31 protein-coding genes are annotated in these 47,936 nt (G+C 52.7%); 8 read left to right on the top strand and 23 right to left on the bottom strand.

The genetic code is table 11. The features are described 5' to 3' along the window. On the bottom strand, positions 1 to 1,652 hold a 1,652-nt coding region (metE, locus tag B4U49_RS13240), incomplete at its 3' end, for a 5-methyltetrahydropteroyltriglutamate--homocysteine S-methyltransferase (protein ID WP_078085082.1). Between the two features lie 210 nt (positions 1,653 to 1,862). Continuing rightward, entirely contained in the window at positions 1,863 to 4,028 is a 2,166-nt protein-coding gene (gene roxB / locus B4U49_RS13235) for a rubber dioxygenase RoxB (RefSeq protein ID WP_143735666.1), read from the bottom strand. Between the two features lie 340 nt (positions 4,029 to 4,368). Between roxB and B4U49_RS13230 the strand changes: the two genes are divergently transcribed. Together B4U49_RS13230 and B4U49_RS13225 are read left to right on the top strand one after the other, a co-directional pair. After that, positions 4,369 to 5,289 (top strand): LysR family transcriptional regulator, encoded by a 921-nt coding sequence (locus B4U49_RS13230; protein ID WP_078085078.1) that lies wholly within the window; start codon positions 4,369 to 4,371, stop codon positions 5,287 to 5,289. A gap of 56 nt (positions 5,290 to 5,345) precedes the next feature. Continuing rightward, positions 5,346 to 5,891, top strand: coding sequence for a cytochrome b (locus B4U49_RS13225; protein WP_078085077.1), 546 nt, complete (start codon positions 5,346 to 5,348; stop codon positions 5,889 to 5,891). Positions 5,892 to 5,976: 85 nt separating this feature from the next. On the opposite strand, the gene B4U49_RS13220 is transcribed toward B4U49_RS13225, so the two are convergent. From B4U49_RS13220 to B4U49_RS13135, 18 genes are all read right to left on the bottom strand, one after another. After that, positions 5,977 to 8,274 (bottom strand): PKD domain-containing protein, encoded by a 2,298-nt coding sequence (locus tag B4U49_RS13220; protein WP_078085076.1) that lies wholly within the window; start codon positions 8,272 to 8,274, stop codon positions 5,977 to 5,979. 202 nt (positions 8,275 to 8,476) lie between these two features. After that, positions 8,477 to 10,240 (bottom strand): DEAD/DEAH box helicase, encoded by a 1,764-nt coding sequence (locus tag B4U49_RS13215; protein WP_078085075.1) that lies wholly within the window; start codon positions 10,238 to 10,240, stop codon positions 8,477 to 8,479. Positions 10,241 to 10,559: 319 nt separating this feature from the next. Next, positions 10,560 to 11,357, bottom strand: a complete 798-nt coding sequence (locus B4U49_RS13210) for a VpsP family polysaccharide biosynthesis protein (RefSeq protein ID WP_143735665.1) — start codon at positions 11,355 to 11,357, stop codon at positions 10,560 to 10,562. Between the two features lie 39 nt (positions 11,358 to 11,396). Further along, positions 11,397 to 12,122: a tyrosine-protein phosphatase gene (locus B4U49_RS13205; protein WP_078085073.1), complete on the bottom strand. Its 726-nt coding sequence runs from the start codon at positions 12,120 to 12,122 to the stop codon at positions 11,397 to 11,399. Continuing rightward, positions 12,119 to 14,395 carry a GumC family protein gene (locus tag B4U49_RS13200; protein WP_078085072.1) on the bottom strand — a complete coding sequence of 759 codons (2,277 nt, stop codon included), beginning with the start codon at positions 14,393 to 14,395 and terminating at the stop codon, positions 12,119 to 12,121. Before B4U49_RS13200 ends, B4U49_RS13205 begins: the two co-directional genes overlap by 4 nt. A gap of 13 nt (positions 14,396 to 14,408) precedes the next feature. Next, the gene (locus B4U49_RS13195; RefSeq protein ID WP_078085081.1) at positions 14,409 to 14,966 is read right to left on the bottom strand and encodes a polysaccharide biosynthesis/export family protein; all 558 of its coding nucleotides are present in this window, start codon (positions 14,964 to 14,966) and stop codon (positions 14,409 to 14,411) included. Between the two features lie 36 nt (positions 14,967 to 15,002). Then, positions 15,003 to 16,202, bottom strand: a complete 1,200-nt coding sequence (locus B4U49_RS13190) for an outer membrane beta-barrel protein (RefSeq protein WP_078085071.1) — start codon at positions 16,200 to 16,202, stop codon at positions 15,003 to 15,005. Positions 16,203 to 16,406: 204 nt separating this feature from the next. Then, positions 16,407 to 17,831: an undecaprenyl-phosphate glucose phosphotransferase gene (locus B4U49_RS13185; RefSeq protein ID WP_078085070.1), complete on the bottom strand. Its 1,425-nt coding sequence runs from the start codon at positions 17,829 to 17,831 to the stop codon at positions 16,407 to 16,409. 236 nt (positions 17,832 to 18,067) lie between these two features. Then, a complete protein-coding gene (locus tag B4U49_RS13180) occupies positions 18,068 to 18,439 on the bottom strand; it encodes a VanZ family protein (RefSeq protein WP_078085069.1) in 372 nt (123 codons plus the stop codon). A gap of 144 nt (positions 18,440 to 18,583) precedes the next feature. Further along, positions 18,584 to 19,999 (bottom strand): mannose-1-phosphate guanylyltransferase/mannose-6-phosphate isomerase, encoded by a 1,416-nt coding sequence (locus B4U49_RS13175; protein WP_078085068.1) that lies wholly within the window; start codon positions 19,997 to 19,999, stop codon positions 18,584 to 18,586. Positions 20,000 to 20,141: 142 nt separating this feature from the next. Then, positions 20,142 to 21,476, bottom strand: coding sequence for an oligosaccharide flippase family protein (locus B4U49_RS13170; protein WP_078085067.1), 1,335 nt, complete (start codon positions 21,474 to 21,476; stop codon positions 20,142 to 20,144). Between the two features lie 67 nt (positions 21,477 to 21,543). Continuing rightward, positions 21,544 to 22,242 carry a WecB/TagA/CpsF family glycosyltransferase gene (locus tag B4U49_RS13165; protein ID WP_158078621.1) on the bottom strand — a complete coding sequence of 233 codons (699 nt, stop codon included), beginning with the start codon at positions 22,240 to 22,242 and terminating at the stop codon, positions 21,544 to 21,546. A 49-nt stretch (positions 22,243 to 22,291) separates the two neighbouring features. Continuing rightward, positions 22,292 to 23,392 carry a glycosyltransferase gene (locus B4U49_RS13160; RefSeq protein ID WP_078085065.1) on the bottom strand — a complete coding sequence of 367 codons (1,101 nt, stop codon included), beginning with the start codon at positions 23,390 to 23,392 and terminating at the stop codon, positions 22,292 to 22,294. Further along, on the bottom strand, positions 23,389 to 24,372 hold the full coding sequence (locus B4U49_RS13155) for a sulfotransferase family protein (protein WP_078085064.1): 984 nt from the start codon (positions 24,370 to 24,372) through the stop codon (positions 23,389 to 23,391). Before B4U49_RS13155 ends, B4U49_RS13160 begins: the two co-directional genes overlap by 4 nt. Before the next feature lie 11 nt (positions 24,373 to 24,383). Beyond that, the gene (locus B4U49_RS13150; RefSeq protein ID WP_078085063.1) at positions 24,384 to 25,682 is read right to left on the bottom strand and encodes an O-antigen ligase family protein; all 1,299 of its coding nucleotides are present in this window, start codon (positions 25,680 to 25,682) and stop codon (positions 24,384 to 24,386) included. After that, positions 25,669 to 26,562, bottom strand: coding sequence for a sulfotransferase family protein (locus B4U49_RS13145; protein WP_078085062.1), 894 nt, complete (start codon positions 26,560 to 26,562; stop codon positions 25,669 to 25,671). Before B4U49_RS13145 ends, B4U49_RS13150 begins: the two co-directional genes overlap by 14 nt. Then, positions 26,559 to 27,542, bottom strand: a complete 984-nt coding sequence (locus B4U49_RS13140; RefSeq protein ID WP_143735664.1) for an acyltransferase family protein — start codon at positions 27,540 to 27,542, stop codon at positions 26,559 to 26,561. The genes B4U49_RS13145 and B4U49_RS13140 overlap by 4 nt, the downstream gene beginning before the upstream one ends. Positions 27,543 to 27,841: 299 nt before the next feature. Further along, positions 27,842 to 36,697, bottom strand: a complete 8,856-nt coding sequence (locus tag B4U49_RS13135; RefSeq protein WP_143735663.1) for an FG-GAP repeat domain-containing protein — start codon at positions 36,695 to 36,697, stop codon at positions 27,842 to 27,844. 1,455 nt (positions 36,698 to 38,152) lie between these two features. Between B4U49_RS13135 and B4U49_RS18890 the strand changes: the two genes are divergently transcribed. Then, positions 38,153 to 38,359 carry a hypothetical protein gene (locus tag B4U49_RS18890; protein WP_143735662.1) on the top strand — a complete coding sequence of 69 codons (207 nt, stop codon included), beginning with the start codon at positions 38,153 to 38,155 and terminating at the stop codon, positions 38,357 to 38,359. 1,331 nt (positions 38,360 to 39,690) lie between these two features. Here B4U49_RS18890 and B4U49_RS13130 read toward each other — a convergent pair. From B4U49_RS13130 to galU, 3 genes are all read right to left on the bottom strand, one after another. Then, positions 39,691 to 40,053, bottom strand: a complete 363-nt coding sequence (locus tag B4U49_RS13130) for a MerC domain-containing protein (RefSeq protein WP_143735661.1) — start codon at positions 40,051 to 40,053, stop codon at positions 39,691 to 39,693. 393 nt (positions 40,054 to 40,446) lie between these two features. Further along, entirely contained in the window at positions 40,447 to 41,937 is a 1,491-nt protein-coding gene (locus B4U49_RS13125) for an MBL fold metallo-hydrolase RNA specificity domain-containing protein (protein WP_078085058.1), read from the bottom strand. 48 nt (positions 41,938 to 41,985) lie between these two features. Further along, positions 41,986 to 42,894, bottom strand: coding sequence for a UTP--glucose-1-phosphate uridylyltransferase GalU (galU, locus tag B4U49_RS13120; protein WP_078085057.1), 909 nt, complete (start codon positions 42,892 to 42,894; stop codon positions 41,986 to 41,988). 885 nt (positions 42,895 to 43,779) lie between these two features. Between galU and B4U49_RS13115 the strand changes: the two genes are divergently transcribed. The 5 genes from B4U49_RS13115 to B4U49_RS19270 form a co-directional block, all read left to right on the top strand. Continuing rightward, positions 43,780 to 44,505, top strand: coding sequence for a transglutaminase-like cysteine peptidase (locus tag B4U49_RS13115; RefSeq protein WP_143735660.1), 726 nt, complete (start codon positions 43,780 to 43,782; stop codon positions 44,503 to 44,505). Further along, a complete protein-coding gene (locus tag B4U49_RS13110) occupies positions 44,502 to 45,278 on the top strand; it encodes a LapD/MoxY N-terminal periplasmic domain-containing protein (RefSeq protein ID WP_078085056.1) in 777 nt (258 codons plus the stop codon). Before B4U49_RS13115 ends, B4U49_RS13110 begins: the two co-directional genes overlap by 4 nt. A gap of 223 nt (positions 45,279 to 45,501) precedes the next feature. Next, positions 45,502 to 46,116, top strand: coding sequence for a hypothetical protein (locus tag B4U49_RS13105; RefSeq protein WP_078085055.1), 615 nt, complete (start codon positions 45,502 to 45,504; stop codon positions 46,114 to 46,116). A gap of 103 nt (positions 46,117 to 46,219) precedes the next feature. Next, positions 46,220 to 47,689: an O-antigen ligase family protein gene (locus tag B4U49_RS13100; protein ID WP_078085054.1), complete on the top strand. Its 1,470-nt coding sequence runs from the start codon at positions 46,220 to 46,222 to the stop codon at positions 47,687 to 47,689. Positions 47,690 to 47,745: 56 nt separating this feature from the next. Beyond that, positions 47,746 to 47,936 (top strand): hypothetical protein (locus tag B4U49_RS19270; RefSeq protein WP_204903040.1); only part of this gene is annotated, 191 nt, incomplete at its 3' end.

Here is a 47,936-nt window from a genome sequence, read left to right as displayed (position 1 = left end):
GGGAAGGACCAGTTGAGGATGGTGACCGGGCCGGTGAGCATGCCTTTTACCGGCTTCTTGCTCAGGCTCTGGGCGTATTCACTCCACTGCACGGTCATCGGGTTTGGACGCGAGATATCCCCAGCGATGATCGGTGGTTTCACACAGCGGGAGCCGTAACTCTGTACCCAGCCGTTGCCGGTGTGGATAAATCCATCCAGCTGCTCGCCGAAGTACTCCACCATATCGTTGCGCTCGGCTTCGCCGTGTACCAGTACATCGAGGCCGAGTATTTCCTGGCGGCGGATCGCTTCGGCGATTTCTGCACGCAGGTGATCGTTGTAGTCCTGCGCACTGATTTCCTGATTGCGAAACTGTTTGCGCACCTGCCGCAGAACGTCGGTCTGCGGGAAAGAACCGATGGTCGTGGTGGGCAACAATGGCAGCTGCCAGCGCTCGCGCTGTACTTCTGCGCGCTGTGGATACTTTTGCGCACGCCAGGTGCTGTCGAGCTCCGCACGCACATCGGCCTCACTGGGGCTTTCGGTTTTGGCGATCGCGGGCAACGCGCTCGCGCCGGGCTTCAGGGCCTGCTGCAGGGTTTGCAGTTCATCCAGCTTCTGGCGGCTGTAGGCCAGTTTCTGCTTATCGGCATCGGCCAGATTGGTTTCGGTGTCCAGGTCGACCGGGCTGTGGAGAAGTGAGCAGCTGGCAGATATCCACAGGCGCTCGCCGAGCTTGTCCGTTAGCGGCGCAAGCTCCTGCTGCCAGCGGGCCAGGTCGGTACGCCAGACATTGCGACCATTGATTACCCCGACAGATAGCACTTGCCCGTCGCGCAGCGCATTTGCGGCATGAGCCACCTCCTCCGGTGCACGTACCGCGTCGATATGTACACCGTCCACCGGCAGGTCAAACGCCAGCTGGAGGTTTTCCTGCAGCGGAGAGAAGTAGCTGGCGAGCAGCAGCTTGCTGCCACTGGCTTTGGACAATGCCTGATAGGTCGGAGCGAAAGCATCGCGCCACTCGGCAGGCAGGTCCAGGCCGAGAATAGGCTCGTCAATCTGTACCCATTGAGCGGCAGCACTGGCCAGCTGCTCGAGCAACTCAATGTAGCAGGGCAACAGTTTTGGCAGCAGGTCCAGCGCATTATCCACACCGCGACCGAGCCAGAGGTATGTGAGCGGGCCAATCACCACCGGCTTTACGTTATGCCCCAGGCTCTGCGCCTCCTGCACTTCCGCCAACAGCCATTCGCTGTCCAGGGAGAACTTCTGGTCGGCGGTGAATTCCGGTACCAGATAGTGATAGTTGGTATCAAACCACTTGGTCATGGCGTTGGCCGCTACCGGCTCGCCGGAGGGCGCGCGGCCGCGGGCGAGACGGAAATACTGATCAAGCTTGTTATCCGCAGCCCCCTCGGTAAAGCGCTCGGGAATCACGCCAAACATCAGGGAGTGGTTCAGGACCTGATCGTACCAGGCAAAGTCGCCGACGGTGGTAAGTGCCAGGCCCGCTGCCTGTTGCGCCTGCCAGTTGTTGCTGCGTACCTGCGAGCCCGTAGCCAGCAGGGCTTTCTGATCGATATCACCCTTCCAGTAAGCTTCCTGTGCGCGCTTCAGCTCGCGATTCGCGCCGATGCGCGGGTATCCGAGAATATGTGTCTGTGCCATGTCCATTTCCCAATCAATGCCATCCCGGGCACTCAGGCGCCGGGGGTGTGAATTCAGGAAGGCATTCTGCGGCGGGCACCATGTTTAATCAATTTCATAGTTTTCAACTAGAACATGAGTAAAACTAAAGTTTAAATTTGAAACCTACAGAAATAAAAAAGCCGCACGGCTCCCCGTGCGGCGCAATTGAAGCGACAGGTTCTGTCAGGCTTACAAGGTCTTCATGTACTCGATGATGGCCATGCGTTCGTGATCCGTGAGAACGCTATTGAACTCGTGACCTTCATTACCGTGGCTGAACAACAGGGTGTTGTAGATCTTGCGATCCTCCATCTGCCGCATGGTCAGCGTCGGCGGGAAGAAGATGTTCCAGGTCAGGATCAGGTTACTGTACAGACCGTCGAGCACCTGTTGCGCCATCGGCGTCGCGTGCTTGTCATTCGGATCACAGGTGCGATACGGAGATACCGACGGGTTCAGGAAAGAGCGCCATTCACAGGCGATAGTGTCGTACTTCCAACCCATTTTTTCGGCGTCGTAGGCACTGTCGAGACTGGTGTCATAACCCATCAACACATTGCCGTTGTTGTACCAGGGGTTTTGCAGCTTGTCGTTGGATACCCGGCGCCACAGGGGCTCACGCTCAGACGGCTTGAGAATTTCCCATACGTTAGGAATGGAACCGTTGTGCATGTAAGGTGCAGTCGCCCACACGCCGTACAGCGGCGGCGCCAGATAACCGAGCTCGCGATCACCGCGCAGGCGCTCCTGGTTCTGCGGTCCACAATCCTGATCGGTGCCTTTGGTCGGCGGATAGCCGAAGAAGTTTACCGAGCCCGCACGCTGCATGCCCTCGTTGTTGGTTTCCCAACGTACCGGGTCAGTGCCGATGATTTCCTGGGGCACGATATACGCGGCAATACCCTCCAGGGACGGATCCGCAAGATAAGTCGGGTCATTTACGTAACGCGGTGCATAGGCGCCGTGACAGCCCGCACAACTACCATTGCCCTCGGGGCGACGCACCGGGTTATTGCGCTCGGCTGCCCACATATCCAACTCGTGGAACAGGACTGCGCCCTCTTCCGCCAGCGCGGTGTCGATATTACCCGGGTACTTCGGTGCTTTGAGAGTTTCAATCCACGCATTGATGGGCGGCCCATTGTCACGCATGTACTTCTGACCGGCGTCACTCAGCGGCCCGAGGATCTCACCGAACAGACCAAAGATCGGGGTATAGAACACCTGGTCGATACGCGGTGCATCCGCCGGGAACATACCGTCGACGAATTTCACCGGGCGGTGGCCCAGGTTCCACCACGCCGGGGTATCCATACTCGCGGTCGAACCGGAAGTAATCAGGTCGATCGCATCCCGAGCGGTGTAAAAGCCTTCGTTCGGGAAGATAAATGCGAGGTTCACGTCACTGGCATTGTTGGTACCACGGGTATGCGCCAGGTTCGCAAGCGTCGCGATAGAGGCAAGGTATCCCTGAGCCAAACCATCGCGCAGGAACAGGTCCAGATCCGCCAGCGGGCTACCACCACCCAGTGCCGGCTTGCCGTCAATCGCACCACTGTGACAAGCGTGACAAGTAACGCCGATGCGGCCGGTCCAGCTGCCGTCCGGGTTGCGCATCTGGGTCAACATCAATGGTAGCTGGCCGGATCCACCATTGGTCCAGTTGGGGTTTTCCCCTTTCAGCGGGTAGGGGTTCCGCTTTTCACCAATCACTGAACCGTAGCGTTCGGCTACCAGCTGGTCGTAATTGTCGGGCTTGGATACATAGCCGCCCCAGGACTTCCACAGATCGTTGTACTGCCCCGGCGTCATGGTGGAAATACCACCCGCCGCTTCGGCAGTGAACGGATCGGTACCCGCAAACAAGGCACCCACACCCGGCGAGCCGCCGGTCAGCAGGCGCTCACCCACATCAAACCGATCACGCAGTTCGCCACAAGTAGTAGCCGCTCCGACTTCCTGCACCGCTTCCGGATCGACGTGACAGTTTTTGTAGTACGCATTGAAGTGCACAGCGCGGCCATCACTGACGCCTTCCTGAATAGACGAACGTGGATCTGCCGGTAATTCGGCCTCGTCCGGTTTGCCGTAGCAGAAATCCCATACAGCCCAGCCGCCGTTACTACTGCCAAGCAACGCATTCGGGTCGTAGTCATCGGGGCGGTTATATACATTGTGCGGGGTGAAAGGTTGGTTGGGATCGTAGTACGGATCATCGTAGCCCGTATCCTCGCCGGTATAGGCGTACGACTCCATTGAAGAAATGGTAAAAACCGATGTAAACAAGACAGATGTCATCACCGCTTTACCGCCGAGGACGGCAAGTGCCCTCAGCCTGCGTGTTGGCTGCAACATTATTCTCAGCTCTCCCTGGTTATTTTTTTGTGTGCCCGGCCGCTTCAATATGTCGGGCACTCTCACTGACCAAAGACACTGCGCAGAGCACTGCGGTAAATCGCTTTGCAAGTTCATATATCTGGTCTCATCGCGAGGCTGAAGTTACCGATTTGCATCCCTGCCCGCTTCGTCGGTTCAGACGATTTCTCCACACCGCCCGACTTCAAGGGTCGATTAGCGCGACCAGGTTGCGGGCCGACATCACAAAAACTTGCTTCCCTCCCCCAAAATGAGATTCAATAATTTTCACGATCACCAAAGATAAGATGAATTTAATTAAAGGCCGTACTACACCCCGATGATAGAACTCCGCCACCTCAGGGCACTGACCATCCTGCGGGAAACCGGCAGCATGGTGCGCGCCGCCGAGCGCCTGCACCTCACCCAGTCCGCACTCTCCCACCTGTTCCGGGAGATGGAGGAGCGCCATGAACAGAGCCTGTTTGTGCGCAAATCCCGCCCGCTGCGCTTCACCACTGCCGGATTGCGCCTGCTGCAGCTGGCAGACGATGTACTGCCGCGGGTGGCAGTGGCACAGCGGGACCTCGCGCGGCTGGCCTCCGGTACTGCCGGACGGCTGAATATCGCCATCGAATGCCACAGCTGCTACCAGTGGCTGATGCCCACCCTCGACGCCTACCGCGACGATTGGCCAGAGGTGGAACTGGACCTGTCCAGCGGATTTAACTTTGCCCCGCTGCCGGCGCTGGTCAGGGGAGACCTCGACCTGGTGGTAACCAGCAACCCGGACGAATCCCTCAAAGGTATCCATTACGAGCCCCTGTTCAGTTTTGAAATGTGCCTGGCCATCAGCAGGAAACATCCCCTGGCGGACCGCAAATGGGTAGAGCCGGAGGACCTGGCAGGAGAAGTGCAGATTACCTATCCGGTAGAGCGGGAAAGGCTGGATATATTCCAGCACTTCCTCGATCCGGCAGATGTGGAACCCGCATCGGTACGTACCGCAGAACTGACGGTAATGATGGTTCAGCTGGTGGTCAGCGGACGCGGTGTGTGTGCGCTTCCTAACTGGGCGCTTTACGAATATTTACAGAAAGGTTTGGTCAACCAGCTTAGACTGGGCAAGAGTGGACTTTGGAGTACACTCTACGCCGCGGTGCGTGAAGAGATGTTGGAGCAAGCCTTTCTGCAGGACTTTTTCACCACCGCGCGAGATACTTGCTTCGCCAACCTGAAAGGTGTGCGCGCAGCCACCTAAGAATCAAAACTGAAGATGTAACGCTTAAGATCGACAACAATAGAAGGGGCCACTCGATGACATCCACACCGAATAGCTGGAGCAAGGCAATCAAATCCCTGCACTGGCTGATAGCATTTTTTATCCTGTTCGCCTGGGGCTCCGTAGAGCTGCACGAGTTTTACGAGCGCAGCGACCCCATGCGTGGCTGGTGGATGGTCCTACACTTCTCCCTCGGCTTCTCCGTATTGTTTCTCGGTCTTTTCCGTCTCTACTGGCGCGCCACCCACGGCCGCCCCACTCTGTATGGCAGCGGCTTCCAGAAACCTGTATCCCTGCTGGTACAGAGCCTGATGTATATCATCATGCTGGGTATGCCGATCACCGGCCTGCTGATGCGTCAGTTCGCCGGACGCGACACCACCCTGTTCTGGGTATTCGACCTGCCCAGCTTTGTCACCAAGAATACCGATCTGGCCAAGCAGTTTGCTTTCCTGCACAAGGAATTCCTGTGGAATGCACTGCTGGTACTGCTGGTGCTGCATATCGGTGGCGCGCTGTGGCATCACTTTGTTACCAAGGACAACACGCTGCGGCAGATGCTGCCGTTTGGGAAAAAATAACTATTCTGGCTACCCAAAGTAAGTATTTCCTTACCGGGTAGAGTTAATAAAAACCGCGCATTTGCGCGGTTTTTTATTACCTAACTTACATTCCCGATATCGGGACGGGCCTCTCCTCTACACGCTCGAAGTAGGCATTGAAGATACTCGCGCTACTAAGAATGTGCTCCTCAGGAATCGCCATGGATTCATCCAGGAAGGGATCCAGGAAAAAGCGATGGTAATTGCGTACAGCGATGCCCTCTCCTTCCTGATGCAACACCCACTCCCGTTCGTGATAGAGGGCACACTCGTCACCAGGCGCAGGATCCCAAATCGCAGACTCACAGAACCCTGACGTATATGCGAAATAACGACGGATAAGCAGGTTTCCTGCTTCATTAATTCGCCAGAGCCCCGGCATCAAAGAAGTTTCGTCCGCAGTAATCTCCCCATCCCCGTTTCGGTCCCAAGTCGAGGCGGTCAGAGCAGTTCCGTCCGCATTCACCTCAAACCAGAAAGGCTCCAGTGGGGCACTGAAGCTCATCGGATACTGGTACATACCCACTGCCCGATCTGGTGTCCACGCGGGGGCCTCTTTCAGATAGGCCTTTCCAGAGGTAGAAAGTGCTCTCGCTCCATTGTCCAGCTCTACAAACACTAACGGAGATTTCTGGTTGTCACCTTCTAACAATACCAACTCAGCTTTGTAGCCAAGAACATTGTCGATCAGTAAATGTCCGTTAATATCGATCTCCCATGGAGAGCTGACCTGGATCGAAGACGGCACACCAGAGCCGGAGATTGAATCCACATTTACCGACACGCTGCCACCGGTCACAAGATTACCAGCGAAGGTCAACTGCACGGATTCCGCAGACAAAGACTGCTCCTGATCCGGAGTGGGTTCAGTAACCTCACTCGCGACAGATGGCAAAGGGATGCTCAATGAAAGGCCCATTTGCAAAAAATCCGCAGCATCAACTTTGCCTGTATTACGGATCGCAATAGGTGTCACGATCTTTAACTCCGGCTCGGAGGGCGGGTATTCGCCATTGGGATACCGGGTAAACTCTTCCGCTTGGACAACCAACCAGTCAACTTCTGTTCCATGATCAAGCCAATTGACTAGTTTTGGTTGGAAGACGACCTCCTCCAGAACATTGCGTCCCAGATTCTCATCAAATTCATAGAGACTACTTAAAACTGTATCAGCGCCATAAAGTTCGAGACCTTCCGCTGTCGCCGTCCAGGTGATTTCGCTCTTGCCACTGAAACTTGAGCCACTCAGTGATCCCAGCCCCTCCGGAGCGAGTTCCAATCGGGCACCAAGGTCAATATTGCTCGTTGTAAAATAATAAGTATCTTGAATCTCGGAGTTACCCGCAGGTGCAGTCACTACCAGCTGCGAGTCGCCCAGTATCGCATCCATCGCGGCCTGGTAAGTGTCAGGATTATTACTACGAACCTCAGCAAGCAGTAAGGCGGCGATCTCACGGTTAGCAACCAATGCATAGGTATCGTCGATATCACTAGGAATTGTGACACCTGCAGATTCTGAGTAACTCTGTACGAGCTCGATTAATGTCGCGAGCTGAAAGGCCTCGTAGCCATCGACCAGTTTCTTTCGCCCTACAAATTGCTCCTGAGTCGAAACATTTCCGAGTTCGCCCTCCTCGATTACAGCCGCCATCGCGGTAGTCAGGCTCGAGACATTGACGGAAAGTAATTCATCGTGTGTTACCAGTTCATCAACACCGGCTGCAGCGATTACCGACTCGACGTTCCCCAGCAATGAAACGAGTTTTAGCTTGGTACCCGGGTTCGTCACTTCTGCTCGAACCAAATCGGCGACACGGCTGTCGTCGACATTGATTGAAACAAGGTACTGGCCAGTAGCGTCTACTTCAGAAGTAAAAATTTGCTCACCGACGCTGAACGAAATTTCAGCCTCAGCTGCCAGGCTCTCCGTTACCATTCCCTCAATGTCGAACCCGACCATACGGGCAACAATGGAAACAACCACTTCTTTCGAGGTCTTTGCGCCCTCAGCATCGGTGGCGGTAACCACCAGCGTTGTCTGAGAGTCCTCGGTTACAGCGGGTACCTGGATAGAAACCGTCGCGGTATCAACATCAGCGAGCTCCAGTGACACACCCGATTTCTGTTCCCATGCATAGGAGACCGCGGAGCCTTCAGGGTCCGTTGCGGAAGCGGTAATCGTTGCGGACTCCCCTTCCATCAGTGAAATGGATTCAACGGTAACCGAGGGCGCTTGGTTAGTGGGCTGCGCAGGCGTGCCCCCTTCATTCCCACCGCCACTACTGCCGCCACCGCAGGCAACCAGTACCAAACTGAGAGCTCCGATTACAGCCCCCGCAAAATGTTTATTTTTTATACTCATCAACTAATTCCCATGTATTTAGAGCAAGCGTCAGGGCAACCACTAAACTTGAGACACCCAAATCAATATGACGCCAAATGGGAACGAACGGTAGACCAAAATCCTCAAAATATTTACAGAAATAAAACAATCACCCAAAAAAAGGACACCCGAAGGTGCCCTTTTATTCGTCGCTGCGACTAGCTACTCAGTTATGCACTAATCAATCGCGCGGCTTCTTCGGCTTGCGCTTTTTGGCTGCGAATGATGGCTTGCCACCCTTGCGGCCTTCACCACTTCCACCCTCGTCGGTGTACTTGGCAATGTTCATCGGGCGGCCGTTGACACGTACTTTCTTCAAGTGGTTGAAGATTTCCTTGGGCATGCCTTCCGGCAGGTCCACGGTGGTGTAGTCCGGGTAGATTTCGATACGGCCGATGTAGGAGCTATCGAGATCCACTTCGTTGGCAATAGCACCCACTACGCTGCCCGGCCGTACGCCGTGGTCGCGCCCTACTTCGATGCGGAAACGCTCTTTGCCTTCATCGGGCGGGCCCACATGCTTCTGTTTGTCGAAGCCCTTCTTCTCGCGCTTGTTACGCTTGCGGTCGTCAAAGTCACGATCGTTCCGATCATTGAAGTCGCGCTGCTTCGGCTCGCGCTCGTCCAGCAACAGCGGCTGATCGCCCTGGGCCATGGAGGCCAGTGCGGCAGCGACGTTCAGCGGGTCGATTTCGTTTTCGGACAGGTACTGATCCACAAGGTCGCGGAACGGCGCCAGATCCATATCGCCTTCCAGGGTATCGGTAATACGCTGACGGAATTTCTCCATACGCGAGGCGTTTACCGCCTTGGCGGTCGGCAGCTCCAGGCGCTCGATCGGCTTTTTGGTCGCCTTCTCGATCACACGCAACATGCGACGTTCACGCGGCGCCACGAACAGGATCGCATCCCCTTCGCGACCGGCGCGGCCGGTACGGCCGATACGGTGGATATAGGCTTCGGTGTCGTAGGGAATGTCGTAGTTGATCACGTGGCTGATACGCTTCACGTCCAGGCCACGGGCCGCCACGTCGGTGGCGACTACGATATCCAGTTTGCCTTTCTTCAGCTTGTCGATCACCTGCTCGCGCAGGTTCTGCGCCATATCGCCGTTCAGGGCGGCGCTGGCAAAACCACGCGCGGCGAGCTTGTCGGCAATCTCAACAGTGGCGTTCTTGGTGCGCACAAAAATGATGGTGCCATCTACGGGCTCCGCTTCGAGGATACGGGTCAGCGCATCCATCTTGTGCAGGCCGCCCACCGGCCAGTAGCGCTGGCGGATGGTATCGGCAGTCTCGGTCTTGACCTTGATCTTCACGTCCACCGGATTGTCCAGGTGGTCGCGCGCAATCTTGGCGATCTCGCGCGGCATGGTGGCGGAGAACAGCGCGATCTGACGCTCATCAGGGATCTGCTCGAGAACCCACTCCACGTCGTCAATAAAGCCCATACGCAGCATTTCGTCGGCTTCGTCGAGCACCAGGGTTTTCAGGCCAGACACGTCCAGAGTGCCCTTGCGCATATGGTCCATGACACGGCCCGGGGTGCCCACAACCAGCTGCACACCGCGCTTCAGTTGCTGGATCTGGCCGCGGTAGTCTGCGCCGCCATAGATAGGTGCAACGTGGAAACCTTTCAGGTTGGCCGCGTAGGACTGGCACGCCTCGGCCACCTGGATGGCCAGCTCACGGGTAGGCGCCAGTACCAAGGCCTGGGGGCGTTTGCTCTTCAGGTCCAGGCTCGCCAGCATAGGCAGGGCAAAGGCGGCGGTTTTACCGGTACCGGTCTGGGCCTGGCCCAGTACGTCGCGGCCTTCCAACAGTGACGGAATAGTCTGCGCCTGAATAGGGGATGGGGTTTCGTAACCCAGTTTGGTAACAGCTTCGAGAATTTGTGTCGGCAGGCCCAGCTGGTCAAAACCAGCAGGTGCGGAATTGTCGGTCATATTGAGTTCACTTGAATGTACATAGGAGCCGAGTCGGCGCTTATCCCAATGGAATAACCATAGCGCACGACTGAAGATTGCTGGGCAAGGCGAAGAAGCCCATTAATAGCACCGGCTATTGCAAGCTCATTCAACTCAGAGACAGGGGCCTGTGGCGAGGAGGTCTGTTACCCATTTTGACAATTGTCCCGCTTGAAGCCTTACTCGGGCTCAAAGCCAGATTAGGGCCGGGACAAGAGGCTGCGCAGTCTACCAGTTTGGTGGAATACTGCCAGTATAATTTTTAACCAATTGCGATTGCGCGCTGGCATCTGGCGTTTCACCCGGCCTTGCAGATACCGGGGAGTCTCTCGAACAGCTGCGACTCGGTCAGCCAGTCACAGATTTCCCTTTCCTGCCGATACATGGATACCTGGGTCAACACGGTGTTGCGGCTGCGATGGTCCTTAATCCCACGAACCATATGGGTTTTCAGCATTTCCATACGCTCATCCTCGAGTGCCTTCAATACAGGCAAGCGCGGCAGCCCCGCCTGCACGATCGCGTTATGTACCGCTGGGGTATAGGGCCCCAGGGCGGCAGCGCGCGCCAGGTATCGATCCAGATCTTCATCAAATTCAAACAGCCGAAGCTTGAGCTGAGCCATCTCTGCCCAACTATCCGGCCAAAGGGGGCGCAGTGCCGCGGCCTGCTGATAAAGAGATAGGGCAGCGCGGTAATCCTCGGCAGCAGAGGTGCCCCCGGAAAAACCACGCCATTCCAGCAAGCGCGCATGCAGCGTCAGTTGGTAGGGATTATCAGGATGCAGCTCGCGGGCCCGCTCGATAGAAAAAAGCGCGGACTCCATCGAAGCAGGAGAAGCGACCTTGCCCAGCTTGTACCAGTACTTCAGCTGGTTCTCTACGTGGATTACCTGCAGGTTGGCCAGGCCCTGTTTGGTTCCGTGCACACCCAGAAACGCGAGCACAAATACCAACCCCCAAACACCCAACCGGGTGGCCAATGAGGCTTCCGCTGGCCACAGCAGGCGTTTCACATGTGCAAATGCCGATTGACGGCTGGAACGACGGCGGCGACGTCGCCCGGAAGAAGAATGCGTAATCGATGAGCTGTGCATAGGAGCTGGCTTGGGGCTATGTTCGGAGCTTTATTCAGGTCAGGAAAAATGACTGGCCGCTATTTTACCCGGATTCTCCAATACCAGTCGCCAAGCCTTGTCTTCACCGACAATTTCCGCAGCGGCCTCGCGCCCCATATTCAGAACGGGCGGACGGCGTACTTCATGGTGGGCATCGGTAGCGAGAATCGTCACCAGATCCTGCTCCAGCAACTGAATAGCACGCTCTTGGGCAGGCTCGCCAAAGTGCCCGGCCACCGCACCGGAAGTCACCTGCAGCAAGCACCCTTCCCGCACCAGCGGCATTACCTTGTTGAAATCGCGGATCACATCCTTGTTGCGCTCGGGATGCGCAATCATAGGTCGCACCCCCTGTTTGCGCAGCCAGCGGATCAGCTGTTCAGTACCCGGCGGAATATGGCTGTGGGGCAACTCCAGCAGCAGTACCCTCTCTCCTTCCCATTCGCCCAGATACGGCACCTGCTTGAGCAGCACCATATTGAGGATTTCCTCGGACAACCGGATCTCGGCAGCCATGCCAAGCTTCAACGGAATGGATTCTGCTTCGAGCGCCGCACACAGCTCGCGGTAAGCCCGGGTGATGGAACTCAAATTATTGGGAAAGCGACCGGTATGAATGTGTGGCGTAGCAACCGTGTGCGTGATGCCATCTGCAACCGCGGCCCGGGCGAGGACCAGAGCCTGATCGAGATCCCGGGCACCGTCATCGATGCCCGGCAAAATATGGCAGTGGAGATCAATCATGCCACTTCGAGGGATTTATCTTCACGCTTGGCCGTTTCGGCTTTGGCGTGTTCTGCGGCTGCAACCGCCGCATTTTCTGCACCGTAACCGTACTGGCCAGCGTAGTAGCCATAGTACTCACCGTAACCACTGGACTTGGAGGCAGTATCCACCTGGTTGAGTACCACACCATCCAGCTTGGCACCCACCTGCAGCAGGCGGCCAATACCATCGTTGATCACTTTCTGGCGGGTACTGTCAGACTTCACTACATACAGCATGGATTCCGCAACGCGGGACACAACCAACGCGTCACTCACTACCTGCGCAGGGGCAGTATCCAGAATGATGCGATCGTACTTATCAGCCAGTACCTGCAGTGCCTTTTCAAAACGCGGCGAGGCCAGTAGCTCTTGCGGGTTAGGCGGAACGGCACCGGCGGGAATCACATCCAGCCCGCTCTTTTCGTCGTGGTGAATGCATTCCGCCAGAGTCGCGCTACCCGAGATCAGGTTGGACAGACCCGGCTGGTATACCGGCAAACCAAAATCCTTGCCCACAGACGGGCGGCGCATGTCCGCATCAATCAGCAGAACCCGTTCCATCTGTACCAGTGAGAACGCCAGGTTTTCGGACACCGTGGTCTTACCCTCACCGGGAATAGAAGACGTTACCGAAATAATCTTGGCCGGCTTTTCCAGGTGCGACAGTACCAGGCTGGTACGCAGTGTGCGCACCGATTCTGCAAACTGATGTTGGTTCGCTTCAAAGAAAGTACGCAGGCCCAGACGCTGGCCTTTTGCGTGTTCCACCCAGGGCAGCAGACCGATCATACGTTGAGACAGCTTGTTCTCCACGTCGTCCGGATTGCGCACGCCATCGTTCAGGGCTTCAAACAGGAATGCCAGCATCACACCCAGCATGGCACTTACCACCATCGCCAGGGCAACAATCAGAGCCTTTTTCGGCTTGGCCGGCACACGCGGCGGCAGCGCCGGGTCGGTTACACGGGCATTGGCAGCCTCGAACGAAGAAGTTTCACTGGTTTCGTGGAACCGGGTCAGGAAGGCGCTGTACAGCTGACGGTTTACATCTGCCTCGCGCTTCAGCTCCGAGTAGCGGGTTTCCTTGCGGGAGATCACCTGATACTCGCCCTTGGCCTGCTCCAGTTCACGGCTCAGGGAGCGCTCGTTGGAAAGCGCGGCCTGGTATTCGCTCTCGATCCCCGCCACCAGCTGGCGTACCTCGTCGCGCAGTTTGGCTTCAACAGACGCCAGCTGATCCTGGGCTGCAATCATCTTCGGGTGCTTGGGCCCGTAACGACGGGACAGCTCGGATACCTTACGCGAGGCCTCAACTTCGGCCTGCTTAACGTTTTCGATTACTTTGTGGTTCAGCACTTCCGGCAGGCTGGCCAGTGCCGAGATATCTGCATCGCTTGCCGATACCAGCTCCCGAATACTTGCCGCTTGCTTGAGCTCTTTGCGTGCCGTCAGCAGTTGCTCGGTGATTTCATTGAGTTCCTGTGCAGCCAGGCCCCGTACACCTTCCACATCGACCAAACCTTCCTGCTCCTGGAATGCCTGGAGCTTGGACTCGGATGCCTCCAGCTTCACACGCAGATCGTCCAGACGGCTGTTCAACCAGGTGGTGGCCTGCTGGGTCATTTCCAGCTTGGCTTCCAGATGGCTACTGATGTAAACCTCAGCAACGGTATTCGCTACCTTGGCTGCCAGCTTGGGAGACTCGGACTCGAAAGTAATCTTCACCAGCTGGGTATTGCGCACCGGGGAAATGCTCAGGCGCTCGGTAAACGCTTCCGTGACCTTCTGTAATTTGAGGCTTGCAGCTTCCTCGTCCGACAGAGGCTCCTCTTGAGAGAGGAACGGCAGCATGCTGCGCAGGCTGAAGCCGCCTTCCTGCTGCTCCGGGTCAAACTCCGGGTGCGTGGTCAGGTTCAGCTTCTTTACCACGGCCTCGGCAATGCGCTTGGACTTGAGGATCTCAAACTGGGTGAGGAAATATTCCTTGCGGCTGGAGTCAAGACCGTAGACTTCTTCAATAGACAGCGCCTTGGCCTGTTCGGCCTCGATCATCAGGGTAGCGGTGGCCTGGTAACGCGGCGTCATGGAAAACACGACAATCGCCGTGAGCATGGTTACAGCAATAGACAGCGCCGCGATGCGCCACTTAAAACGGTCCACAATGCGCCAGTACTGGCGCAGGTCAATCACTTCTTCCTGAAGTAAACGGTCCTGATTATTCGGGGAATTCGCGTTCTGTTCCGCGTTCATGATGGTTACTACCTCAGAAGAAGCTCTGCTCTACAGTCACAATATCGCCGGGGCGCAGCAGGGTATTCAGCGCGGCCTTTTGCTTGGCCTGTGCGGGATCATCCCCGCGAATGATAAAAATCTTGTTTTCCGAGGCACGCTCGGTAAACCCCTCAGCCAACGCTGCCGCCTTGCCAATGGTCAGGCCCGGCTGGAAGGGATAACCACCGGGCTTTTCCACTTCGCCATTAATAAAGAAGGGGCGGTATTCCAGGATGGAGACGTGCACATTGGGATTGACAAGGTAATCCCCCTTGAGCCCCTTAACCACCATACGCTCCAGACCCGATACGGTCAGGCCGGAAACCTTGAGCTCACCGAGAAACGGGTAGTTGATCACACCGCTATCGCTGAGGATGGTTTCCATGGTGAGATCCGCTTCGTCATAGACGCTGATCAGGATCTTGTCGCCAGAGCCCAGCTGGTACTCCTGGGCACTGGTGCTCTCCTGGGCCAATGCGGTCACCGCAAACAGTGCAGCCAAAATGACAAAAGCAGCGCGGAAACCGCGCTGCTTCAAAGCGTTCAACATACCCATAAGTTGTCCGGTCTGAAGGTAAATCAGGAGTTACAGGGAGGCCTGCAGCCCCACAAAGGTCAGGTTTTTCTCGTAGGCAAAGCCAGCAGCGTTGGAATCCTTATCAGAAAGGTTTACGCCAGCCTTGAACGCCAACCAGCGGCGCATCTGGTAGTTCAGCTGCAGACCGAAGGTGCTTACGTCATCTTCGCGATCGACGCCTTCACCCTGGTAATCGTTGATGGAGTAATCGTAGGTCGCCTGGCTGGTCAGGCGGTCTGCCCACTCATGGCTCCAGCCCAGGGTGTAGCTGGTGGTATCGATAAAGTCACCAACGCCATCGGTTTCATTACTGCGGCGTGCAGTGTTCAGGTCAAACGCGCTGTATTCCTTCGGGGTCCAGCGTACGCCGACTTCCCAGCTCGGGCCGGTGTAGTCTTCACGCGCGCTGCTTTCAAATTCCTTGGTGCGCGCACCGACCTTCACGGTACCGGTGGTTTTGGCGGTACCTTCCCAGGTGACACCCACCTGATAACGCGTTTGCGCGCTGTCCAGGGTATCAACCCCATCGGCAACGTAGTCGTAACCGATAACGCGACGATCAATTTCCGCCAGCAGCTTGGTGCGGCTGCCAGAATTGTATTTGAAGGCTACGGTGCCGTAGTCGGTACCGCGGTCACGGCCAGCGGTGCGCAGGCCACCTTCGTAATCCTTGTCGTCGGTACCCAGCATCAAGGACAGCTGCCCCTTGGCACTTTCGGCACCAAAGGTGTATTTGCCGTTGATATCGCTCTGCTTGTACCGGTCCGGCTCAGACAAATTATCGCCGGAACCTTGGGAAAAACCGGTACCGCGCGGCTCGTGGCCATCGGTCAGGCTGGCTTTCAGTTCCAGTTTGTTGCGGTCATTCAGTTCCCAGCCGGCACCGCCGGAGAAGAAGTGATCGGTGTAGTTATCGTCTTCACTATCGAAGTACTCACCACGTATCAGGGAATAATTCAGGTTATAGGCAGAAACACCGTTATCTGCAGACAGCAGGAAATTCGGATTGATGACCGCAACCGGGCTGCTGATTTCATCGGTCTCCGACATGGTGACGTTGTCGTCGTGCTGGAAATCCATATTCAGTGAAGGCGTAAATTCAATACCACTACCCAGCTTTACACTGGCCGCCTCAACCTGCGCCTGCGCACTGGCAGCCCCCAAGGTGCTCACCAGGCAAATCACTGCAGACAATTGCTTTTTATTCATTGTTCCCTATCCAAATGGTCCTGAATTTGTTTTATCAGCGAAGGCCCGGATTCTTTCGCCAGGCCCGATTGCACCCTCGCCCTTATCTGTACTTTTTTCGTACAGCCCCCAAGGCGGAAGCGCAAAATGAGACGCGCGTCACAAGAAAGTGACGCACATTATCACAGCTAAGTACCAAGCTCCACTGCTTGTAACAGCTTGTTATCAGTAGGCATTACTACCCACAAATCCCTTGAACAGCGTCATCCATACAATGCGGATATCCAGCCAGATGGACCAGTTGCGGATGTACTGTAAATCGTGCTCCACGCGGCGGCTCATCTTCTCCAGGGTATCGGTCTCTCCGCGCCAGCCGTTGACCTGCGCCCAACCCGTAATGCCCGGCTTTACCTTGTGCCGAAGCATGTAACCGTTCACCAGCGCGCGGTACTGTTCGTTATGGGCCACCGCATGGGGACGGGGACCCACGATGCTCATGCGTCCCTGCAACACATTAATAAACTGAGGCAGCTCATCCAGAGAGGTGCGGCGCAGGAACGCGCCAACTGGCGTGATGCGGGCATCGTTCTTCTTGGCCTGCACGACTTTATCGCCGTTATCCTGGACGGTCATGGAGCGGAACTTCCACACTTTAATGGGGCGCCCATCCAGCCCATAGCGATGCTGCTTGAAAATCACCGGCCCCTTCGAAGTCAGCTTGACCGCGGCGGCAATTGCCAGCATCAACGGTGAAATCAATAGCAGGATCACGGAAGACAGCAACAGATCTTCCATCCGCTTGAGCCAGCTGTTGACACCCTCGATAGGGGTATCGTGCACACTCAGCAGGCTGCTGCTGCCCACCTGATAGAAGCGCGCATGCAGCAGATTGTTCACGAACAGATCGGTCGCCACGTGTACGGTCGCAGTGGTATCCGCAAAAGCGTGGAGAATTTCCGCAATACGCAGTTCTTCGCGCATGGGCAGCGCAATATAGACCAGGTCTAAATCACCGGCCTTTGCCGCTGCCACCGCCTGCTCCACATCCCCAAGAATGTGCTCGCGATCCACCTGAGACCAGGTTTGCTCATCACTCTCCGCCTCCGGCACACGGTAAAAACCACTCACCCGGATGCCCAGCTGGGGCTCGCCGTTCAAATCTGCAGCGAGGCGCTTGCCGGTATCGGTAGTACCAATTACCACTGCCACCCGGGAGTTGAACCCCTGTACACGCAGATAGAACAGCACAATGCGGAAGGCATAGCGCCAGGCGCCGAGCAATGCCAGGGTGCTGATAAACCAGGTACCCACAGCAAGGCGAGAAAAATAGCCACCGGACTTGCTGAAATAGGCAACCAGCACCAACAGTACACAAACCACAGCCCAGGAGAGCGCGGTGATGGTAAACATTTGCAGGTAGCTATCGCCTCGCCAGGAGCGATAAAGATTCAGCGATTCCGCAACAAACGCGAAGCTGACCGCGGCCACCAGGCCGGCAATCACCCAATCTTTGCTGACGGTAACCCCCAAGAAATGACAACTTACTATTAACGTACCCAGGATCAACAAGCCATCCAATAACCGGTACAAAGCAGCCAGACCAGATTGGTGGCTGCGGATCCATCCCTGTTCCACTTTTCCTTCCCCCATGAACCTTCTCCATGATCTCGCTTCCCGAGATCGATCCATAAACTTCCTGAAAGCCGATCAATCCTCGATCGACCAAGGCAGCACCTGCAATGCACCACCAACCCCAAACGGGCTCAATTTCGAGCCTCTAAATATGGGGCAAGATCATGCCACAACTGTGACACACATCAAATCTTTGGCGCGAAATAACGCAAGAAAACGCACTCAAAGATCAAAAAAAAACCAACACGAACAAATTAAGCTCGTAATTTCTGACGCAAGAAGCGGGCCAAAATAATCGCCAATACGCCCCCCAGAATTACTCCCGCGGTATTCGCTCCCATATCGACCAGGGATGCGGTGCGCGCAGGCATCAACCAGCCTTGCCAAAGCTCAAGGCCAGCGCCGAAAACCAGTAAACCAATCAGCCCCCAAAGCCACCAACGCGCAGATACCGCAAACACCCAAAGTCCCCCCAGTACCGCGAATACACCGCAGTGCAAGATCAAGTCGAAATGGGGTACCACTTGAGGTACGGGCTTTGACTTCATGCCCGCAAAAAGCGCGGTAAAAAAAACCAAAACGAATAGAAATCGCGCGACCAAATGCAAAGCGCGTATGTTACTCACAGGCCCTCACTTCACCCAATAGCCCCTAAGGGCCCAAATAATTAAACCCCGGCACTACCGCACCGAGGTTAGCGAATAAATATTGCAATATTCAGGCCCAGAAACGGGCGTTTATCAGGTCGGCATTAAATAACGGAGCAGCAATTATGCACGCGCGTACCGGTCTTCAAGACGAACAATATCGTCCTCCCCCAAATAAGAGCCGGACTGTACTTCAATCAGCTCCAGAGGGATAGCGCCCGGGTTCTCCAGACGGTGCACTTCACCCAGCGGAATATAGGTACTCTGGTTTTCGGTCACCAGAAATTCCTTTTCCCCACAGGTCACATTGGCCGTACCGGAAACCACGATCCAGTGTTCCGCACGGTGGTGATGCATTTGCAGGCTTAACTGCGCACCTGGGTTTACCACAATGCGTTTTACCTGGAAGCGCTCGCCGTAATCCACAGAGTCGTAATAGCCCCAAGGACGGTACACCTTACGATGTAACTGCGCTTCGGAACGGTTCTCCGCCTTCAGGCGTTCAACTACCTTTTTAATATCCTGCACGCGATCCTTTGCGGCGACCAGAATGGCATCATCGCTCTCGACCACCACCACATCATCCAGCCCAACGGTGGCAATCAGCTTGCTATCACTCTGCACAAAACAGTTGCGACTGTCTTGCAGGATCACATCGCCCTTGGTTGAGTTGCCATGTTCATCCTTCTCGGACACTTCCCACAGAGCAGACCAGGAACCCACGTCGCTCCAGCCACAATCCATAGGTACCACCACCGCATCGCGGGTGTGCTCCATTACGGCGTAGTCGATGGATTCATCCGCACAGGCCAGGAACGCCTCGCTGGCCGGCCGCACAAAGTCCACATCGAAGGAGGCTCCCTGCATGGCTTTTTCACACGCCGCCAGAATATCCGGGCGGAACTTGGCCAGCTCCTCCAAGTAGCGGCTGGCACGAAACAGGAACAGGCCGCTATTCCAGAAGAAATCCCCACTGCGCACATATTCCGCCGCGGTATCGAGATCCGGCTTTTCTACAAACTGCTCAACACCAAAAGCGCTCTCAGCTGCATCCACCGCTGCCGCTTTACGGATATACCCGTAACCGGTCTCCGGCGCCGTGGGCACAATGCCAAAGGTAACCAGCTTGCCGGCCTCGGCCTGCGGTACCGCAGCACTCACTGCAGCCTGGAAGGCCGCGACATTTTTAATGGCGTGGTCTGCTGCCAATACCAACAACAACGGATCTTCCTTGCCACCCGCCGTCGCGCGGAGCGCAGCCAGTGCGACCGCCGGTGCCGTATTGCGGCCCGCCGGTTCCAGCAGGATACCGCTGTGAGACGCGCTCACCTCACGCAACTGCTCGGCCACAATAAAGCGGTGATCATCTCCGCAAATGAGCAGGGGCGGCTGGGCCTCAATACCGACCAGACGCGCGCAGGTGTTCTGCAACATGCTGGCTTCATCTGTCAGCGGAAGAAACTGCTTGGGAAACAGTTTTCTTGAAAGAGGCCAAAGACGGGTCCCAGAACCACCGGCCATAATAACAGGTAAAATCATTTTTACATTCACTTCATATCTATTTAATTCCAATCTCTGATCTCCACCAAAATAACCTAATCGGACGACACTCTTACTTGGAATCACAGAGTAAAGGACCTTTGAAAGACCAAAGCTACACTAATAACAACTACATGCACGACTAGTTACGCCAAAATACAAGCGTGTTAAATCCAAGCCGTCGCTTTACTTGCCAGACAGCCAAAAGGTTTTGTGTACCAACTGCCACTGCAGTAGCCACCGCACTCCCTGTTGCCCCCCATACTGGCGTTAAAGCGAAAGCCAGCACTAACGCGATGGGACCAGAAACCAACACAGTATTACGCAAATCCGTCTCATGACCAGACATACTAAGAAGATATCCTACCGACCCAGTAGCCACGTTAATAAATTGCCCAATCACCAAGATTTGCAATAAATAAGCCCCCTCGCTGAAGCCCTCACCGAAAAGGCGCATGAATAATTCCGGAAATCCCAACATGACGACAACTAACGGGAACGAAAAAAATATCATTAACCTGACAGACATCATAGAGAGCTTCCGCAGCTCAACCATTTTCCGCTGCTTATAAAGGGCGGCGAACCTAGGAGCCAAAACCAAATTAACCGCCATGAGTATAAAACTAGTTAACATAGCTGTTCTCTGAGCCGCTGCTAATTGCGCTAGAGCTTCAGAGTCGACGTAAGCCCCCGCCACAAACTGACCAGACCATTGCACCAACTGTTGCATTATCACTACGACCCATAAAGGCATGCAACTTTGAAAGAGCGGTAACCAGTTTACAAAGCTCTGTACTTTTTCGGCACCATGCTCACTACATTTTTTTTGAAAACTGACACCACCAGCCATCATCCATAAGACAAAACCACCAAACAAAGCTGTCAATAGGGCAGCAATACTGAAAGCAAAAGCCATTTGAAATGCATTGCTAATATCCAATAATGCTATGCCTAACACCAAAAAAATATTTGTAGAGATATTCAGTATAAATACCGACAAGACTACTTTATGCAGCCCCTGAAAAACCATCGCTAGCAACGTAAATAGTGCAACGCCAATAACTCCAGGTGCCATACCGATCAATACGGAAGCCAGCTCAGGCTTACCAAATAGCTTAACCGACAAAAAATCAGCAAAAGCATACAAAAGCAACATGACTACTGATGATACTAATGCAGCAACTGCAAGTGATCTGGCTGCGACAGACTTCACCACAGACCACGACCGCTCAGAAAAAGCAGCGCCAACGTACCTCAGGACCGTATTATCAAGCCCAACGCGAGATATGGCAGCGAAGAAAGTAATTACGCTAAACGCGAGAAAATAGTAGCCTGACTCAATGGCTCCAAGCTGTCGACCTATAACGACGCTAACACCAAAAGCAGAAAATGCCGCAGCACCTCGTACAAATAAACTAACGCCCGAAGTAAGCAATAGTTCACATTGCCGAAGTTTTCGAAAGGCTAAAGCGATCATAATATCAACCAAACGCCAAATAATTGCCTACGGAAACATCACGAAAATTCTCCGCACCCACGAAAAATCAGGCGCCATTTTCGCTAGATATAAATTTTCTAAAAAGCAAAGCCTGAAATAAAAATATGGCAGAGCTCACGTACCGCTTCCATAGGCGCGTCGGGTTGGATAGCAATCTATGAAGCCACTCCAAATGTAGTTTTTGCATAAACTTGCTTGCCCGAACTTGCCTGCCTGTCAGGAAATCTAATGAGGCACCGATATTGAGTGCTACACCAGAAACCCCCGCCTCCCGAAGGTATGAACTTAGAGCCTCTTGCTTAGGGGACCCTACAGCCACAAAAATAAAATCAGGCTGAAACTTTAGCAGCTCAGAAGAGAGTTTAGATAGATAACCACTATCTTCCTCAAAACCAAAATCAGGACACTCCAAATAAAACTTTTTTATTTTGTAGAGACTAGCCAATCTTCGGGATTCGCTTTTTTTCGGACCTATAAAAGCGACTTTACGCTCACTAATTCGCGGATCCTGAAGCAAGGATTCGGTGAAATCACTGCCAGTAACAAGTGGAAGCTCAATTTTAAATAGCAACTTAGCAAGCGCCCTCAAAATACGACTGTCACAAACACAAAAGTCAGCACTCTCTATAAATTTATTAAAAACCACACTTTCGTTCGCATGAAATCTAGACAGGAAATCAACATTTGGAGTCACAACAGTGAGTAATCGGCCATAAGACTCGGAAGAAAAAAGAACATCTTTCAAAGACTGAGGACTTAAAGTAGAGAAATGCAAACCAAAGCACGAAATAGTGTTACACCTGCGGCTTGACATATATTTCCTCCATCCGTTTACACATTACCACTGACGAAAATCGACTATTGAAAAAATGTAAGCAATTTTCACTCAGACTCTCATATATTGACTCATCGGAATAAGCATGCTGCAACGATTGAAAAATAGAAGCTGAATTTTTAGGAGCACAGACAAACCCATTAAACCCATTCTTTATCGCTTCAACGTTACCTTCAACTTCAGTAGTTATGACCGGCAGCCCTGATGACAAAGCCTCCAAAATGACCATCGGCAAGCCCTCACCCTGCTTACTCGGGAGAACCAAATAATCAGCTTCTATCGCATACAACAAGGGATCATTTGAGAAGCCAACCTTGTTTACATAGTCGACTAGCCCAAGTCTTGAAATCAACTCATCAATAAAAATTTCATATTCCTTGCTTTCGAACCCGCCTATCAAATCTAGGGTTAACTTTTTGCCGAAACCTCGATCATTAAACAAAGAGATAGCATGCAATAAGTCATCCAACCCTTTGCGCGGTCTAAAAAGCGCGACCATAGCTACGCGAAAAGAAAACCCTGAAAACTGCTTAACTTTTGAATGTGGTAAAGCGGGGACACCATTGTAAACAGTAGAAGTGTTTGAAGTTAAGCCGAGGTACTTTTCTGCATGAGACCTGATCGCATCTGATACGCAAACTACGCGCTCCGCCCTTCTTGCAAAGAAAAATTCAACAAGAAAATTAATTCTATTTACGAGGTAAGAGTTACCACAATGCAAAGCAGGACTGTGCATATGGTAAACATAGCGAACGCCCGAAACAAAAGAAATAACTCCGCAAATCAAAAGTGTCCTAGGAGTATGACAGTGGATCAAATCAAATTTATTTTTCTTGAAAATTTTACGGAAAGATAATATCTGAGAGATCAACCCAGAACATGCCAAGTAGAAAACATTTACCCCTTCCAGATTCGCACGATCCTTGAACGCACCATTAAATACGCTAACATAGCTTACTGAAAAACGCTGATTTTCTCTAAGACTTTCGACAAGTATATCCTGAACCCTTTCAGCTCCAGCGTAGTGCTCACCATTAATGAACATTGCAATATGCATCATCCGCCTCCCACTTTTCCAGAATTCAGATAGTACGACACTCGGAATTTAACGCCAGACCAGAGCCCCATTTTTCTAACATCAAAGTAAAACATTCTGAAAATATCAAAGAAGGCTAAGGGGAAAGATAAAACACTATAGAAAAGCTTCGATATAATTCGCTGAGAAAAATTCGAATCAATATGATATCGCAACTGGCTAGCCACATCTGCTGTGAGCCCGTCAATTATATAGTTTTTGGGGTGGTGGAAATATTGTTCGGGCTTAAAAATTCCTCTTCGACCTTTTGCACCACCTAGGTTTTCCGTAATCCCCAACCGCTTGTGCCAGGCATCATCATAGGGAACGCCAAGGAACTGCACCACACTCTCAACTGTTTTATCTGGATTACTAATCAAATTCTCATATTTGACAAGATGGATGTTTGAATTACATTTCGATATTAAAGCTGGCAAACCTGCGTTAAGCGCGGCCCACTTTTTCGCCGTCCGAATTTTACTCTTACCCCAAGCTCTAGAACTAGACAAAACAACGTCTCTGGGGTCACGACATATAAATATAAACTTCGCATCTTCGAAATCCGAAAGCAGAACATCTACTACCTGCATATAGCTCGGAGATTTATCACCTAGCAATACCTTTTGAGACGGATCGAATTGTGACGCGTAAAGTAGAGCTTCGAAGTGCGCTTGAACATTGACATCACCGATCCAATCTTCAGTTAAATAGCGCACCCAAGAATCACGACAGACTCTATGATTGCTTTCTAATTTCAAGAAGGTTGCGTAAGGAGTTTGACAAACAAAGCGATATAAAAAATCAACCTGGTCTTTAAGGTTCCTCGTAGAGACTTTTGTAAAGTTTTTCTTAAAGGAAATATAAAACTCTGTCTCTGCGGGAGGAATAAAAATCCCGCCATTCGCATTCAAACATTCACGAAGCAGTTTTGTGCCGCTTCTAGGAGCGCCAATCAAAAAAAACATATGGGCACCTGCTATTTTCTCGAAAAAAGTAAATACATTGAAAAGTAGATCAAAAAGATATACGAAGAGTCTGCGGGCAACGTCATCGCCTGAAGAAACCACCCCAGAAACGAAAGAGAAATACCCAACTGAATTACAGGAAATATATTAGCTTGGTTCACACCTGTGAATGCAACACTCGTTACAGGGCCTTTCTGCCACCAAGAAAAAATCACTGCGAGAGATTTTTTTAGAGCCACACTAACTATAAGCCCGTAAGCCAGGAAAGGGACTACGCCCCCCACCAAGAGGACTCTGAGCAATGAATTATGTATGTCATAGCCCGTCCCTGTGATATACGGAACATATGACGCTCCGGCACCTAAAAAAAGTACATTAGGGTTATTCGCTAAATACGACAAGGCTCCAGTGTACTGTTCGAATCGCGAGCCTATTGATGCTTGATATATGTACTCATCAGACAAAAACGCTCGATAAAATAGCACTTCGAATATTTCTGACTCTACAGCATATAGTATTAACAAGAAAAATGACGGTATCATAACGGCTAAGAAAATCGACCTTTTCCGTGGTGAAGCCCACTTCAGATACAAGGCCGTCATGAAAAGTAAGCAAATGAGCATAGCTATAAGCGACCCGGTCGAAAAAGTTAAAAACCTCGCCGAAACGGACAATATAAACAATACAAAATATTCTACTCTAAACCTAAAATAAATTAGCAAAGAGGCAGCCAGAACAACAAACAAATTCAAGAGTGCTCCGAGAGCGTTCGAGTCCATAACATCTGATCCCGCGCGCAGTATGCCCGAAACATAACGTCCCTCGTTACCCGCAACACCGGTAAAAGCGTGATATATGGCCGCCAAAGAAAAGGCATACCCTAATAATACAAAGCCATATAGAAGGAGCGAAGCATTAAAATACTCCAATCTAAAGCTAGAAATCGAAAGCAATATCAATAGAAAAGAACTCAGCCTGAAAATCTCACCAATCACATTGCTCGACTTGTCGCCAAAAGCTCCAAACTCCTGAACCCCCCAAATTAACGCTGAGAACAAATAAAACAGATAATATACTGAAAACAATATCAACCAATAGAAATGAGCCTTCTTGATTGATAAAGAATCGATACGTAAAATTAAGAAAAGAATAGCCAACCCGATAAAAAAAAATTTCAGGAGGTTCTCAAAAACACTTGTCATAACGGTAACCCCAAACAACATCTGGGGAACAAAACCAATAACAAATGAGAAAGGCATAAGCAAGATAAGAGCTTGAAATATAGGAGATCTTAGGTTAAGAGAACGCATTTTTTATAGCTCGCCTCAGCCTAACATAACTGCTGGTTTCCAAAAATTTAGTAATAGCAAGAAGCTTGTAGACAGGTGAAGGCATATAAGTTTCATATCCATACGTTATTAGATATTTACTTAATATTGAGTTGACCACATCAGCCTGTAACGGAGAAAGCTTATTTCTCCACTTACCTACACTATCTGTAGAAACAGCCTTATTCACATTTCCCTTCCACTGGTCCTCCCACTCCCTGTGTGTACCGGAGCGAGCAGATGGGATGAATTGCTCTTTTTCAATCTCTACTCCGATGAAAGACATCACATCAGCAAGAACCTTCTGCTGATCAACAACCAAGTCTTCATACTTAATCAGCAAAATTCTCTCTGGCCATTTTTCTAATAAGTGCAAGACCGTTTTAAAACGGTATGACCATTCACGCGAGTGGCGCAAAATAGAATTGTGCGACCATGGAACCTCTAAAAGTGAAGCTATACTATCTCTGGGATCCCTTAATATATAAATAAATTTGCTTTCGGAATATTGTTCCAACAACAGAGAAATATAGTTGGCATGGACCGGACTTTTCTCGCAAACTAAGCTCTTCTCACATTTCCGTGCGTACATATTCATCAACAATTCGAATAGGGAAAAAACACATTGCTCGCCCCCTACACGCGAGAGAATCTGAAGCTGTGTTAGATCGAGTTCCAAATCACTTATTCGCTTATTTCGTGAAATCGCACTGTATAGATATTCAATGGATTCACTAGATTGCCCTCGATAAACCTCTTCAAAATATCTCGTTTCCGGTGGCACACAAACTTTTGAATGCCGGTCAACTAAGGTAGAAAGGAGTGAAGTTCCTGACCGCGGAAATCCAGTTATAAATATCATGATTTCGCAAACCTCATAAACGGTATTTCCACCTTTTTATACGTCACTTCTGAAACGGCTAGCACCACCAAGATAAAAACGATCAGGGAAAACCATCCCAGCTTCGCCTGCTTTACTGCATAAAGCACAAAGGGATGGAGAAGATAAAGGCTATAGCTGCGACTCCCGATGAAAACTAGAAGGTTGTTCTCAAGCATTACTTTCAGCCGCTTATCGCACCTAATCAACAAAATCAATAAAGCAGCAGCCACACCGAAGACAAATAAGTAATCATGAAGAAAATCAAATTTCACTGGGAAGAATAAAACTGAAAATACTGCCGGATTACTTACGAAAAATAGTAAAGTAACGATCAAATATATTTTCTTCTTATTGCTTGTCAAAACATCCATTACGCTTAGGTGGCCCGACAATGTATAGGCAATCATACCGGCCACAAACAAATTCAGATACTTCAGTAAGCTAACATTATCCCATATGCCGAAAAATGAAATTAAAAAGCTAGAAAGCCATAGCCAACCCAAGGCCTTAATTCTTCCTTTTTCGTCCATACCCCAGGCAATCATGAACAATAACGGAAAGACAAGATAAAATTTAAACTCGACAGGAATCGCCCATAGGTGTCTGTACCCATCTATGAGGAAGATATTTGAAAGGTAGTCGGCGACTCCAAATTCGAATAAGCCGGAAAAGTATCCGCCGACAAGAAAGAGTGAGCAAACAACAAAATACAACGGAAATATTCTAAAAAACCTGGACTTAAGGTAAGACAGCCAGTAATTACTCCTCTCGGGTAAAGCCTTATCCGCCATATAACACATTAAATATGCGCTAAGGACGAAAAATATGGCAACTCCATATTTACCGATACCTACGGCCCACCGCCCTATAATTTCCGCGTGCCCTACGTGGGAGATCATAACAATGATACACGCTATCCCACGGAAACCATCTAAAGATTTATCGCGGACTTTAATCACCAAATCACCACAACCACAAACTATCAACCAACCAAGTAACGGAAAATTTCACCTAAAGAATAGGGAATTAAGATAAAAAAATGAATCAAGAAAATAATTCGAAATGAAGTCTACTGTAATTAGCAGACGATAAGGATAAGCCCCCAAATGGAAAAACCAGCCAAAATTAAACACTTAAAAACTTACAAATCAAGCAAGCATTTATCATTTGAAACGCCACACAATTTATCAATTTCTCGAGCAACAAGCAGAAAACAAGAGCGCCCCGAAGGCGCTCCCTGAGAAACCATTTTATTTAATTAAAGGATTTCCCATCCAGCCCCAATTCTCTCAACCCAAGAAGAACGACTTACTGCGCCTAATTCAATCTCCCAAAGCATCGTCCATCGGGTCTCTGGATTTTGCCAAAGGATATCGGCACTACCGTTACCATTGAAGTCAGAAACCTTACCTACGTCCCAGCCAAGAGGGTATCGCATCAGCCAACGTGCGGAGGTGACAACAACACCATCCATTTGCCAAATAGCAGTTTCTCGAGTCTCCCTATTTATCCACAGGATGTCGGACTTTCCGTCAGCATTGAAATCTTCGACTGCAACAACTCCCCACCCGGCGGAGTACTGCCTAACCCATGGAGACTTAGTTACGGAAGTACCATCAAGCTCCCAAATCATCGTCATCCGTAGAGAGTCGTTGTTCCAAAGGATATCGGACTTTCCATCGCCATTGAAATCTGCCACTTTGACGATTTCCCAGCCGGCGGAGTATGGCTTCAGCCAAGCAGATTTGATTACTTCGGTCCCATCCATCTCCCAAATCATGGTCATTTTTTGTGATGGATTTTTCCATAAGATATCTGCTTTCCCATCGCCTCCAAAATCGGTGACTGCTTCAATCTGCCACTCAGAACCGTATGATTTAACCCAGGACGACTCTACTACTTTCGACCCGTCCATCAGCCAAATCATCGTCATACTTAACGTATCGTTTTTCCAAAGAAGATCAGACTTTCCGTCAGCATTAAAATCAGCCACATCGACGATATTCCAACCTGCACCGTAAGACTTGACCCACTGGGCTTTTGCGACCGATGCACCATCCATTTCCCAGAGCATTATCCAGTTAGATTCAGGATTGTTCCAAAGAATATCAGTCTTCCCATCGCCATTAAAATCACTTTTGCCGGCAACTTCCCAGCCAGAAGCGTACTGTTTAACCCACGGTGATCTAATAACGTTATTACCATCCATTTCCCAAACCATGGTCCATCGGCTATCGGGGTTATAAAATAAAATATCTGACTTTCCGTCACCATTGAAATCTTCGGCCATTTTTTCCTCGGACGGAGGGGAAGAAGCTGCGTCCCAGGGGTCCGTCCCAGCCTCAAACTCCTGCAAGTTAGTCGCGCCATCTTCATCAGCGTCAGCCGCCGCGTCGTCAACTTTCGGATCGAGGTTATTTGCTACTTCGTATGCATCCCCCATGCCATCACCGTCGGTGTCGGCTTCAAGTGGGTTAGTGCCGGCTTCGAACTCTTCGAGATTACTGAGACCGTCCTCATCCAAGTCTGCTGTGCTGTCATCACCGTTAAGGTCAAGACCGTAGGTAATCTCGAAGCTATCGGACATACCGTCACCGTCCGTATCTTCGAAGCCGAAGTCAGTGAAGCGAATCGAGGACGGCACCGGTTCGGCCGCGCCGCTCAGTACAACCCCCATCAGCTGCTCGGAATAACCGTTGCCAATGTAGGTCGCCGTTAGCAGTTCGCCGTTGGCATCCAGGTGGAATACCGTGCTCACCAGACCATCCGGTTCACCTTGTTCAAGCTCCACAGTACCGTCCAGGTTCACTTTATAGCGACACTGGCTCGGGTAGCTGACACTGCTGTACTGCCAGGGGTTCTGCCAAGCATCAGCACCAATGTACCCGCCGAGGGTGTGGCCCTGGAACTTCTCTACACGCTGCAAGGTACAGGCGTTGTAGCCTTCGCCATCGGTGGGGCCATTGCCTTCAAAGTCGATGATGGTGCGTGCCACGCGTGCGCCCGTTGAGCGGTATTGCTGACCATCGCCCCAGTCCAGGAAGCTCAAGTCACCCGTCATGAACACGGTGCCATTCAGGGCGGCATTACTCGCGTAAGCGGCGGCATCCCCTTTCTTGACCAGCATTACCATACCGGCGCCCGCACCCCACTCTTCGTCGTCGGTATAAACGTTAACCATACGTTGTTTACCGGCGTCGATCTGGAGTTCAACCACCGTTGCTTCGTCGTCACCAGCCAGTTTCAGGTCAACCAATACGCGGCCGCGTACAGGGTCCACGCTGTAGCTACAGGTTTCGAGGGTGTCTTGGCCAGTTTCTTGTTGAATACCCTGCGGTGCGAGATTCTGGCCATCGAAGAACGTCCAGGCATCGTGGTATGTAAACTGGGTTACCGCCTGGCAGGTACCATCCCCGTTGAACTGCCAGTCGGCGTTGCCGACGTAGTGGCCTTCAGTAAAGCTGCCATCGCGTTCGAACTCGCGCCCCCAGTTACTGATGTGCCATACACCAGTCACATCGGCTTCAGTCAACGTGCCCGGCTTCTTCACACGGAACGTGGTCCAGGTGTAACGAGTGTGGTCACCGTTCTCGACGAGCTCGGTATTGAAGAGCAGGCCGCGGTCGCTAGTGGCCATGCCTTCAGAACCATCACTGCGGCTCCAGAAGTTTCCATCGAAGTTGATCTGCGAAACGCAGTCTTCTTCACCTTCAGGGCATCCGGTCCAACCGTTATATGTAGATACGAATGCATTATCGGTGCCAGTTACATCAATAAAGCGTTCTGCGGAATTGAAGTCACCTCGAGCTCCAGCAGGCATGGTCTGAACACCATTGCTGTCGATAAACAGCGGGGTATTGCCATACGATGCGAAGCTACGGTAGTTCCAGTCTTGACCGCTGTCTTGGGCGGCCCAGCTAACACCTTCTCCCCACGCAATGTTGGACTGGATGCCCATGGAGTAATACAGGTCACCTGCCGGGAAATCACTGATTTCATCGATGTCGGTGCCGGCAACCAGTTCTTCATAGTTGCTGAAGCCATCGTTATCGAAGTCAGCCAGTGCATCCGTTGGATCCAGTGGGTTCAGGCCTGCGTTGAGCTCGATGTTATCGTCGATACCGTCGTCGTCGGTGTCAGCTGCAGTCGGTGAAGTTCCGTTGGCGAATTCAGACATGTTGTCGAGGGTATCGCCGTCGCTATCGCCGTAGGCATCACCAGCATCTGTCGGGTTGAGGCCGTTGGCCGCTTCCCACGCATCCGGCAGGCCATCGTTATCGGCATCTTCGACACGATCGAACTGAGATACGTAGCCCTGCCAGTCACACACGGTGCCAGATCCGCAACGGTCAAACGCCTGGCGAATGCTCACATAGTGACGATCGCTGAAGCCATTTTCGTCGCGGTCTTCCAGATCGTGAATGATGAACTCGCGCTTGCGGTACATGGCACAGCTGGGTTCGCCATAACAATCGGCTACATCGTATCGATTGCCATACTCATCGGCGTAGTACTCGATGACCACGGCGTTGGCGTCCAGGTGCCAGGCGAAGGGTACGTAATTGACGTAGCCATCATTGGGATCCCAGTTACCCTGGCTGCCGACACCGCCCGGCGCAAACTGCAGGGCGAATCCATTGACGCCGTCCGGGGTACTTTCCGGTACATCAACAAAGGTACCGATCACATCCGCTTCGGAGAGTGCGCTCACCTGCTCCTGTTGCCACATGGAATCATTGGCTGCGGCGCGTCCCCAGATGCCGGATGCAGTGTCGTATTCCTGGAAGACGACAGTCTTGGTGCCTTTGCCGAAGGTTTCCACGAAGTAGATCGTGATTCGGGCATCGCTGTTCTGATCGTCCAGGCGCAGGCTGCCGTCACCCTCAACGGTCCAGTCGACGTAGACATTGCCGTTTCCACTTATTTCAGAGTCGACTTCTACCACGCCGGTGCCGTCTTCAAACAACTCCACCCCAGTGGCAACGAAGAGCATCAGCGGGTTGATGTTGTCGTGTTCAGACAGGCCAACCTGAGTGGCATAGAAGCCGGGTGAGATTGCCGGCGCATCACCAGAAACGCTGCCACTGCCTACCATCTGCGCCTCATAGACGTTAACGAAGGGCTCGTCTGCCAATTGGCCGCTGACATAGGTGCGATGACCGGTGACAACCACCTTCCAGACAGGGAACTCGCCGCTATCCGATTGCAGGTAGATAAAGACGTTATCCACATAGCGCTCGATTTCATCGGCCATTCCAATCTGATCGACCCACCACCAATCGCGGTTTACGTAGCCGCCGTTATTGGTGCCGGAGATCGCATTGCTGGTGTACTCCCAGGTAAACATGGCGCTGCCATCGACAAATGCCATACGCCCCTGGTCGTCTGCACCGACACCATCACCTTCGAGGTCGATGACGTTACCGCCAGAGCCATTGAAGAATCCGCCTTCGTTGGTCAGCAGGAAGCGGCCAGCGCCGGGATTACTCATGACCAGCGGCATGGAGCTGCTGACGTTCATGTCCGAACCGACTACTGCTTCGTGCAGGTTGCTGAAGCCGTCGCCATCGTTGTCGCCAAAGGCGTCGTTGGCGTCTTGTGGGTTCAGGCCGTTATCGATTTCAAACTGGTCGGTGAGGCCATCGTTGTCATCGTCGAGGTCATCTTCGTCGTAGATGCCGTCGTTATCGAAGTCACCCGGTGGCACGACTTTCTGGAAGATGCTGACGTACCCGCTCCAGTAATTGTTATCGAAGGTACCATCGAGCTCGTTATCGAGAATCTGGAAGTTGGTGAAGTACACCTCTTCCCCAGCGATATCGTTGATGGTGAACTGGCGTTCGCGCCAGAGGACGCAGTTATTACTGCTACCGCCACAGTTTGCGTCGCCGGTGATAATGAAATTATCGAGGTCATACCAGGCGCGCGCGACGAGCGTTTCGCCCTGGAGAGTCCAGCTGTAAGCCCAACCTCCACGGACCCAGTCGCTTCCATCCCACGACAGGTGGTAGGCCTGGCCATCATCCGCAAACTCAAGCCCAAATTGCGGTTCACCGGAGGGGTCTTCACGGCCGTCATAAACATACTGACCGGCTACGTCCTGCTCGGTAAGACCCAGGTCGACGTGATTGTGGAACAGAGTGCCGCTGGCGAAGCGCTGACCATCCACATAGTACACAGCAAGCGCACTAAGAGAATTACCCATCGGTTCGGTGAAGCGATACTCGGTGAATGTACCGTTGCCGTAGTCCACGGTCAGGGTACCGATAGTGTCCAGGCTCCAATCGAGATCGGTGCGTCCGTTCAAGCTATCTTCACTGCTGGAAGACGATGCACTCAGCGTCAACCTGGTCGGGCCCAGTTTAAACGCCGGGTCGATTACACCGCTCGCATCCAGCGCAGTCGTTGCATACACACCTTCTGTCAGTTCGGGGTCATACAGTTCAGCAGAGGAAATTACGTTGTGATCCCACTCGCTTGAGTAGCCCTCATCCGGCAGTTCGCCGTTGGGATAATGCACACGTCCAACGACCACTTGCTTCCAGGTGGTATTGCCATCGCCCTGGTCAAATGCGAAGAAATAAGCCTTGTCGTAGAAAGTCTGCATCTGGACTTCAGCCTGTAGCGCATTGCTCCAAACCGTTGTGTCTACGGCGAGGAAAGCACCCAGGTCGACTTCCAGGTGTGATCCCTGGTACACCCAGGTACCGAACATATCGGTAGTGCGCCCGCTCAGGCGGCTACTTCCGTCGGTTTCCAGGTTCAGCAGGCCACCAACATTGGCATTCAGGAAACCGCCATAGTTGGTGAACATGAACTCACCAGTGCCGGGGTCAGCCAGTGCTGCAGGGTTGCTGCCGCCATCGTAAGGATCGCTACCGAGTTTTACTTCGTGCAGGTCGAGGAAGCCATCGTTGTCCTGGTCAGCATCCAGATTGGAAGCCAGCGGATCCAGGCCAATGTTCCACTCTTCTCCATCACTCAGGCCGTCGGCATCGGTATCGGACACACCCGGGTTGGTGCCCGCGTAGTATTCGTCAATGTTCAGCAGGCCGTCTGCATCGAAGTCTTCCCAGGCATCATCGCCATTGTGGGGGTCGAGGCCGTTGGCAGTTTCCCAGTCATCGGGGAGACCGTCGCCATCGCTGTCCAGAACCTGTACATACTTCTGGAAAATGCTGACGTAACCGCTCCAATAGTTGTTATCGAAGGTACCGTCGAACTCGTTATCAAAAACTTGATAGTTGGAGAAATAGATCTCGTCGCCGGCGATGTCGTTGATGGTGAATTGGCGCTCACGCCAGAGCACACAAGTTACACCGGTGCCACCGCAGGTGGACTCGTTGTATACCTGCCAGTTGTCGATGTCATACCAGGCCTGGGCAATGATGGTGTCGCCCTGCAGGCTCCATGTGTATGACCAGCCGTAACGGTTCCACTGGCTACCATCCCAATACAGATGATACGCCTGGCCATCATCGGCGAACTCAAGCCCAAACCCGGGTTCCCCTGACAGGTCGTCGCGACCATCAGATACATAAAGCCCAGCAACGTCCTGCTCGGAAAGACCGAGGCTTGCGTGGTTGTGGAATAGTACACTGGAGGCAAAACGCTGCCCGTCTATGTGGTAAACAGCCAGTGCTGTGCGGGAGTTACCTGTCACCTCGATAAAGCGATACTCAATGGAATCCCCATTGCCGTAATCCAACAGCAGGGTGCCATTACCGTCGACGCTCCAATCCAGGTCGGTGCGACCGTTCAGGCTGTCACTGCTACTAGCAGCGTCAGCACTCAGGTTTAGCCTGGTTGGCCCGAACGGGAAGGATGGATCCACAGCACCGCTGGCATCGAATACGCGGGTGGCGTACTCACCTTCGCTAATACCCGGATCGAACAGATTGCCGGTAGTAAGTACATTGCGATCCAACTCGGACGTATAGCCCGCATCCGCAAGCTCGCCATTCGGGTAATGCAGACGGCCTACGATGACTTCTTTCCAAGTGATGTTGCCATCACCCTGGTCAAACTCGAAGTAGTAGGCTGTGTCGTAGATGATCTGCTGCAGAACCTCAGCTTGCAGTGCGTTGTTCCATACCATCCCCTCGTAAGAAAGGTATCCACTCAGATCAAGTTCAAGGTGCGTACCCGCGTATTGCCAGCTGCCAAAGATATCAGCGCTGCTTGCGCTCAATCGGCTGGCTCCACCGGACTCCAGGTCGAGAAGGCCACCAACGCTTCCGTTCAAGAAGCGACCGAGGTTGGTAAACATGAATTCGCCAGTACCGGGATCAGCGAGTGCCGCCGGTGTGCTGCCGTCGTAGTTCGGGTCGGTACCAACCTTGATTTCATGGATATCGAGGTAACCGTCGTTGTCCTGGTCTGCACCGATATTTGAGTTAAGCGCGTCGAGGCCGCTGTTCCATTCTTCGCCATCGCTCAGGCCATCGGCATCGGTATCAGTCACATGCGGGTTGGTGCCAGCCAAGTATTCATCTAAATTTGGCAAACCATCGCCGTCGAGGTCGTCCCAAGCATCATTGCCATTGTAGGGGTCGAGACCATTAGCGCTTTCCCACTCATCGGGAATACCGTCACCATCACTGTCCTGCTCTGCGCGATTGAACTGGCCAACGTAACCCTGCCAGTCACAAAGCTGGCCACCACAGTAATACGCGAAGCCCTGACGGATAGTGATGTAGAAACGATCGTTCTCGCCGTCACCGCTGGTGTCTTCAGCATCATTGAATTCGATGAAGCGCTGACGATATTCATGGCACTCCACTGCGCCCTGGCAGTCGGATTCCGCGTAGTAACTCCAGTTTTCATCGCGATAGTAGTGCGCAATGACTTCGTTACCATTGATTTCCCAACCAAACGGCGCACCCCGGTTCCACAGACCATCGAAGAAGAACTCCTGATATCCTGTACCGCCTTCATTGAAGATCAGTGCGAAGGTTGAGCTACCGGACGAATCCCCTTCCGGTGCATTTTCCAGGCGGCCGACCACATCGGACGAATCCAGCGCACTAATGACAACCTCTTGCCACATGGATTGCCGTGCGGTGGCAGAACCGGAAAGTCCCGGTGCGGCACTGTCGAACTCGTGTATTACTACGGTCTTGATGCCTTTACCGAAGGTTTCGATAAAGTAAGTCGTTGAGCGTGCATTGTCACCGGAGTAATCCGCCACCAGGGTACCGTCGACCAGGGTGCCCCATGTCATCGGCTGATTGCTGATACCGCCAAGCTCTGTGGGAATTACGAAGTGACCCGTGTTGTCGCCGTTGAGGACAACTTCGCCAGGGTAGGTTAACCAGTTAGGATCCAGCGCGTAGCCGTTATCCAAACCAATGTGCGTGGTAAATGTACCGGAAGAAATCGATGGCGAATTAATTGAGCCACTGCCCATCACCTGATGCTCGTACACATAGGTGAAATGCTTGTCTTCAAGAGATTCGTTCGGGTAAGTCTGGCGACCGGAAATAACAAGTTTCCATACCGGATTTGAGCCAGCTTGCGCTTCGAAGACTGAAATGTTGTCGACCCACTCCTCGACCTGGGTGCCATAACCCAACTCAGCGACAAACCAATCGTCACGACTTACGTAGGAACCGCTGTTTACAGCGCTGATCGCATTGTTTTCATAGACCCAGGTGAAGTGAGCGCTACCGTTATGCTTGGCGAAACGTCCTTCGTCATCATTGCCGACACCGTCTCCAGCGAGGTCTAGCACATAGGCATTTGAAGCGAAGTTACCGAGATCACCCAGCAGGTAACGACCTTCGCCGGGGTTGCTCATTGCGGCCGGCACGGAGAACTCATCACCACGGTCGGTTCCAACCATGGTTTCATGCAGGTTGCTGAAACCGTCGTTATCGTCATCCTCATGGGCGTCGCCGGCGTACTCCGGGTCAAATCCATTTTTGATTTCGAACTCGTCGGTCAGGCCGTCGCCATCGGTGTCGATGTTTGGATCAATATAAGTAGCGGAGGTGGTTACTTTTGAATTGAAGCCCATGGCCGCGAGTGCAGGGCCACGGACGTCATAGTTGCCGTTGGAGTGGGCGAAGTCTACCCAGACATCCCATTCACCAAGCAATGCCCAATCAGGCACATACAACTGCCCTTCCGTATTGCTTCCTTCCAGATACAGAGAGTGCGACTCAGAATCTTCTGGTGAGAAATGAATAGATACGTTTGAGTAAAAAATATTATCTTGATCAGCAGTGCTAAACAACACTGACGCTTGAGCATCACCATTAGTTAAATCAATCGTAGCCGGATCGATAGTAAGCGCAGTGATCTCTGGACGGCCTGCATCGTTCTGGTAATCGTTAGCAGAAACCAGGCCCAACTGACTTTCAGGGATTGCATTACCATACAAATATACCCATTCCCAATTCTCTATTGCGGCAAGAGCAGTAATGTCGGTAATCGCATTGTGAGTAAGGTCAATACCCTTAAGGTTATTCATACCAGATAGATCTGGTATTTCTGAAATTAAGTTTTCATACGCTCGGAAATCGTAAAGATTTACGAGTGTCGGAAGTATCGATATATCCTCAACTCGATTTGCACTTACTTCTAAATAAGACAGATTAGTCTTGCCGGCAAGCGGCGAAAGATCACTGATATTATTGTGCTGCAAATATACTTCGTAATCTAAGGGCGAATTAGCTAACGCGCTGATATCAGAAATATTGTTACCAGAGAGCCACACTCCACTCAAGGTAGATAGCGAAGCCAGCGGGCTAATATCGCTGATACCATTTTCCCAAGCATTCAGATACCTAAGCTTATTATAGCCTTCCAGGAAAGTGAGATCCGAGATACCAGTGGAGCCTATCCCGAGCTCTTGCAACTCGGTATAAGTCGCAAGTTTGGATTGTGTCGCTTCCAAATCAGAGAATGAGTTATAGCCTACCTGCAGAATATTTAAGAGTTGCGGCGCAGAAAATTCAGGAAGAACAGACATACCAGAACCGTCCGCCCACAAATTTTGCAACGCGGACATTGATCCTAGCGGTGAATGGTCAGCAACAGGGTTCCAGCCAATATTCAGGGAGTGAATTGGCATCCCAGTTAGAGGGGAAAGGTCTGAAACGCTAGCTCCTGACAAATGTAAATCCGTCAAGACTGGTAACTGGGCAAGTTCCGATAAGTCTGAATAAGAACCACCATTGTTCAGGTCGAGACTTTCCAGTACGAAGAGCTGCCCAATTCCGGCAAGATCCTCAATATCACCATTATTACACCCGAGCCAGCTGACTTCATGAACGTATGTCGCCCCAAGGTTTTGCACACAACTTTGCAGGTCAGGATCAGAAAATGACAGACTATAAATATCAATTGGACCCGGGTTTCCATTAGCCACATTGATTTCGATGGGGAAACCTTGCGCCTGGAGCTGCCCACCATCGATATGCAAATGATTATTGGCATAGTCATCTGCAGCAATGTAATTAACCAGCCATTTACCTGCCGCGTCATTACTATGGAAAATTAATGTAGCCTGTGTCTGTCCAGCACTGAAATTTACGTACTTGGAGTCAGATTCCCAGTTTTCGTGATGAATCTCGATCCAACCGCCCTGCACACCGGAGCCATCTCCATCCTCAAGCACCAGGTCAACACTAACGGCGACATAGCCGTTGGGGGCGGCATCCAGGTCAACTTCTACCTGGGAGAATGCGAGATTACTGACATAAGGCGCATCAATATCGACAGGGCCTGTACCCTCGACAGTCAGAATAGCCTCAAACCCCATTACTTCTAGTTGCGGCTTGGTAACCTCATAACAATCACCGCCATCGATACACACATTTCCGTACAACACCCAGTCACCGCGCTCTGCGTAAGTGCTAATCCAGGCACTGCCGCCGGAGGATCCATTCCAGCTATCACAGTAACCCGCCGCGGCGCTTCCACTGGGGCTTCTCAGGTCAAGACAGGAGCTCGAAATCGGAGAACCGTCAATGGCACTACCAGTGACAGTGAAGAAGATTTCATGGTCGCCGTCATCTGCATTGATTGATCCAGACGGTGAAAAACTAGCCTGATCCAGTTGAACTGGCAGCTGGGAGCCACTGTAATCTGATACGGCAGCAATCAGCGCGTTTTCTTCTGTGCCGCCCGGCGTGAACAGGTTGCTTTCCAGACGCAGGTATTGCAGCGTGGTAATTTGTGCGATCTCAGACAAGTCATCATCTTCAAGACCGTTCTGGTCCAGTGTCAGATCCACAAGTGCCGGAAATGCCTCACCGAGATCTGAGAACCCGGCACCTACCGCATCGGGCAGATCTTTAATCCAGGTGCTGGGCGCGTAAATCGCATCCAACGTTTGCATCCCCATCAGGGGACTCAAATCAGAAACACGAGTACCCCAAAAAGTAACGCCTCCCAGCGGCAATCCCGATAGAGGTGAGAGGTCAGAAACAGGGTTACCACCAAAATCGATGTGGCTCAGACCAGAAATCGATGAAACGGGTCCTAAATCAGTAACCCGATTCCCCCAAATACCCAGCCATTCTAGATTTGAAAAAAATGTGTAGTTTGAGAGCGTCGCGAGGCCATCATCATCAAGCTTGGAATCACCGATACTCAGACCACGAAGGCTATTCAAGGGTTCGAGTACTGTTACATCGAAACCCTGGACGCCATCCATGTTCAGGTAATTCAGGTTTGCCAGACTAGAAAGCTCTGAATAATTAACCAAGCTATTCCAGGAAAGCCCGACATCAAATAACTCAGTAAGCTGCTCGATACCGCCAAGGTCAGAAATCTCCCTGCCATCACAGTACAACAGGGTAAATTCGCTGATATCAGACCAACCGTAGTTAACCGCCATCTCATCGACGCAGGCTTCGAGATTAGCATCAGTAAAGCTGAGATCTTCGATTTCTGTCGCTTGTGCAGCGGAACCAAAGAGAGAAGCGATAACTGCTAAAGGCAAAATCAGATTCTTGGAAGTATTCATGGCTTTCTTTTTGTAAGTTTGTGCTACTTCTGAGTAATACAGGTCCATGACAGGGCCCCTCGTAATATCCCGTCTACGAGTCAATACCAGCCAACTCGGCGTACTTGAATTATTTGATATGGATTAATTGATTATTGAATAATCTGGGGAGAACCCTGTTGACGGCTCTGAACAAATTCTCGGCTCACCTCAGCCATTTTTGAATCTGCATCTTGCTTTTGGCCCGCCAGCCGAGAAAGGGAGCTACGCTTTCGCTGTAGCTCAGCACGACGCTGGAGATACTCTTCGCGAGAAAGGCCGGAAGCGTTGTGCGGAGAAGAAGTGGAATACTGTTCGAGGGTCTTGATTTTGCTCTGGAGAGACGCAACAAGCTCCTGAGATTTCACAGACTCATTAGATACTTGGCGATGGTGTAAATACCCGAAGATATTACCCGCGACCGAAATAACCAAAGCTACCGCAAGCATCACTTGCAGTTTTTTTTGTGTATTCATATTTCCCCCAAGTGTTTCTAGATCAGCAAACCCAAACCCCATTGCCGATCAAAAACCCCTCAATCCAATCAAAAAATAAACTGTTTTCTTTATATTTACCCCCGCAGCCTCAACCCCAACTCAGGCTGCGAAAATGATCGAGAACTCTACCATGTGACTCAGTTCACACCAAGATCAAAATTAACCCGACTCATAACGCGAAACCGATCGAGAGCTCTACCAGAGTGAACTAGAGCAAAAAACGAACAAATCCATGCTGCCAGACACCCACTAAAGGCTTTTATCACCAACGCGTGAAACTCTGGAATAGTCCTTAAGGATCCTTTAAGCAGGCTAGCCATCTAGGGCTAACCCCGAAAATGCAACTTTTCACCTGATGCTTCAGACAAGAGCTCAACCTGACGGTATCCAAACTTCAATCGACAAGCTGCTCACGACAATCGACTCTCTCAGTTTACGCTTTGCCTCTGAATCCCCGTGCACTATTCGTACAACTTGGGGAATCACCTTCATTTTTTGAACAAAGCTAAGTAAATCGCTCTGGTCTGCATGAGCAGAATACCCACTAATGGTTTCGATTCCCGCTTTCGTAGATAGCCGCTCTCCGTCCAGTTCGACATAACCTTGCCTGGACCCGTACTTTTGAATATCTCTTCCCGGGGTACCTTTCGCCTGATACCCGACAAAGATAACGTTGTGGCGTGGCTCGCCCAGCATGGCTTTCAGGTAATTGACGATACGCCCACTGGCACACATGCCGCTCGCGGCAATCACAATGGCCGGCTGCTTGGTTTGTGCCAGGCGGTTGACCATTCTGATATGGGTATCGTGGTCATCTACCGTAATAAGCTGCTCGAAGCTCAGCGGGTGGCGGCCCTGTTGCAATACGGTCTGCGCTTCCTGATCCCAGTATTTTTCCAGGCGGCGGTAGACTTCGGTGAAGCGGCTGGCCAAGGGGGAGTCGACGATTACAGGGAGGTCATGCCACGGATTGTTGGTTCCGCCCTTTTCTCTCTGCTGGTGAATTATGTTTTCCAGCTCGTAGAGCAGTTCCTGGGTACGGCCGATGCTGAACGCGGGGATCAGCACGCTGCCGCCGTCTTTTAATGCGCACTCTATTGCGTTGCGCAGTTTCTCTGCACGCTGTTCACGGCCTTCGTGAATCCTGTCGCCGTAGGTGCTTTCTATTACCAGTTCGTCGCAGCCCTCAGAGGGTGTGGGGCCGTAAAGTAACGGGGTATTGGGGGCGCCGAGGTCACCGGAAAAGATGGTGCGGCGGGTTTGCCCTTGGGCCTGCAGGTCGCACTCTACATAGGCGGAACCGAGAATATGGCCGGCGCGCTGCAGGCGGATATTCAGGGTGCTGCCATCTTCTTCTATTACCGGCTGCCACTGGTTGTAGGGCAGCGGGTGCAGCTGGGCCCTTATCCGGTCGAGGAATTTTTCGATCAGGGCTTTATCGCGGGTGACGCCGGTTTTCAGTGCGCCTTCCAGTACCAGGGGCAGGAGTTCCGCGCTGGGCTCACTGCAGTAGATGGGGCCGCGGAAGCCAGCAGCGATCAGGTAGGGAATGCGCCCCACGTGATCGATATGCACGTGGGTAGCAACCAGGGCTTTTATGCTGTCGATCGGGAATTCAATCTCGAGCTTGTCGTACTTGCTTCCACCAGGGGAAGTTTCTGCACCCTGGAACAGGCCGCAGTCGACCAGGATCGAGTTGTGCTCATCCAGAAACAGCTGGTGGCAGGAGCCGGTTACCCCATCGACGGCGCCGTGGTGTTGTATTGCCCCGAAGCTACTGTTGTTTATTTGGCGTGCGCAGGCCCGGGAGGTGGCACTAGTGCTACCTCCTCGCGCGTTTGTTTGCGGGGCCTTGGTGGTCATGGGGGGACTTGTTGTGCGCCTGCAAGCAGGCTCCTACGTTCTTTGGCTTCAAGCGGGTTCTGTGGCGGTGTGCTGGGTAGCCAGAAATGCTTGCAGGTCACTGCCGATTTCCTGGTGATGCAGGCCGTATTCGAACTGGGCTTTCATATAACCGAGCTTGTTGCCGCAGTCATGGCTGTGGCCGACGATGCGATAGGCTTCAACGCTCTGAACCTTGAGCAGTTCGTCGATGGCGTCGGTCAGCTGGATTTCGCCACCGGCACCGGGGGCGGTTTTTTCCAGCAGGTTCCAGATTTCTGCGGGCAGTACGTAGCGGCCGACCACGGCCATGTTTGAGGGGGCTGCGTCCACTTCCGGCTTTTCTACCATGCCGTCAATTTTGGCGGTGCCACCGGTCTGCAGGTCTGCGCCCAGGCAGTCCACTACGCCGTATTTACTGACGTCTTCCCACTCGACGCGCTCAACCATGATCTGGCTGGCTTTGGTCTCTTCAAAGTTTTTGACCATGTCTGCCAGGTTAGTGGTCTTCAGGTCTGAGGCGTACTGGTCGATCAGTACGTCTGGCAGCAGTACGGCGAAGGCGTTATCACCCACGACCGGGCGCGCACAGGCAATGGCATGGCCGAGGCCCTTGGCTTCAGCCTGGCGTACGGAAATTACGGTAACGTCTTTAGGAACGATGGAGCGCACTTCGTCCAGCAGCTGGCGCTTGAGGCGGTTTTCCAGCTGGGCCTCCAGTTCGAAGGAGGTATCGAAGTGGTTTTCGATGGCGTTTTTACTGGCGTGGGTGACCAGCACAATTTCCTTGATACCCGCGGCAACGGCTTCGTTCACCACGTACTGGATCAGGGGCTTATCTACAATCGGCAGCATTTCTTTGGGGATGGCCTTGGTGGCGGGGAGCATACGTGTGCCCAGGCCAGCGACGGGAATCACCGCTTTTTGTACTTGTGCCATGCTTTTTTTCCTGTATTTCTTTACGAATTCTGTTTGGCCGCAGGCTCAAACCGCAGGCGAGTGATCAGGAAAGAAGTGAAGAAACTACAAGAAGCAATGTGGGGAGTCGCGTGTGGATAACGACACGAGACTCTTGCGGGAAGTGAGACACACACTCAAGACAGCAACACTGACTATGGTGTGTCCGCCAGATGGCGAAAGCACAGATTACCGCCTGTGCGACAATTCGGTCCGCAACTCTATTGTCTGCGCAACCGCCCCGAGACCCCGATTCTTTATAGCGGGCTAATGCCCTGACTTTCCTTTCTGATTATCTAGCCGCAGCTGGTACTGCTTGTTCTGTGGCCTTTAACGGTTGCCCTGTTATCAGGGCTCCTTGTTACACCTGAGCCAGGCTGAGCTTATACTTGCTCACTTTTTGTCCACCAGGGCGCCAATTGCCACATCCACCACGTGACAGACGTCACACTTTATCAGCAAATGATGACAATTCAAGGTCGAGTAATCCTCTGTACCTTTTTTCGCCAGTTACGTGGTGCAATTCTAACGCAACTTAAGGCGACTTAGCGCGAACGAACAATCAACTACATACCGGTATCAGCAAATTGCATACCAGAATTGACGCGCCAGATGCGCATCGGCTCTGTAGAGGCCTGTCGTTAATTTACATTTCCCGGACAGCGATACCATCCGATTGACGCCAACCCGCCAATTAATGGCGGGCTCATCTACCCATCTCACGCCAGCTGATCATTTTTCACCCATCTGGATCCACACTGTTTACAGCGCTCCCGCAATAGATCGGAAGCGACTGGTGGTTACGGGTGTATGGCACCCACTGCACTCTGATCTCTTGCGATCGCTTTATTGGGCAGGTAGTTATAGATGTTCAATTCTCTCAGAGGTTCTCCCGCAGCCCGCCCCCGCAGTAAACGTCGCTGCGCAAAGCGTTTAAACCTGTGCCTTGGCGCCCTGCTACTCGGTTTTGGCAGCAGCATCCTGATGGCTGCGGGCGCTCTGCGAACACCAGCACTCCCCTCCCCCGTCCTCGAGGCCGCGGAACAGGCCTATGGCTCACAGGCGGTCCGCCGCTTGCGCCACTGGCAGGCGCTAGTGACTTCCCAGCAGGATGCGCTGGAGTGGCATCGCCTGCTGAAGATCAATCATTTCTTTAACCGGCTTCCATTTGCCGAAGACAAAGATCAGTGGGGACAACAGGACTACTGGGCCACACCCGTGGAATTTTTGAGCAGCGGGCGCGGCGACTGCGAGGACTACGCCATCGGCAAGTTATTCAGCCTGTATGCAACGGGTATGGCGGTGGAAAAGCTGCGCCTGATGCACGTGTATTCAGAGCCCCTGGGGCAGGCACACATGGTGTTGCTGTATATGGCAAACCCCGGGGAGCACCCGCTGGTCGTGGACAACCTGATGGACAAGATTTCTGCCGCCCGGGACCGAACGGATCTCGATCCCTTATACAGTTTTAACCCCAGCGGGCTCTGGCTTAACGAGCGCATCGACCGGGGCCGCAAGGTGCGCGAGTACGTGGGCTCGACCCTGTGGGACCAGTTACTGGTGCGAATGCATAAAGAGGGGGTACTGCTGTGAAAGCGCTGACCGGGAAACAAAGGCCACCTTACCTCCGTCGCCTGCCGACAGTTGCTATCTTCTCGCTCATCGGTCTGCTGACACTGCTGGCTGTAATGGTGGTAACACTGTATACGGTACGCAGCCACGGCATTGTGCAGCAGGCAATACAAACCCGGGACAGCGCGCAGGCACTGAGTGTTGCCCTGCGGCCATTTATACCGGACGCGAGCGCCCCGGAAGAGGAACGGCAGGAGCAAGCCAGACGAACAGAAATATTGTTGCGGGCCCTGGCGCAGTCCGGCAACTATCGCGAATTGAAACTTGAATACATCAGTGGCGACACTGGGCTTAGCTACGAAAGCCTACCCGCTACCGCTGGGGTGCCTCACTGGTTCACGTCATTTCTTGCCATTGAAGTACCAAAGTACCGTGCGGAAATTACCGTTGGCTGGGATATTGCAGGTTTTGTCAGTGTGAGCAGACAGCCTGCACCGCTGCACCACATGCTGTGGCAATGTGCACAGGGGGTGCTGGGGACTGGGCTGGCGGGACTGATACTGGCACTGATTCTGGTGCGTGTTCGCACACGAGGTTTCCAGGGCGAACCGGCTCAAGGGGCTGCGCGTGCGCAGGAGAACGAAACCCAGAGAATGCCGACACCGGTGAAGACGCTGCCTGAGCGCGCTCCGCAGCAAGCGGAGACAGAAACCCAAAATAAAAATGCCGATGTGGATCATGTGTCTGTATTCGTGCGACGCGATACTTGTGCAGAGCAGGTTTCGGACGAATAACCGAATATCCCGGCTAAAGACTTTGCACTATACAAAAATCATCTCGGTTATTTTTTGCGCGAGACATTAGTCCCAAAGCACTATTTTGTGCACTATTACCACTTCCTCTGGTAAATAGTGGGGAGAGATGTGTAGCATAGCCTTCCCATTTCCTGTATAGCCGCTACAATCTGCCGCATCTCGAATGGAATCTATTAAAAAACAATCTTCTCTAGGGGGACGAATGAAAAAAGCAGCATTGGGGATCGCACTGGGTGCGAGCCTGCTGAGCAGTGCAGCTAGCGCAAACGTTACAGACTTTTCTGACGCTGGCTACGACATCAACCAGATCGCTGCTCTGCTTCAGGTAGCGGCGCTGGCTCAAAGCAACGGCGGCAACCTCGAGGCTTCCGTAAAGCAGGCTCTGGCAGCATCACCTGAAAATGCGGGCAATATTGTTGCCAGCGCGATCAAGGCCGGTGCCCTCGCAGAAGAAGTAATTGCCCTGGCAATTGCCGCTGCGCCGGAACAGGCAGCAGCCATTGTGGCCAGCGCCGTAAACGCCGGTGTCAGCCCTGAGAAAGCGGTTGCCGCCGCTGTTGCTGCTGACCCCTCTGTAGCTCAAGCAGTCGTTGCAGCAGCCGTCGCAGGCGGCGCCGATGCCAACTCTGTTGCCTCCGTAGCGATTGCCAATGGCGCTGACCCGGTCGTAGTTGCCTCCGCAACTACCGCTGGCACCCCGGCTGGTGGCTCTTCACTGGCGGGCGCCAGCAGCTCTGCTTCCCTGCCTCCTGCACCGCCCGTGAGCGCTGGCGCAGGTGGCGGCGGTGGCGGCACTACTGTTCCCTCCGAAAACTGATTTACAGGCCTTACAGATCTGTAAACTCGAGAAAGGCCCGCAAGGGCCTTTTTTGATTGTGTAAGATACCCCCCGGTCCCAGAAGTATTCGCAGAACAGTAGAATGAACGCCCCTTCAATTTCGCCCCCTTTTGGTGCACACAACGCAAGCACTACGGAGCAGCCAGCCATCTCCAGGTTTGAACAATGGCTGTTTTACTTACTCCTGGGGCTGCTGGTATGGCTGCCGATTCCCCTGGGCTCTCACCGCGCCTGGGCCTGGGGATTGATGGAGGTGTGGGTGTTTGGCCTGACGGCAGGCTGGCTGCTGTATGCACTCCGCCATTCCGCGTTCGACGTTTTGAAACCTTACCGGCCGCTACTGGGCATTTTTGCCGCGGTGCAGGTATGGATTTTCTTCCAACAACTGCCGCTCCCGCTTGGCGTGCTGGAAACCATTGCGCCTTCAGTGGCCGAACACTATCGGCAGTCCGCCCCTGCCCAAACTTGGGCAACACTCTCCTTCGACGCCAATCAAACCCGCATCGCACTAACCAAGGGTCTGGCCTATTCCTGCCTGCTGTTGCTGGCACTTGCCCTGGTCAATACTGGAAAACGACTCAGGGCCTTGATGGTTGCGGTGGTAGTTGCCGGTACCTTTCAGGCCTTTTACGGGGCATTGCTGGCGCTCTCTGGAGCGCAGACCACCTGGGTACTCGACCTCCCCAACAGTGGTATTGCCACCGGAGGCTTCCGCTACAAGAACCACTTTGGCAACTTTCTGGTGTTGTGCCTGTGCCTGGGGATTGGCCTGTTGATCGCCAACCTGCGCGGCGGCAACAGTGGCAAGCTCAAGGAGCGCCTGAAACGCATTCTGGAAATGCTGTTGGGCGGTAAGGCGGTGTTGCGCCTGTGCCTGGCGATGATGGTGATCGGTCTGGTGCTCTCGCATTCGCGCATGGCCAACACCGCATTTTTTGCCAGCCTCTCCATCGCCGGAGGCCTGGGTTTGCTGCTTATCCGCAATAAAAGCCGCAGCCTGACAATTCTGCTGGCAAGCCTGATGGTGATCGACCTGATGATTGTGGGCAGCTGGTTTGGGGTGGACAGGCTGCGCCAGGAAATTGCGGAAACGAGTTTCTCCCAGGAAACCCGCGACGAGGTAAACCGCTACGGGCTGTCACTGATCGAGCAATACCCACTGACGGGCACCGGTGCGGGGAGTTTTTATACCGCGTTCCCCAGCGTGAAGGGACCGGGCATCAATGCGTTTTACGACCTGGCGCATAACGACTACCTGCAGTTCTCCATCGAGTTCGGCCTGCCTGCAACGCTGCTGCTGGGGTTTGCGATCCTGTGGAGCCTGTACCACGCATTTATGGCCCTGCGCACCCGGCGAGATAATTTAATGCAGGGATTGGCGTTCGCAACGCTGATGGCGATTGTGGCGGAGCTGATCATGTTGACCACTGATTTTCACCTGCAGGCGCCGGCTACGGCGATGTATTTTGTGATGCTGCTGGGGCTTGGGTGGAAGGCGCGGTTTATGGAGAGTGAGGGGCGGAGGTCTGGACGGAGGAGTCTGGGGAGCTAGCTCTTAGCTCCGACTCGAATCATCTGCGGAGTGTGACCCTAGGTGGGTGGCGCGGGATGATTCGCGGGCTTCGCCCGCTCACCCCTTCGGGGTCGCCCTTTGGGCGCTCTGCGTCGCCTTTGGCTCCTTGTGAACCGGGGCTTTGCCTCGATCACGGGCAGTTCTGCCAAATTAAAAAAGGCCGCATCCTTTCGGATGCGGCCTTTTTTAATTTGGTGGAGCTAAGCGGGATCGAACCGCTGACCTC

The organism is Microbulbifer mangrovi, from assembly GCF_002009015.1.
Classification (GTDB): Bacteria; Pseudomonadota; Gammaproteobacteria; order Pseudomonadales; family Cellvibrionaceae; genus Microbulbifer; species Microbulbifer mangrovi.
This window is presented reverse-complemented; position numbering and strand designations above follow the sequence as displayed.

Coding starts and splice junctions, on each gene's coding strand:
- B4U49_RS13185 (WP_078085070.1), bottom strand. CDS start 17,831: ATGGGGGAAGGAAAAGTGGAACAGGGATGGATCCGCAGCCACCAATCT.
- B4U49_RS13155 (WP_078085064.1), bottom strand. CDS start 24,372: ATGTTTTTTTTGATTGGCGCTCCTAGAAGCGGCACAAAACTGCTTCGT.
- B4U49_RS13145 (WP_078085062.1), bottom strand. CDS start 26,562: ATGATATTTATAACTGGATTTCCGCGGTCAGGAACTTCACTCCTTTCT.
- B4U49_RS13195 (WP_078085081.1), bottom strand. CDS start 14,966: ATGTTGAACGCTTTGAAGCAGCGCGGTTTCCGCGCTGCTTTTGTCATT.
- B4U49_RS13210 (WP_143735665.1), bottom strand. CDS start 11,357: ATGCACAGCTCATCGATTACGCATTCTTCTTCCGGGCGACGTCGCCGC.
- B4U49_RS13125 (WP_078085058.1), bottom strand. CDS start 41,937: ATGACCACCAAGGCCCCGCAAACAAACGCGCGAGGAGGTAGCACTAGT.
- roxB (WP_143735666.1), bottom strand. CDS start 4,028: ATGTTGCAGCCAACACGCAGGCTGAGGGCACTTGCCGTCCTCGGCGGT.
- B4U49_RS13190 (WP_078085071.1), bottom strand. CDS start 16,202: ATGAATAAAAAGCAATTGTCTGCAGTGATTTGCCTGGTGAGCACCTTG.
- B4U49_RS13160 (WP_078085065.1), bottom strand. CDS start 23,392: ATGATGCATATTGCAATGTTCATTAATGGTGAGCACTACGCTGGAGCT.
- B4U49_RS13130 (WP_143735661.1), bottom strand. CDS start 40,053: ATGAATACACAAAAAAAACTGCAAGTGATGCTTGCGGTAGCTTTGGTT.
- B4U49_RS13115 (WP_143735660.1), top strand. CDS start 43,780: ATGTTCAATTCTCTCAGAGGTTCTCCCGCAGCCCGCCCCCGCAGTAAA.
- B4U49_RS13220 (WP_078085076.1), bottom strand. CDS start 8,274: ATGAGTATAAAAAATAAACATTTTGCGGGGGCTGTAATCGGAGCTCTC.
- B4U49_RS13205 (WP_078085073.1), bottom strand. CDS start 12,122: ATGATTGATCTCCACTGCCATATTTTGCCGGGCATCGATGACGGTGCC.
- B4U49_RS18890 (WP_143735662.1), top strand. CDS start 38,153: ATGAATCTCGATCCAACCGCCCTGCACACCGGAGCCATCTCCATCCTC.
- B4U49_RS13175 (WP_078085068.1), bottom strand. CDS start 19,999: ATGATTTTACCTGTTATTATGGCCGGTGGTTCTGGGACCCGTCTTTGG.
- galU (WP_078085057.1), bottom strand. CDS start 42,894: ATGGCACAAGTACAAAAAGCGGTGATTCCCGTCGCTGGCCTGGGCACA.
- B4U49_RS13225 (WP_078085077.1), top strand. CDS start 5,346: ATGACATCCACACCGAATAGCTGGAGCAAGGCAATCAAATCCCTGCAC.
- B4U49_RS13215 (WP_078085075.1), bottom strand. CDS start 10,240: ATGACCGACAATTCCGCACCTGCTGGTTTTGACCAGCTGGGCCTGCCG.
- B4U49_RS13230 (WP_078085078.1), top strand. CDS start 4,369: ATGATAGAACTCCGCCACCTCAGGGCACTGACCATCCTGCGGGAAACC.
- B4U49_RS13100 (WP_078085054.1), top strand. CDS start 46,220: ATGAACGCCCCTTCAATTTCGCCCCCTTTTGGTGCACACAACGCAAGC.
- B4U49_RS13170 (WP_078085067.1), bottom strand. CDS start 21,476: ATGATCGCTTTAGCCTTTCGAAAACTTCGGCAATGTGAACTATTGCTT.
- B4U49_RS13150 (WP_078085063.1), bottom strand. CDS start 25,682: ATGCGTTCTCTTAACCTAAGATCTCCTATATTTCAAGCTCTTATCTTG.
- B4U49_RS13105 (WP_078085055.1), top strand. CDS start 45,502: ATGAAAAAAGCAGCATTGGGGATCGCACTGGGTGCGAGCCTGCTGAGC.
- B4U49_RS13200 (WP_078085072.1), bottom strand. CDS start 14,395: ATGAACGCGGAACAGAACGCGAATTCCCCGAATAATCAGGACCGTTTA.